The organism is Nisaea sp. (assembly GCF_040217065.1).
Classification (GTDB): domain Bacteria; phylum Pseudomonadota; class Alphaproteobacteria; order Thalassobaculales; family Thalassobaculaceae; genus Nisaea.
In genome coordinates this window covers 339,619-396,071 of record NZ_JAVJNX010000010.1, presented here as the reverse complement: position 1 = coordinate 396,071, position 56,453 = coordinate 339,619, and the positions used below count along the sequence as shown (strand labels likewise).

55 protein-coding genes and 1 other RNA gene (2 of these 56 only partly in view) are annotated in these 56,453 nt (G+C 64.4%); 13 read left to right on the top strand and 43 right to left on the bottom strand.

The genetic code is table 11. From position 1 onward, the window contains the following. A protein-coding gene (locus RH950_RS17915; protein ID WP_350059098.1) for a class I SAM-dependent methyltransferase crosses the window boundary here: on the bottom strand, positions 1-347 show its 5' portion. Its footprint begins 436 nt before the window's first position; the window shows 347 of its 783 coding nt (coding positions 1-347); its start codon is at positions 345-347; its stop codon lies off the left edge, out of view. 126 nt (positions 348-473) lie between these two features. Between RH950_RS17915 and gloB the strand changes: the two genes are divergently transcribed. Genes gloB through RH950_RS17900 form a run of 3 tightly spaced genes read left to right on the top strand, consistent with a single transcriptional unit; the run spans position 474 to position 2,361 of the window. Continuing rightward, a complete protein-coding gene (gene gloB, locus RH950_RS17910) occupies positions 474-1,244 on the top strand; it encodes a hydroxyacylglutathione hydrolase (protein ID WP_350059097.1) in 771 nt (256 codons plus the stop codon). A gap of 54 nt (positions 1,245-1,298) precedes the next feature. Then, positions 1,299-1,910 carry a glutathione S-transferase gene (locus tag RH950_RS17905; RefSeq protein WP_350059096.1) on the top strand — a complete coding sequence of 204 codons (612 nt, stop codon included), beginning with the start codon at positions 1,299-1,301 and terminating at the stop codon, positions 1,908-1,910. Between the two features lie 7 nt (positions 1,911-1,917). Continuing rightward, a complete protein-coding gene (locus RH950_RS17900) occupies positions 1,918-2,361 on the top strand; it encodes a cupin domain-containing protein (protein WP_350059095.1) in 444 nt (147 codons plus the stop codon). Here the strand turns inward: RH950_RS17900 and RH950_RS17895 are convergent. From RH950_RS17895 to greB, 15 genes are all read right to left on the bottom strand, one after another. Beyond that, complete coding sequence (locus RH950_RS17895; RefSeq protein WP_350059094.1) at positions 2,358-3,971, bottom strand: glycosyltransferase family 4 protein; 1,614 nt, start codon at positions 3,969-3,971, stop codon at positions 2,358-2,360. The two genes, RH950_RS17900 and RH950_RS17895, sit on opposite strands and share 4 nt — an antisense overlap. Next, the gene (gene yddG / locus RH950_RS17890) at positions 3,968-4,885 is read right to left on the bottom strand and encodes an aromatic amino acid exporter YddG (RefSeq protein ID WP_350059093.1); all 918 of its coding nucleotides are present in this window, start codon (positions 4,883-4,885) and stop codon (positions 3,968-3,970) included. The genes RH950_RS17895 and yddG overlap by 4 nt, the downstream gene beginning before the upstream one ends. Positions 4,886-4,888: 3 nt before the next feature. Beyond that, a complete protein-coding gene (gene recR, locus RH950_RS17885) occupies positions 4,889-5,476 on the bottom strand; it encodes a recombination mediator RecR (protein WP_350059092.1) in 588 nt (195 codons plus the stop codon). A gap of 30 nt (positions 5,477-5,506) precedes the next feature. Beyond that, positions 5,507-5,830, bottom strand: coding sequence for a YbaB/EbfC family nucleoid-associated protein (locus RH950_RS17880; protein ID WP_028466059.1), 324 nt, complete (start codon positions 5,828-5,830; stop codon positions 5,507-5,509). 4 nt (positions 5,831-5,834) lie between these two features. Continuing rightward, the gene (locus tag RH950_RS17875) at positions 5,835-7,649 is read right to left on the bottom strand and encodes a DNA polymerase III subunit gamma/tau (RefSeq protein WP_350059091.1); all 1,815 of its coding nucleotides are present in this window, start codon (positions 7,647-7,649) and stop codon (positions 5,835-5,837) included. A gap of 86 nt (positions 7,650-7,735) precedes the next feature. Continuing rightward, on the bottom strand, positions 7,736-9,013 hold the full coding sequence (locus RH950_RS17870; RefSeq protein WP_350059090.1) for a lipase family protein: 1,278 nt from the start codon (positions 9,011-9,013) through the stop codon (positions 7,736-7,738). A gap of 180 nt (positions 9,014-9,193) precedes the next feature. Next, positions 9,194-9,291: signal recognition particle sRNA small type (gene ffs, locus RH950_RS17865), an RNA gene on the bottom strand. A gap of 61 nt (positions 9,292-9,352) precedes the next feature. After that, on the bottom strand, positions 9,353-9,673 hold the full coding sequence (locus tag RH950_RS17860) for a hypothetical protein (protein WP_350059089.1): 321 nt from the start codon (positions 9,671-9,673) through the stop codon (positions 9,353-9,355). 24 nt (positions 9,674-9,697) lie between these two features. Then, positions 9,698-9,916 carry a hypothetical protein gene (locus RH950_RS17855; RefSeq protein ID WP_350059088.1) on the bottom strand — a complete coding sequence of 73 codons (219 nt, stop codon included), beginning with the start codon at positions 9,914-9,916 and terminating at the stop codon, positions 9,698-9,700. Between the two features lie 12 nt (positions 9,917-9,928). Further along, positions 9,929-10,366: a hypothetical protein gene (locus tag RH950_RS17850; RefSeq protein WP_350059087.1), complete on the bottom strand. Its 438-nt coding sequence runs from the start codon at positions 10,364-10,366 to the stop codon at positions 9,929-9,931. 125 nt (positions 10,367-10,491) lie between these two features. Next, entirely contained in the window at positions 10,492-11,412 is a 921-nt protein-coding gene (locus tag RH950_RS17845) for an NAD(P)-dependent oxidoreductase (protein WP_350059086.1), read from the bottom strand. Positions 11,413-11,415: 3 nt separating this feature from the next. Further along, on the bottom strand, positions 11,416-11,796 hold the full coding sequence (locus tag RH950_RS17840) for a carboxymuconolactone decarboxylase family protein (protein WP_350059085.1): 381 nt from the start codon (positions 11,794-11,796) through the stop codon (positions 11,416-11,418). A 144-nt stretch (positions 11,797-11,940) separates the two neighbouring features. After that, a complete protein-coding gene (locus tag RH950_RS17835) occupies positions 11,941-12,624 on the bottom strand; it encodes a gamma-glutamyl-gamma-aminobutyrate hydrolase family protein (RefSeq protein ID WP_350059084.1) in 684 nt (227 codons plus the stop codon). Further along, positions 12,621-13,604 (bottom strand): amidoligase family protein, encoded by a 984-nt coding sequence (locus RH950_RS17830; RefSeq protein ID WP_350059083.1) that lies wholly within the window; start codon positions 13,602-13,604, stop codon positions 12,621-12,623. The genes RH950_RS17835 and RH950_RS17830 overlap by 4 nt, the downstream gene beginning before the upstream one ends. 11 nt (positions 13,605-13,615) lie before the next feature. Further along, positions 13,616-14,170, bottom strand: coding sequence for a transcription elongation factor GreB (greB, locus tag RH950_RS17825; protein WP_350059082.1), 555 nt, complete (start codon positions 14,168-14,170; stop codon positions 13,616-13,618). Between the two features lie 142 nt (positions 14,171-14,312). On the opposite strand from greB, the gene RH950_RS17820 reads away from it, so the two are divergent. Beyond that, complete coding sequence (locus RH950_RS17820; protein ID WP_350059081.1) at positions 14,313-15,347, top strand: trans-3-hydroxy-L-proline dehydratase; 1,035 nt, start codon at positions 14,313-14,315, stop codon at positions 15,345-15,347. Positions 15,348-15,433: 86 nt separating this feature from the next. Here RH950_RS17820 and RH950_RS17815 read toward each other — a convergent pair whose 3' ends face one another. The 4 genes from RH950_RS17815 to RH950_RS17800 are packed head-to-tail and all read right to left on the bottom strand — an operon-like array spanning position 15,434 to position 19,975. Continuing rightward, on the bottom strand, positions 15,434-16,498 hold the full coding sequence (locus RH950_RS17815) for a DUF4340 domain-containing protein (protein WP_350059080.1): 1,065 nt from the start codon (positions 16,496-16,498) through the stop codon (positions 15,434-15,436). A gap of 10 nt (positions 16,499-16,508) precedes the next feature. After that, positions 16,509-18,521 (bottom strand): Gldg family protein, encoded by a 2,013-nt coding sequence (locus RH950_RS17810; protein WP_350059079.1) that lies wholly within the window; start codon positions 18,519-18,521, stop codon positions 16,509-16,511. 1 nt (position 18,522) lies between these two features. Continuing rightward, positions 18,523-19,257 carry an ABC transporter permease subunit gene (locus RH950_RS17805; RefSeq protein WP_350059078.1) on the bottom strand — a complete coding sequence of 245 codons (735 nt, stop codon included), beginning with the start codon at positions 19,255-19,257 and terminating at the stop codon, positions 18,523-18,525. Continuing rightward, a complete protein-coding gene (locus tag RH950_RS17800; protein WP_350059077.1) occupies positions 19,250-19,975 on the bottom strand; it encodes an ABC transporter ATP-binding protein in 726 nt (241 codons plus the stop codon). Before RH950_RS17800 ends, RH950_RS17805 begins: the two co-directional genes overlap by 8 nt. Before the next feature lie 150 nt (positions 19,976-20,125). On the opposite strand from RH950_RS17800, the gene RH950_RS17795 reads away from it, so the two are divergent. Then, positions 20,126-21,868: an adenylate/guanylate cyclase domain-containing protein gene (locus tag RH950_RS17795; RefSeq protein WP_350059076.1), complete on the top strand. Its 1,743-nt coding sequence runs from the start codon at positions 20,126-20,128 to the stop codon at positions 21,866-21,868. Here the strand turns inward: RH950_RS17795 and RH950_RS17790 are convergent. Further along, the gene (locus tag RH950_RS17790) at positions 21,834-22,721 is read right to left on the bottom strand and encodes an AraC family transcriptional regulator (RefSeq protein ID WP_350059075.1); all 888 of its coding nucleotides are present in this window, start codon (positions 22,719-22,721) and stop codon (positions 21,834-21,836) included. The two genes, RH950_RS17795 and RH950_RS17790, sit on opposite strands and share 35 nt — an antisense overlap. Between RH950_RS17790 and RH950_RS17785 the strand changes: the two genes are divergently transcribed. Continuing rightward, a complete protein-coding gene (locus RH950_RS17785; protein ID WP_350059074.1) occupies positions 22,720-23,895 on the top strand; it encodes an MFS transporter in 1,176 nt (391 codons plus the stop codon). The two genes, RH950_RS17790 and RH950_RS17785, sit on opposite strands and share 2 nt — an antisense overlap. Before the next feature lie 18 nt (positions 23,896-23,913). Here RH950_RS17785 and RH950_RS17780 read toward each other — a convergent pair whose 3' ends face one another. Beyond that, positions 23,914-25,926 carry a methyl-accepting chemotaxis protein gene (locus RH950_RS17780; protein WP_350059073.1) on the bottom strand — a complete coding sequence of 671 codons (2,013 nt, stop codon included), beginning with the start codon at positions 25,924-25,926 and terminating at the stop codon, positions 23,914-23,916. 231 nt (positions 25,927-26,157) lie between these two features. Here RH950_RS17780 and RH950_RS17775 point away from each other — a divergent pair, with 231 nt between their 5' ends. After that, positions 26,158-26,964, top strand: a complete 807-nt coding sequence (locus RH950_RS17775; RefSeq protein WP_350059072.1) for an N-acyl homoserine lactonase family protein — start codon at positions 26,158-26,160, stop codon at positions 26,962-26,964. Between the two features lie 8 nt (positions 26,965-26,972). Here RH950_RS17775 and RH950_RS17770 read toward each other — a convergent pair whose 3' ends face one another. From RH950_RS17770 to RH950_RS17745, 6 genes are all read right to left on the bottom strand, one after another. After that, positions 26,973-27,374, bottom strand: a complete 402-nt coding sequence (locus RH950_RS17770) for a carboxymuconolactone decarboxylase family protein (RefSeq protein WP_350059071.1) — start codon at positions 27,372-27,374, stop codon at positions 26,973-26,975. Positions 27,375-27,435: 61 nt separating this feature from the next. Next, on the bottom strand, positions 27,436-28,158 hold the full coding sequence (gene phbB, locus RH950_RS17765) for an acetoacetyl-CoA reductase (RefSeq protein WP_350059070.1): 723 nt from the start codon (positions 28,156-28,158) through the stop codon (positions 27,436-27,438). A 94-nt stretch (positions 28,159-28,252) separates the two neighbouring features. Further along, the gene (locus RH950_RS17760) at positions 28,253-29,428 is read right to left on the bottom strand and encodes an acetyl-CoA C-acetyltransferase (RefSeq protein ID WP_350059069.1); all 1,176 of its coding nucleotides are present in this window, start codon (positions 29,426-29,428) and stop codon (positions 28,253-28,255) included. Positions 29,429-29,571: 143 nt separating this feature from the next. After that, positions 29,572-30,693, bottom strand: a complete 1,122-nt coding sequence (locus RH950_RS17755) for an alpha-hydroxy acid oxidase (protein WP_350059068.1) — start codon at positions 30,691-30,693, stop codon at positions 29,572-29,574. Further along, the gene (locus RH950_RS17750; protein ID WP_350059067.1) at positions 30,690-31,808 is read right to left on the bottom strand and encodes an alpha/beta fold hydrolase; all 1,119 of its coding nucleotides are present in this window, start codon (positions 31,806-31,808) and stop codon (positions 30,690-30,692) included. Before RH950_RS17750 ends, RH950_RS17755 begins: the two co-directional genes overlap by 4 nt. Then, entirely contained in the window at positions 31,765-32,262 is a 498-nt protein-coding gene (locus RH950_RS17745) for a hypothetical protein (RefSeq protein ID WP_350059066.1), read from the bottom strand. The genes RH950_RS17750 and RH950_RS17745 overlap by 44 nt, the downstream gene beginning before the upstream one ends. A 247-nt stretch (positions 32,263-32,509) precedes the next feature. Between RH950_RS17745 and phaR the strand changes: the two genes are divergently transcribed. After that, positions 32,510-33,214 (top strand): polyhydroxyalkanoate synthesis repressor PhaR, encoded by a 705-nt coding sequence (gene phaR / locus RH950_RS17740; RefSeq protein WP_350059065.1) that lies wholly within the window; start codon positions 32,510-32,512, stop codon positions 33,212-33,214. A gap of 37 nt (positions 33,215-33,251) precedes the next feature. On the opposite strand, the gene RH950_RS17735 is transcribed toward phaR, so the two are convergent. The 5 genes from RH950_RS17735 to RH950_RS17715 form a co-directional block, all read right to left on the bottom strand. After that, on the bottom strand, positions 33,252-34,232 hold the full coding sequence (locus tag RH950_RS17735) for a DUF2333 family protein (protein ID WP_350059064.1): 981 nt from the start codon (positions 34,230-34,232) through the stop codon (positions 33,252-33,254). Positions 34,233-34,385: 153 nt separating this feature from the next. Then, positions 34,386-35,147 carry a TVP38/TMEM64 family protein gene (locus tag RH950_RS17730; protein WP_350059063.1) on the bottom strand — a complete coding sequence of 254 codons (762 nt, stop codon included), beginning with the start codon at positions 35,145-35,147 and terminating at the stop codon, positions 34,386-34,388. 120 nt (positions 35,148-35,267) lie between these two features. Further along, positions 35,268-37,280: a PAS domain-containing sensor histidine kinase gene (locus tag RH950_RS17725; RefSeq protein ID WP_350059062.1), complete on the bottom strand. Its 2,013-nt coding sequence runs from the start codon at positions 37,278-37,280 to the stop codon at positions 35,268-35,270. 351 nt (positions 37,281-37,631) lie between these two features. Continuing rightward, positions 37,632-38,510 (bottom strand): isocitrate lyase/PEP mutase family protein, encoded by an 879-nt coding sequence (locus tag RH950_RS17720; RefSeq protein ID WP_350059061.1) that lies wholly within the window; start codon positions 38,508-38,510, stop codon positions 37,632-37,634. Between the two features lie 42 nt (positions 38,511-38,552). Then, positions 38,553-39,326 (bottom strand): NADPH-dependent oxidoreductase, encoded by a 774-nt coding sequence (locus RH950_RS17715; RefSeq protein ID WP_350059060.1) that lies wholly within the window; start codon positions 39,324-39,326, stop codon positions 38,553-38,555. A gap of 172 nt (positions 39,327-39,498) precedes the next feature. On the opposite strand from RH950_RS17715, the gene RH950_RS17710 reads away from it, so the two are divergent. Next, positions 39,499-39,963 carry a flavodoxin family protein gene (locus RH950_RS17710; RefSeq protein ID WP_350059059.1) on the top strand — a complete coding sequence of 155 codons (465 nt, stop codon included), beginning with the start codon at positions 39,499-39,501 and terminating at the stop codon, positions 39,961-39,963. Positions 39,964-39,975: 12 nt separating this feature from the next. On the opposite strand, the gene RH950_RS17705 is transcribed toward RH950_RS17710, so the two are convergent. Next, positions 39,976-40,704 carry a DUF599 domain-containing protein gene (locus tag RH950_RS17705; protein WP_350059058.1) on the bottom strand — a complete coding sequence of 243 codons (729 nt, stop codon included), beginning with the start codon at positions 40,702-40,704 and terminating at the stop codon, positions 39,976-39,978. Between the two features lie 84 nt (positions 40,705-40,788). Next, positions 40,789-42,042 carry a phosphoglycerate dehydrogenase gene (serA, locus tag RH950_RS17700; protein WP_350059057.1) on the bottom strand — a complete coding sequence of 418 codons (1,254 nt, stop codon included), beginning with the start codon at positions 42,040-42,042 and terminating at the stop codon, positions 40,789-40,791. Between the two features lie 304 nt (positions 42,043-42,346). Here serA and RH950_RS17695 point away from each other — a divergent pair, with 304 nt between their 5' ends. Further along, positions 42,347-42,988, top strand: a complete 642-nt coding sequence (locus RH950_RS17695) for a PAS domain-containing protein (protein WP_350059056.1) — start codon at positions 42,347-42,349, stop codon at positions 42,986-42,988. Here RH950_RS17695 and RH950_RS17690 read toward each other — a convergent pair. Then, a complete protein-coding gene (locus RH950_RS17690; RefSeq protein WP_350059055.1) occupies positions 42,985-43,632 on the bottom strand; it encodes a VOC family protein in 648 nt (215 codons plus the stop codon). The two genes, RH950_RS17695 and RH950_RS17690, sit on opposite strands and share 4 nt — an antisense overlap. 353 nt (positions 43,633-43,985) lie before the next feature. Here RH950_RS17690 and RH950_RS17685 point away from each other — a divergent pair, with 353 nt between their 5' ends. Then, positions 43,986-45,224, top strand: coding sequence for a class I SAM-dependent methyltransferase (locus tag RH950_RS17685; RefSeq protein WP_350059054.1), 1,239 nt, complete (start codon positions 43,986-43,988; stop codon positions 45,222-45,224). A 3-nt stretch (positions 45,225-45,227) separates the two neighbouring features. Here the strand turns inward: RH950_RS17685 and RH950_RS17680 are convergent, their stop codons facing one another. The 7 genes from RH950_RS17680 to RH950_RS17650 form a co-directional block, all read right to left on the bottom strand. Further along, complete coding sequence (locus RH950_RS17680; protein ID WP_350059053.1) at positions 45,228-47,006, bottom strand: hydantoinase B/oxoprolinase family protein; 1,779 nt, start codon at positions 47,004-47,006, stop codon at positions 45,228-45,230. Then, the gene (locus tag RH950_RS17675; RefSeq protein ID WP_350059052.1) at positions 47,003-49,081 is read right to left on the bottom strand and encodes a hydantoinase/oxoprolinase family protein; all 2,079 of its coding nucleotides are present in this window, start codon (positions 49,079-49,081) and stop codon (positions 47,003-47,005) included. The genes RH950_RS17680 and RH950_RS17675 overlap by 4 nt, the downstream gene beginning before the upstream one ends. A 107-nt stretch (positions 49,082-49,188) precedes the next feature. Then, a complete protein-coding gene (locus RH950_RS17670; RefSeq protein WP_350059051.1) occupies positions 49,189-49,683 on the bottom strand; it encodes a PAS domain-containing protein in 495 nt (164 codons plus the stop codon). Between the two features lie 131 nt (positions 49,684-49,814). After that, positions 49,815-50,603, bottom strand: coding sequence for a maleate cis-trans isomerase family protein (locus RH950_RS17665; RefSeq protein WP_350059050.1), 789 nt, complete (start codon positions 50,601-50,603; stop codon positions 49,815-49,817). A gap of 18 nt (positions 50,604-50,621) precedes the next feature. Then, positions 50,622-51,800, bottom strand: coding sequence for a pyridoxal-phosphate-dependent aminotransferase family protein (locus tag RH950_RS17660; RefSeq protein ID WP_350059049.1), 1,179 nt, complete (start codon positions 51,798-51,800; stop codon positions 50,622-50,624). Positions 51,801-51,904: 104 nt separating this feature from the next. Then, positions 51,905-52,597, bottom strand: a complete 693-nt coding sequence (locus RH950_RS17655) for a hypothetical protein (RefSeq protein ID WP_350059048.1) — start codon at positions 52,595-52,597, stop codon at positions 51,905-51,907. Between the two features lie 134 nt (positions 52,598-52,731). Then, positions 52,732-54,495, bottom strand: coding sequence for a tetratricopeptide repeat-containing sulfotransferase family protein (locus tag RH950_RS17650; RefSeq protein WP_350059047.1), 1,764 nt, complete (start codon positions 54,493-54,495; stop codon positions 52,732-52,734). 279 nt (positions 54,496-54,774) lie between these two features. Between RH950_RS17650 and RH950_RS17645 the strand changes: the two genes are divergently transcribed. Both RH950_RS17645 and RH950_RS17640 read left to right on the top strand, forming a co-directional pair. Further along, positions 54,775-55,797, top strand: coding sequence for a TAXI family TRAP transporter solute-binding subunit (locus RH950_RS17645; RefSeq protein WP_350059046.1), 1,023 nt, complete (start codon positions 54,775-54,777; stop codon positions 55,795-55,797). 120 nt (positions 55,798-55,917) lie between these two features. After that, positions 55,918-56,453 carry the start of a TRAP transporter permease gene (locus tag RH950_RS17640; RefSeq protein WP_350059045.1) on the top strand. 1,582 nt of this gene lie beyond the right edge of the window, so the window shows 536 of its 2,118 coding nt (coding positions 1-536); the start codon lies at positions 55,918-55,920; its stop codon lies beyond the right edge, outside the window.

Here is a 56,453-nt window from a genome sequence, read left to right as displayed (position 1 = left end):
TGCAACATGGGCCGGAGCTGCTCGGTACATTCCAGCGCATGGACCAGCAGCACCCGGTCGACGGAGACATCCTGCAACGGCAGCTCGGCCTCGTCGGAAAGGCAGACCAGCCCCTTGCCCTCGCGCGGCCAGTGCAACACGCCCTGTTGCGAGGGCATCACCGCGATCACCCGCTCCGCCTCGTCCCGGAACGGACGCAGGAACGGCGTGGCGTAACCGAGCCCGAGCACGGTCTCGCCCTTGGTGTTCGGCCATAGCTCACGGATACGGCGGCGGATCATCCGCCGGGCTACCTGCCCGACGCGCGTACCGTAAAAATCCCAGAGATCGACTGCATCGTTGAACATGTTCCATACCGGCAGTTCACATGTCGCGAAGGGATCATAGTCGCCCGCTTGGCCGCGTCAAAAGGTTGATGCTACGGTCCCGCCTGCGTTTTCACGATGCCCCACCGGATTCCAAGGAGCGAAGCAATGGCACGTCTCGAAGTGGTGCTGGTCCCCGCCAGATCCGACAATTACGTCTACCTGCTGCATGATTCGGACAGTGGCGCGACCGCCGTGGTCGATCCCGGCGAAGCGGCGCCGGTGATCGCGGCGCTTGAGGCACGCGGCTGGAAGCCGAGCCACATCATCAACACCCATCATCACGGCGACCATATCGAGGGCAACGAGGCGGTGCGGGCCAAATATGGCTGCACCCTGGTCGGCCCAAAATCGGAGACGGCGCGGATATCCGGCATGGATGTCACGCTGGCAGAGGGCGACAGTTTCGAGTTTGCCGGGCACAAGGCGGAAATCTTCGAGACGCCGGGCCACACGCTGGGCCATATCGCCTTCTTCTTCCCCGACTCGGATATCCTGCTCTCCGGCGACACGCTCTTCGTGCTCGGCTGCGGCCGGGTGTTCGAGGGGACGATGGAGCAGATGTGGGATTCGCTGAAAAAACTGCGCGCCCTGCCGGCGGCGACCCGGATCTATTGCGGCCATGAATATACCCAGTCGAACGCCCGCTTCGCGCTTTCGGTCGATGGCGGCAACGCCAGACTGAAGGCCCAGGCGGCGGAGATCGACCGGCTGCGGTCCGAAGGCAAGCCGACCGTGCCGTCAACGCTGGGCGACGAGCTGGAGACGAATCCGTTCCTGCGCGCCGACGATCCGGCGCTGGCCGCCGCCATCGGCATGGCGGGCGCCGATCCGGTCGCCGTCTTCACCGAAGTGCGGCATCGCAAGGACAATTTCTAAGCCCCATATCGGGGCGCGCCGGCTTGAGCCGGTTTTCCAAGGGAGCGAACATCAATGAAACTGTTTTATGCACCGGCATCCCCCTTCGTCCGGAAGGTCATGGTCTTCATCAAGGAGCTCGGGCTTGAGGACAAGGTCGAGCTGGTCAAGATCTCGACCACGGTGATCGACCAGAACGCGGACCTCGCCGCCAGCAACCCGGTCACCAAGATCCCGACCCTGGTGATGGATAACGGCAAGGGACTGTTCGATTCCCGCGTCATCACAGCCTATCTCGATTCTCTCGTTTCCTCGAAGTCCCTCTATCCCGCCGAGGGCGAGGCACGCTGGGACGTGCTGTGCATGGAAGCGCTGGCGGACGGCCTGATGGATGCCGCCGTGAACAACCGCTACGAGCGCGGCATGCGTCCGGCGGACAAGCAGTGGGACGCCTGGAGCGACGGCCAGGTGAAGAAGGTCCATGGCGCGCTGACAGCGCTCGACGGCATGGCAGCCTCCTTCGGCGACAGGATCGATGCCGGTATCGTCGGCGCGGCCTGTTCCTGCGGCTATCTCGACTTCCGCTATCCGGATATCGGCTGGCGCGAGAGCTATCCGGCGCTCGGCGCCTGGTACGCCAAATTCTCCAAACGCACGTCGATGCAGGAAACCCAGCCGCCGTCATGAGCCGGGCATGAGCACATCGGACTGGAAAGCCATCGTCGCAAAACTCGGGATGCAGCCGCATCCCGAGGGCGGCTTCTATGCCGAAACCTGGCGCGACGCGCCGGGTGACGGCAGCCGCGGTACGGTAACCCAGATCTATTATCTGCTGCCGGTCGGGGAAGTCTCCGCCTGGCACCGGGTCACGGATGCCACCGAAATCTGGCATCATTACGCAGGCGCACCGCTCGTCCTGACCCTTTCACCGAACGGTCATGACGCGGAAGCGCATCATCTCGGCCCCGACGTGCTGGCCGGTCAGAAGCCGCATATCGTGGTGCCGGAAGGCTGGTGGCAGGCAGCGGAAAGCCTCGGGGAATGGACGCTGGTCGGCTGCACCGTGGCGCCCGCCTTCGATTTTTCCGGCTTCGAAATGGCCCCGCCGGACTGGCGGCCGACTCCGCGCCGTCGCTAGACCCGCTCGACCACACCCATCTTCAGCAGCCAGGCCAGCGCCCGGAAGGTCCGGGCCGCTTCGGAGACAGCGGCCTCGGGCAGCGCTTGCTGCATTTCCATGGCCCCCTGCCGGCGCATGGCGGCAACCAGCGCCCGCCCGTCTTCAAGCGTGCGCGCGTCCATGGCGCTGATCGGACTTCCTGCCAGGCGCTCCAGCAGCGCTTCCGCCGCGTCGACCGGCTGAACCTTGAAGCCCTGGCCGATGCTCTCACTGGCGAATCCCGCGAAGGTGCGGAACGGGTCCGCGACCTGGGGACTGGGTTTTGGCTCCTCTTCGGTATGGAAGGCCCGGCGCTCTTCCAGCTCCTGCCAGAGCGCCTCATAGGCGCGCACGATCACCGGCCAGTCATAGGTCTGGAGGGCCCGTCTCCGGGCCGCCTCCCCCATGCGCCTTGCCACCTCCGGCCCGGCCGCAAGGGCGGCGAGAGCCTCGACCGTCTTCGGGATATCCACGGCCACATGCTGGGCCACGACACCGACATGCGCGTCGTAATCGTCCTGCTCGGCCGCCAGACGCCAGGCATATTCATAGCCCGCACCGGGCGGCGGAATCAGGGTCGGGATCAGGAAACCGGTCTCGCCATGCACCACCGTATCGCGATAGCCGTCCCAGTCGCTGACCACCGTCGGCAGCCCGGCGGCCATCGCCTCGACCGGTGTCAGCCCGAAACTCTCCTGCACATTATCCGCCAGCGAAACGAAGACGTCGGATGCGGCCAGCACGGCGGCTTTCACCGCCGGATCGCGGGCATCCGCCTTCACCACCCGGACATGCGGCGCAAAGCTTGTCGCCGCCGCATCGAAGGCCGCCTCGGTTTCCGGATTGTAGTACCAGCCCGCCTCGATCAGCGTGACCGGCCGGCCAATCCTGGCCGCCAGCATTTCCAGCGCCCGGTAGAAGGGCGTCGGATGCGCCTTGGTGTGATAGCTGAGCCGGCCGAGGAAGAGCGCGACGAAACTGTCTTCGGCGATCCCCTGCGCCTGGCGAAAGGCCGCGCCTGCTGCCGGATCGATGGCGGAAAGGCTGCCGACATCGACCCCGAGGGGAATGACCGGCAATTGCGGCTGGAAAACCGGCTTCCGCCCGACAATATCGCCGAGCGCGTCGGCATGGCCGTCGGCCAGCGAGCGGACCAGGTCCCGGATCGGCTCGGACGCACAGATCAGCGCGTCCCAGCTGGCCATCGGCGCCACCAGCATGTCGCGCACCGCGTCCTGGGCGCGCGGCGAAGCCATGGCGTGCGTGACACCGGTCAGGGAATAGCGGCCGCGGCCGATCAGGCGGCGATGCCAGGCCCGCTTCACCAGCGCCGGTCCCGGCATGAACAGCCCGCCATGGTCGGCCAGCTTCCGGGGCTGATGCGACGGCACATGGGTCAGGGCACGGCCCGTCGGAAACGCCGCCCTGAAATGCTCGAAATCGGCTGGTGTTGCATGCACCGGGACCGCGCCGTCCTTGCCATGGGCGAGATAGGCGGAGATGAAACCGGCATTGGCGACCTGGCGGCCGACCAGCCGGGACGGGTCTCCGGTTTCGGCGGCGAAATGAAGTGCGGTGCGTCCGATCATTTTTCCTCCTCCATGGTCAAGTGTGGCCCGTGCCGCCGGAAGATCATGTCCCGTGAGGCCAGCACGGCGCCGCCGACAATCAGCAGGCAGGCGAGGGCGACCACCGCCGTGAAGGGCGCCAGCCCGACCAGGATAAGCAGGAGTGTCGACAGCAGGGGCGCCGCATAGGACGCGGCACCCAGCGCCTGGATGTCGCCGCGCTTCACCCCGTAATCCCAGGTAAAGAACGCGCCGCCCACCGGGCCGAGCCCGAGCAGGGCGACCGCACCCCATTCCATCGCACCGTCCGGCCAGACCGTCTCTTCGAACGCCAGATGGCAGAGCAGGCCGAGCAGGGCCGCGACGGCGCAGAACCCGCCGACGGCCTCGGTCGGAACGGAACCGAAACGGCGGGACAGGACGGAATATCCGGACCAGGTGACGGCGCAGATACAGGCCGCGCCATAGCCAAGGCTGTAGCGCGGATCAAGCTCCAGACTTTGGCCGCGCGTCACCAGCAGGGCCGCACCACCAAGCCCGAGCAGCGCGCCCGCGAGATGGAACCAGCGCAGCCGCTCCCCCGGCAGCAGGGCCGAGAAGACAACGATCAGCAGCGGCCAGAGATAGGCGATCAGGCTGGCCTCGACCGTCGGCGCATTGTCGATCGCGACGAAATAGAAGAAATGGTAGCCGAACAGCCCGCCGACCCCGAGCAGCCAGACCATCGGCTTCTGACGCATATGGGCGAGCGGGTTCTCCCCCCGGACCAGCCAGAACACGCAGGCGATCAGGGTCGCCACCGTGAAGCACATGGCCAGAAGCTGGAAGGGCGGCACCTTGCCGGTGAGCGCCGTGAACAGGGCCAGAGCGGCCCACATCAGCACTGCGGTGAAACCAATGGCGGTCGCCTTCAGGCGCGTTGCACGCTGGTCCATATCCTAGAGAGCCCGGCGGGCCTTCAGGGCCTGGGTCAGGGTTCCGTCATCAAGGAAATCCAGCTCTCCGCCGACCGGGACGCCGCGCGCCAGGCGGGTGATGGACACATCGAGACCGGCCAGCCGGTCCGAGATGTAATGGGCGGTGGTCTGCCCGTCGACAGTGGCATCCATGGCCAGGATCACTTCGCTCACTTCCGGCGCCCCGGCGCGCGCGATCAGACGGTCAAGATTGAGATCGTCCGGCCCGACGCCGTCGAGCGCAGACAGCAGGCCGCCGAGAACGTGGTACCGGCCGGTGAAGGCGGCGGCGCGCTCCAGCGCCCAGACATCGCCGACATCCTCGACGACACAGATCACCGAGCCGTCGCGGTTCTCCTCCCGGCAAATATGGCAGGGGTCACTGGCATCGAGATTGCCGCAGACCGAACAGTCGCGCACCGCTTCCGCCGCGGCGCCGAGAGCCTCGGCCAGCGGGTGCATCAAGGTTTCCCGTTTCCGCAACAGATGCAGCACGGCCCGGCGGGCCGAACGCGGGCCGAGGCCCGGCAGCTTCGCCAGATAGTGCATGACGCGGTCGAGTTCATCCATCGCGAGACTGTCCTGCCGGCCGCTACCGGATCAGAACGGCAGCTTGAAGCCCGGCGGCAGGGGCAGCCCGCCGGTCAGCTTCTGCATCTCGTCCTGCATCTTTTCGTCCGCCTTCGCCTTGGCGTCGTTTGCGGCGGCGATGATCAGGTCTTCCAGCACCTCGGTATCGGCCGGATCGACGAGGGAGGGGTCGATCTTGATGCCCTTCATCTCGCCCTTGCCGGTCATCCGCACGGTGACCATGCCGGCCCCGCTGGAGCCCTCGACCTCCAGCTCCTGCAATTCCGCCTGCATTTCCTGCATGCGTTCCTGCATCTGCTGCACCTGTTTCATCATATTGCCGAGATTTTTCATCTGCTCATGCCTCGTTCGCTTGGCTGTCCTCGTCGCTGTAAGGGGCGGCCTCGCCGGCAGCCTCCTCGGGGATCTCCCTGACGAGCGGTCGAATGGCTTCTATCGTGCTTTCGGGGAAGGCTTCAAGCACCGCCGCGACGACCGGATGCTCGGACACCGATTTCCGCTTCGCCGCCTCGGCATTCTGCTTGCGCTCCGCCAGGGTGTGGATGTCCTCGTCGCCCGGCACGGCATCGCTGGCCTCGACCGTCCAGGGAATGCCTGTCCACTGCTTCAGTCTGGCTGCGACCTGGCCCGGCAGAGTGTCCGGCGCTCCCGGATCGAGCACGATTTCCAATCTGCCCGCCTCGGCCGACACCGGCCGGACCGAGCGGCTGAGCTGGGCGTGCAACAGGGCTTCACGATGCTCCTCGAACAGCGCGACAACCGCCTCGAAAGTCTCGGGGACGGCGGGCGCGGCCGGCGGTTCCGGCGCCGCCGGGGCGGAAGATGCCGGTCGTGGTCGTGCTGCTGCCTGTGCCGGTGCCATGGCGACCGGAGCCGCGCGTTCCGTCTGGGATGCCGTCTGGTCTTGCGCGGCCGCCGGTTGGCGTCCCGGAGCCGCGTCAGGCTTTCCCGCCTTGATCGCCTTTACCAGATCGCCGGGCGGCGGCAGGTCCGCCGTGTAGGCCAGCCGGATCAGCACCATCTCGAGCGCCGCCAGGGTCGAGGGCGCGCCTTGCACCTCGCCGAGACCCTTCATCAGCATCTGCCAGGCCCGCGCCAGGATCGGCAGCGTCAGCGTGTCGGCGAAGGCAACGCCGCGGGTCCGTTCCAGCTCGGAAGCGCCTTCCAGCGCCGAGTCGCGGGCTGTCTTCAAGCGGGTAATCAGGTGCGTCAGATCCAGCAGATCCTGCAGCATGACCACCGGATCCGCACCTGAGGCATACATCGAGCGGACATCGCCGAGCGCCTCGGCGATCCTGCCGCCCATCACCTTCTCGAACAGATCGAAGACCAGCGCCCGGTCGGCCAGACCAAGCATGTCCTGCACCTGGGCCGCCGTGATCCTGCCGTCCGACAGCGCCATCGCCTGGTCGAGGATCGAAAGACCGTCGCGGGCCGAGCCGTCGGCGGCGCGGGAGATCAGCGCCAGCGCCTCCTCGTCCGCCTCTACATTTTCCTTGCCGCAGATCGTGCCGAACAGCTCCATAAGCTCGGAAACATCGAACCGGCGCAGATCGAATCGCTGGCAGCGCGACAGCACGGTGATCGGCACCTTGCGGATCTCGGTGGTCGCGAAGATGAATTTCACATGCTCCGGCGGCTCTTCCAGCGTCTTCAGCAACGCATTGAAGGCATTGCGGGACAGCATGTGCACTTCATCGATGATGTAGACCTTGTAGCGGGCGGAAACCGGCTTGTAGCGCACCCCGTCGATGATCTCGCGGATATCGTCCACGCCGGTACGCGAGGCCGCATCCATCTCCATCACGTCGACATTGCGGTCCTCGGTGATCGACCGGCAGGGATCGCATACCCCGCAGGGCGTCACGGTCGGCCCGCCAGTGCCGTCGGCGCCGATGCAGTTGAGACCCTTGGCGATGATCCGGGCAGTGGTGGTCTTGCCGACCCCGCGCACGCCGGTCAGCACGAAGGCATGGGCCAGCCGGCCGGAGGCCAGCGCGTTGCGCAGGGTGCGGACAAGCGCGTCCTGGCCCTTCAGGTCGTCGAGGGTCTGCGGCCGGTATTTTCGCGCGAGCACACGGTATTCGGCCGGCGGCGTAGCACCGTCGCCCGCGGGGCCATCAATGGTCTCTGGAGGTGTCTGATCGTCCATGCGGGGGATCATAGGGGAGAGGCGGAAGCCTGGGAAGCGACCCGAGCCAAAACTCGTTACGGCCGCTCTTGAAGGCTCACCACACGCTACGATTCCCTGGCCTGATTGCGGTCATTTGCAAGGAAACGCAGCTTTTCGCGGTAGATCAGCATGCCGTGACTCTTGACCGGGACGAACCAGGACCGGATGAGCTGCTGACCGATCCACATGATCCGGTCGATGACCGGAGGGTTCGAGAGCAGATTGACGTCGCTGAACCGGCCGCTTTCGACGTCCGTCAAATACCGCTGGTCCCCGTAGTGACGATACCCCTCCAGCCGGTCCAGCCCTCTCGCCAGCCTCTCGAAAAGGCGGGAAACGGGCGGGAAGACATATGACGTTGCCCATTCGAGCCCCTGGCAGAGTTTGATCGGGATCACCATGACAGGCGGAACACGGGGCACGATATCCGCGGAATTGACCACCCGGAACACCGGGGTCTTCACGTTCTCGAAGAACTCGTAATTCGCAATGCGCGGTGCCCCGAAGGTATAGCAGGCGCCGCACATATCGCTTTTCATGAGGACCGTCATGAGCAGCGCCAGGGCGCCTCCCAGGGAATGACCGGTGAGAAACAGCGGAAGCTGCTGGCCCTTCTCGTCCACACCCTTGGTCTCGAGGATGACCCGGAGGCGACTGATCGCCGTCTGTCCGTGGCTATCGGTCTTCTTGGTAAGTGCGTTCAGGAATCCCGAATGCACTTTCTTCGTTCCTCCTTTCGCCGTCACGCCATACTCGAACGGTGTGGCATCCGCATCGGTCAGCCAATCCGAAACCTTCTTCTCGGTACCGCGAAAGGCGACCACAACAAATGAATGTCCATCGTCATTCCGCGGCAGGCGCTTGCAGACGAATGCCTGGGTTTCCGCGACATTGATCGTGCCAAGCAGCTCAAAGCCTCTGGACTCCAGAATCGCGCGCAGAAAATCCTCGCTGTCGATTCCCTGAAGCAGGAGCCGATCGGCAAAATCACCGAGCCATTTCTCGATCTTTTCCGAATCGCCTCCGGCAATCAGGGAAAAGCTCTTCGCCGCCTCGGCGATCCGCGCACCGGTTCCCTCGAATTCGTAATAGGCCAGCGCCGACAGTTCGGCGAGCACATAGGCCATCCGGTCGCTGTAGGCCGGTCTTTGAGTGGGCGGGGACAGAAGTTTTTCATCGGAAAGATAGTCCGCATCCCTCTTCCCGTCCGCCTTGGGTCGACGCAGGAACGAGAAGATGCCGCTGCCCAGCAACACGGAACCCAGTCCGCCCAGGACGGAAGCGATTTCCGGGTGATCGCCGATCAGCCCCGAGACGGCGGACAGAAAACCATTCTCGTCCATGGCAGAACCTCAACAGGCAAACGGTGTTGACCGTCAATACACTATTGATGGCAACCGATGAATGGAAATACATTTTTAACATGTGTTTTATTCTATGGCTTTCCCGTTGCTGAAGGGCAAGCTGATAGCGGTATCCGCCCGATCAAGCAGGCAGAATACGGATCATCCATGTGGAGGAGAGGTGGAAGACTGGGAAGCGACCCGAGCGAAAACTCGTTACGGCTGCTTCCTTCCGGACCTGACCGGATTGGCGAGGAGCTCGTCCGTCCCAGCCTTCCGAGCGTTCTATATCGGGGGAACGGGGCGGAATGCAAGGGGAATGCTTCGGACACACCGGCGCTAAAGTGCCGGGGATCCCCTCAAAATCCCGAGAATTAAGGAAACGCAAAGCGAGATGAATGCAGTAGATCCAAAGACGAAAATCATTCCCGCTTTTGAAACCTCGTCGGTCAAGGCGCCCTTGGCCCGAAGGTCTTCCTGAACAGCCAAGAAATACTCTCTAAGGATACCGAGAGCTCCTCCGAGCAGAGCAATCAAGGGGCTGGCCCACTTCCCGGCAATGGCAGCAAGAAAAATGACGACCACAAGCAAGATCAGCAGAAAACCGATCCATCGATTGTTAACGAAGAAGAATGGGTTGTATCCGTTTCGGGCCGCCATTGCGGTTATTCCCCGCGAATAGCCTTAAGGACCGCTGATGGGAGTCACCACACTTTCAGTCTCAATCTCGGGCTCCAGCACGGTCAGATCAGGATACTCCAAGACAAGCTCCTGATATCGCGCGCGAATTCTATTCGCTTCTGCCGCGAAAGAGGGATGCTTGGCATGAAAGTCCGCAAAGAATTGCGACGCGGGAACAGTGTCCAGCGCTTCGGGGATGAAAATTGTCGTGCGCTTTTTCATAGTCATATCCTATCACAAATCCCAGTCGATGTGATTGACGCCTGTTCCGAGCGTGTTCCGCATCAGGGCGACAACACCTGTTACGGCCTCCACCCGCGCCTGCCTGGTGTCGGACACGAGACCTGTGAGCACATGCCTCGTCGAGACACCATCCTGGTCCGGCGGCTCTTCCCAGACGAGCAACGCAGATCCGTGAAGGACATGGCGCACCCTTTGGTCATTCAGCCAGTCAAAGAGCCGGAGAAACAGGGTGTCGTTCCTGGATTTCACGAAATACACCGCATGTACTTCACCATTCCAGAAATGGACGTGCGCATAGAGAGTTGAAGGCGGCAGGGGGCCGTTCTTGAGCACCCCATCCACAATCAACTTGTAAAAACCGGCCGCCGTTTCTCCGATCTGGAGAGCGAACGCTTCATAACCGGTCTGGCTGATCTTAACCCGCCACATTCGCTGATCATGCGGGTCCTAAAGATCAAAACAAGCACAAGAATAGAAAAACACGCAAAACGTGCTTCCGATCTTCGCCCCTTGCGATAGCCGGACGGCCAGAGAAACGACGGCCAGAGAAACAGTCAGCCCTTGGTCGGCGGCAGCGTCTCTCCGTTCCGCTCCTCCCAATACTGGATCGCGGCGGAATGGTCGCTGCCCGGATGGGCGTCGTTGAAGTCCTTCCAGATGCCGGTCAGCAGTTTCAGGATCGGCATGTCCTGCCCCTGAGATTCCGCAAGACCGGCGGCGATGCCGACATCCTTGGTCATCAGGGCGGTGGCGAATCCGGCGTCGAACTTGCGGGTCAGCACCGAGGGCTTGAACTTGGTCTCGGTATTGTTGCTGCGGCCCGTCGAGACATTGATCACGTCGATCATCACGCTCGGGTCGAGGCCGAACTTGGCGCCGACCAGGATGGCCTCGTTGGTGGCGCTCAGCGCGATGGCCGAGAGATAGTTGTTCAGGCATTTCATGGCATGGCCGGAGCCGAGCGGGCCGGTGCGGATGACCACCCGGCTCATCGGCTCCATGATCCCCTCGGCCGCATCCAGCGCCGCCGCATCCTCACCGCCGAGCATGATGGCGAGGGAGCCTTCCTCGGCCCGCCAGGTGCCGCCGGAGACGGGCGCATCGCACAGCACGATGCCCTTCTCCTTCAGGGCCGCGCCGAGCGCGACCGTGCCGGTCGGCTCCGACGAGCTCATGTCGATGGCGACGGTGCCGGATTTCATGCCCTTGGAGGCATTGTCCGCGCCGTCGACAAGCGCCATACGGGCCGCCTTGCCGTCCGGCACCATGGTGACGACGATGTCGGAGGCCGCGCCAAGCGCTTCCAGGCTCGGCGCCACCTCGCCGCCGATCTCGCCCGCGAATCGCTGGGATGTCTCGGGCCTGAGATCGAAGACGCGGACATCGTAGCCCGCCTCGACCATGTGCCGGGCCATCGGCCAGCCCATCATGCCGAGGCCGATCCAGCCGACGACTGGTTTGCTGTCGGAAGCCATCGCTCAGACCCCCTGTTCTTTGAAGACTTCGCGAGCGATCTTGAAAGCGCTGACGGCGGCAGGGAAACCGGCATAGGTCGCGACCTGGATGAAGATCTCCGCCATCTCGTTCTTGGTCACGCCATTGTTCAGCGCGCCGAGCAGATGCAAACGCAACTCATGCTCCCGGCCCATCGCCGCCAGCATGGCGAGGTTCAGCATGGAACGGGTCTTCAGCTCCAGCCCGTCCCGGCCCCAGCAGGCGCCCCATGCATGGGTGGTGACGAATTTCTGCAGGATCATCGAGAACTCGTCCGCATTGTCGAAGCTGTTCTCGACATATTCCTTGCCGAGCACCTTCTTGCGGGTCTCCAAGCCTTGTTCGAAAAGCTGATCCAGGTCCATGTGACGCGTCCTCCGTTGATTTTGTCAGATTGTATACGAGAGTAATCAGCCCGGACCCGGCTGACCAGCGAGCCCGGCGGAACAAGCCGATGTGCCAAACGGCAAGAAAGCGCGAAGATCAGGCTCGGTTGTCAGGCCCGGATGTCAGGCCCGGGCGTCGAAGGCGGCGCGGATCAATGCCCGGTAGAGCCGCTGCTGGGGCCGGTTGAAGATCAGGAATTCCGGATGCCACTGAACGCCGACCAGAAGCGCGCCATTCTCGCTCTCGATGCCCTGCACCATGCCGCGCCGGTCCCTGGCGGAGGCTTTAAGTCCCTCACCCAGCCGGTCGACTGACTGGTGATGAATGCTGTTCACCTGGCACCAGCTGACGCCGAGCATCCCGTGCAGACGCGAGCCCTTGTCGATATCAATCCGCTTTACCGGCAGCGGCGTGCGCCGGGCGCGGGAGCCGGGATAGGCCTCGGAAATCTCGCTGTGCAGGTTGCCGCCGAAAAACACATTCAGCATCTGGGCGCCGCGGCAGATGCCGAGCACGGGCCGCTTTCCACCCTTGAAATGCTCAAGCAGGGCGAGCTCGAAGGCATCCCGCTCCGGGTCGATTCCTTCCACGATGGCGACCTCGTTGCCATAGAGCGCCGGCGCGAGATCGCTGCCGCCGCCGACGATCACCCCGTCGAGCGCATCGGCATCGAGCGGCCGGTCCGGCCCGAGCCGAACGCTGCGACCGCCGGCCCGCCAGACGGCGAACCGGTGGAAGAACAACGGGATCAGGCCGGATTTGCTGGAGGTGGAGATCCCGATCAGCGGGCGGTCTTTCTTGCTCATTCGACGCCGAACAGGCGCCGCAGGCGCCCCGGCAGGCTGGCGTCGGCGGCGATACGATAGGCGGTGATGGCCGCGCCGAGCCGCTCCTCGTCTGCCGCCAGTTCCTCCACGGTGACCCACCGGTTCCATTCGGTCGCCGCCGACCAGTCGGGGTCGCCGAGATCGGCGTTCGGCAGGCGGTAGTGATAGGTCGGGCGCGGCTTGATCAGGACGTCGCCGACCCGTTTCTCCACCAGCTCCCGCGCCAGATGCGCGAACAGCGGCAACATGTCGAGCTCCCTGTTCCGGGTCGGGTTCATGGCGAGGTAGTCCTCGATCATGCGCTCAAGCCCGGCCGGATAGTCAGGCGAGAGGATCGTGCGTGCGTAGCTCTCCGGAAAAGGCGCGGTATGCGGCAGGATCCGGCGGGTGATATCCACAGCCACCGCGTCCCGGAGGCTCTCCGACCGCAGCAGGTAGGCCTGCAGCACATGCAGGATTTCCTCCGGCGACCCGGTCGCCACTTCCACATTCAGATGCAGCCCGAACGCATAGAGAGCGCTCTCGCGCGTGCCGAGGGCGCCATGCGTCCGCAGCAGCGCAAAGGTCTCGTCCAGGTCGCCAAGCCGGGACCACGGAATGGGCGGAAACACGATCTCGACCGGCACCAGCCCGGTCAGCGCGTCCCCGAGCGGACCGCGCCAGCCGTCGGGAATCTCGAAATCCTGGAACAGGGAATTCGACCCGCCCGGATCGGTATCGTCGCCGTCTTTTCTGTGCACGTACTGAACGTCGAGCTCGACGATTGTCTCGCCCCATTCCTCATGGCGCAGGAGGGTGCGGTGCGCGTCGACCTTCTCCGCCGCGCCACCGAAGGCCTCCTGCAGCAGCTCCACCGTCCGTTCCACCGACAAGCCGGCGAATTCCAGCTCGACGCCGACATTGCGCTCCTCGCCCTTCGCATTCTTCGCGACCGGCGGTTGTTTGGGATTTGACGGCATCAGTGCTCCGGCTATCTGGTCTCGTAGGAAATTCCGGTCACCTCGACCGATTGCGGCCCGCGCGGCGTGCGGACTTCAACGACATCGCCGATCTCCGCCCTCAGCAGCGCCCGGGCGATCGGCGAGACCCAGCTGATCTCCCCGCGATCGAGATCGGCCTCATCGATACCCACGATACGGATGGTGCGTTCCCTGTCATCCTCATCAGCATAGGTCACCGTCGCGCCGAAAAAAACCTGATCCTTGTTCGGCTGCTGCAGCGGATCGACAATCTCCGACGCTTCCAGACGCTTCAGCAGGAAGCGCATCCGGCGATCGATCTCGCGCAGCCGCTTCTTGCCATAGATGTAATCGCCGTTCTCGGAGCGGTCGCCGTTTCCGGCGGCCCAGGACACGATCTCGACGACCTTCGGACGCTCTTCCCGGCGCAGATGCTTCAGCTCATCCTGAAGTGCCTTGAAGCCGCGCGGGGTGATGTAGTTCTTCACGCCTTTCGGGGACGGGTCGGGGATCTCGTCCTCTTCCTCGAAGTCGCTGTCGTTTTCCTTGACGAAGGCTTTGCTCATCTCTGCTTTCTGACCGTCTTTCCCATCGGCGCGCCAACACCCAGAATGCAGGCATAGCGTTCCCGACTCAAGCAGGCCTATTGCCCGGTCCGGCCTCGTCATGCGCTACTATCCGGAAATAGCGCAGGGACGGAAAAGTTCCATGAGAAGTACGAAACAGGTTCATGTGGTCGGCTGCCATGCCGCGGGCGAGGTCGGCGATGTGATTGTCGGCGGCGTCGCGCCACCGCCGGGCGAGACGATCTGGCAGCAGGCCCGCTGGATCGCCGAGGACGGAACACTCAGGGACTTCATGCTGAACGAGCCGCGCGGCGGCGTCTTCCGGCATGTGAACCTGCTGGTGCCGCCGAAGGACCCTTGCGCCGCCATGGGCTGGATCATCATGGAGCCGGTGCATACCCCGCCCATGTCCGGCTCCAATTCCATCTGCGTCTCCACCGTTCTGCTGGAGACCGGCATCGTGCCGATGGAAGAGCCCGTGACCCGCTTCATGCTGGAGGCGCCCGGCGGGCTGGTCGCCATCGAGGCGCAGTGCCGGGACGGCAAGGCCGAAAGCATCACGGTGCGCAACCATCCCTCCTTCGCCGCCGCCATCGATGTGCCTCTGGAGGTGGAGGGGTATGGCACCCTGACCGTGTCGACGGCCTATGGCGGGGACAGCTTCATCATCGTCGACGCGGACGCCCTCGGCTTCGCCATCCGGCCGGATGAGGGCCGCGCACTTGCGGATCTCGGCGTCCGCCTGACCCGCACGGCAACAGAACAGCTCGGCTTCAGCCACCCGACGAACCCGGACTGGCGGCATATCTCATTCTGCCTGTTCGCCGGCGCGCTGAGCGAAGGCGAGAAGGGGCTTGAGACCCGGCATGCCGTCGCCATCGAGCCCGGCAAGATCGATCGGTCCCCGACCGGAACGGCGCTTTCCGCCCGCATGGCCCTGCTTCGCGCCACGGGCCGGATGCAGGTCGGCGACCGGCTCACCGCCCGCTCCATCATCGACTCGAGCTTTACAGGACGCATCGAGGAAGAGACCGAACTCGGCGGTTTGCCGGCAATCACTCCCTCGATCACCGGCAGCGCCTGGATCACCGGGACCTTTCAGTATCTGCTCGATCCGACAGATCCCTGGCCCGGCGGCTACCGGGTGGGCGATACATGGCCGCTCGGAATGACGTGACGGAATGCGCCGGCTGGTGACCGCGCCGGAACTGCTCTCGAGAATCCAGTGAAGTCATTGATCCGAGGGGGGCTCGCCGCTCCCGGTCAGCCCTCGGTGGCGGGTACCGTCGCCGATTCCATGGTGTGACGAAGCCTCTGCAACCGGCTGTCCGACAGGCGGTAGGCCCAGGCACTGAGTCTCTCGGCATTCGCGGCGGCGAAGGACTTGGCTTCTTCCGTCGCGTCCGGCGCGACATTGACCGAGAAATGCGTCCAGGTTTCCACGGCACCCGACGCCCCCGGAACTTGCGCGAAATCGACGATCACGGTGAGACCGCCGCGGGTCTGGTAGATCGCGTTGCCGAGTGACGGCTCGAAGGTCATGTCCTGAATCGCGCGGACATCCTCGAAGGTGAGCTGCGACAGCCCGTCAGTGATCTCGTTCAGCGTGTAGAATGTCGCGAACTTCCGGTCTTCCGGCATGTTCATCAGCTTGAAGGGTGTCTTGCTGTCATCCACGCGGCGGACTTCCAGCACATCGCTGTTCGGGGCCGTCAGATGGATCTCCTGGATCCGGTCGGCGCCGATATCGATCACCTCCCCGTCTGTCCAGGCGGTCATGCTGTGCATCGAACCGACCTGGCCGTGCGCCAGCCAGGAACGGGCGTCCCCGCTCTGCCGCAGATAGAGCATCGCACCCCCGGTGCCGCTGCTCCGGTCCCTGCCGATCAAGGCATCGACGATTGCGTCGCCGTTCCGGCCAAGCAGCCGCACCCGGGTCGCCTCGGACCCTGCCGCCGTCACGTCCGAGACACCGAGCCGGGCATAGCGCGCGGGATCGGCGGTCTTCGCCTCGACCAGCTTCAGCTCGGCGAGAGACAGAATGAAATCCCGGATCTTTCCGGTATCCGCCGGATATCCGTTCTGTTCCGCGACGCGCCAGACCCCGTCCGCCCGGGCGATGCTCACCTGTTCGACCGCCGCGTCCCTGTTCCAGGATATCTCGATCCGCGCAATATCGGGGATCTGCTGCTCCAGGCCCGGAAAAGCCCGGGCATCCTCCAACCCGGAGATGGTCGCATCGTGGCGCCAGAAAACGGCCAGCCCGGCAGCCAAGACAACCGCCGCCGTCACAGCGGCCAGAATTCCAAGCGAACGCAAGCTCAGCATCGGTCTCTCCCTAGCCGGCAACCACGGACGCGGTATGGCGCCGGCGGCGCATGCTGCGCCAGAATGCGAGGATCAGCGCCAGAACCGTCACCAGGATCGGCACCAGGGCGATATTGTAGAACCAGAGTTCGGTCTCCAGCCGGTCGACATCCTCGCGGACCGAGCGCTGCACGGCGCGCAGCTCGCTCCTGATCTTCAGGATCTCCTGCCGATACGCCTCGATCTCCGCCTGTTCCTTCTCGGACACGATGGCGACCGCCCCCTCCGGCATGCCGCGCCGCAAGGCGTCGAACCGTTGCTGCGTTTCCGCCAGAGTGGTCTGCAACTGTTCCTGGCGGGCGGCGTACTGCGTTTCCGCCTCGCGTGCGATCTGCTGCAGCACTTCGAACGGACGGGCCGTGGACCCGCGGCCGCGCAACCCGAGAAGCGCGCTGCTCCCGGAAAGCGCATCAAGGCTGTTCAGAACGAAATCGCCGTTCCCGGAGACCGGAACCGGCACCCGGCGGCCGAAGAACTGCTGCGTCCGGACCCAGAACCGGTCCGCCAGCACGTCGCTGTCGGCAACGAGGATGACATCGAGCGGTGCGGTTGATTGCGTCAGCACCGTGGGGAACTTCGCCCTGTATGCGGCCTCGTCTTCGGCGCCCGGCGCCGCGTCGCCCTCCGCCACCTTCGGCTCCGGCGGGCCGTCGGGAAAGGCGGTGGTCACGCTGTCCGCGGTCAGCCGCGCGGCGATCACCAGCGGCTTCGGCCCGGGCACGTAGTTGCGCAGCAGGGTCTCCGGCGCGCGCATGCCCTTTACCTGGTCGACCTCCAGCTCCGCCGAGCCCAGAGACGTCGTCACCAAAGGCGTCATCGTCACCGCCGCGCCGTCCGCCAGGGCGATATGGCCGGCGCTGGCGACGGCAAGGGTATTGACGTTGGTGGTGATCGGCGAGGATTGATCGATATTGCCCCCTGTGAGTTCCAGCCAGACGACGTAATCGACCGGCCGCTGGCCCTCGCCCGGCTGGACCTTGCGCGCCGTCATCCGGTCGGCGGCGATCTTGGTCGGGTCGTAGAGCACCCCCCAATGGTCGAACAGGGTCGCCAGATTGCTGCGTTCCGGCGCCAGTTGCCCGAAGAACTGGGCCTGGCCGCCTTCGGTCTCCGAAAAGGGATCGACGAAGATCAGCGCTTTCCCGCCCCCGAGCAGAAACTGGTCAACGGCAAACTGGGCACGCGGGCCGAGCGCGGCCGTATGGGCCAGCATCAGCACGGTGACGTCGTCCGGGATCTTGTCGAAATCCTCGTTCAGATAGCGGGTCTCGTAGATGGCGCCGATCTGATCCGCGAGAATGTAGGGTGCCACCGGCGTCTGCTGCCCCATGGCGTTCATGCGCACCGTGCCCTGCATCGGCAGGCTGGTGACCACGCCGATCACGGTGCGTTTCGGTTTGGCCAGAGCGTAGATCAGACGCGAGATATCGTATTCCAGGAAGGTCTCCCGCTCCGGCTGCAGAAACGGAATGACCTCGAGATCGTCGGTCAGATTGGTGCCGGAGAGTCCGAAGAACACCTGCTCCCCGCCTTCCTGCAGCGGGATCTGCTGCAGGCCGTCCGCGACGGCACGGTCCTCAAGCTCGGTGAAGGGTTCCGGATCGTAGATTTCGACCTTTATCTTGCCGCCTGACCGGACCGCATATTCGCCCAGCAGATCCCGGACCCGGCCTGCATAGATGCCGTAGAACGGAACCTCCCGGCCCAGCGCCTCGGAATAATAGAATTTCAGGGTGACCGGTTCCTCGATGGACTCAAGCAGCGTTTCCGTCGCATCGGACAGCGAAAACAGCCTTTCCTCGGTCAGGTCGAGCCGGGTCGAGGTGAACAGGGCCGTCGTCAGCACGTTCAGCGCCAGGAACAGCGTCAGCAGCAGGAACAGGGCGGCAACGGCAATCCGTCCCTGGGTGGCGAAGCCGCTGCGCAGTCCGGCCGGGGCAGAGGGGGCCGGAGCAGAGGAGGGCGTGTCAGAGAGCGTGCTCATCCTATTCCGCCTTCTTCCAGTCGATGACATAGGCATTCGCGGTCAGCGCGATCACGATGGCCGAGCCGAAGAAGATCAGGTCCCGCAGATCGATCACGCCGCGCTGAATGGCCTCGAAATGGGTCATGAAGCCAAAGCTGGCGATGGTCTGCACCAGCGCGCCCGGCGCCCAGTTGTCGAAATAGTTCAGCAGGATCGGCGAGCCCGCCACGGTGAAGATGAAACAGACCGCTGCCGTGACGACGAAGGCAATCACCTGGTTCTTGGTCATGGCCGAGATCAGCGAGCCGATCGCCATATAGGCGCCGGCCATCAGGTAGCTGCCGAGATAGGAGGCGACGATGACCCCGTTGTCCGGATTGCCAAGGTAGTTGACGCTGATCCAGAGCGGAAAGGTCAGGGCCAGCGCGACACCGGTAAAGGCCCAGGCCGCCAGGAACTTGCCGAGCACGGCCTCAAGCATGGTGATCGGCAGGGTCAGCAGCAGCTCGATGGTGCCGAGCCGGCGGTCCTCGGCCCAGAGCCGCATGGACAGGGCGGGCACCAGGAACAGGTAGAGCCACGGATGGAAGCCGAAGAAGGGTTGCAGATCCGCCTGGTCGCGGGCCAGGAACCCGCCGACGAAGAATGTCATGGTCCCGGCCATGACCAGGAAGATGACGATGAAGATATAGGCCAGCGGGGTGGCGAAATAGGCGCCGAACTCGCGCCGGAAAATCAGCCCGACATTACGCATAGCCGGTCACCTCGCGGAAATAGTCGTCAAGGCTGGCGGCGCCGGAACGGGCCTTCAGATCGGCGGGCGTGCCGTCCGCCAGCACCCGGCCCCGGGCAATGATCATGGCCCGGGTACAGACCGCGTCGACCTCTTCCAGAATATGGGTGGAGACGATGATGCACTTTTCCGCGGCCATGCTCTGGATCAGGCCGCGCACTTCGTATTTCTGGTTCGGGTCGAGACCGTCCGTCGGCTCGTCCAGGATCAGCACTTCGGGATCGTGCACCAGCGCCTGCGCCAGACCGACGCGGCGCTTGAAGCCCTTGGACAGGGTCTCGATCGGCTGCAGCACCACATCCGCCAGACGGGTCTGCGCGATCACCCGCTCGACGGCGGCGGCGACATCATTCTCGGCAATCCCGCGAATCCGGGCGACGAAGCAGAGGAAGGACAATGGCGTCATGTCCGGGTAGGCCGGCGCGCCTTCCGGCAGGTAGCCGATCGCCGCCTTCACTGCCTGCGGTGCCTGCCGCACGTCATGCCCGGCGACGATCGCGGTTCCGGCGGTCGGCGCCAGAAATCCGGAGATCATCTTCATGGTGGTGGATTTGCCGGCCCCGTTCGGGCCGAGGAAGCCAAGGACCTCGCCGCGCCCGACCTCGAACTCAAGGCCGTCAACGGCCGTGATCGAGCCGAATCGCTTGGTAAGCTTCCGAATGGATAATAGCGCGCTCATGTTTTTTGCGAACTCGGTCCCTATCGGCATCTGCTGTGTGCCTTACCTGCTCGTTTACCTGATCCCACAGAAAATTCAAAGGATTGGGTTTTTGCAAAGAATGACTATCTAATATCCTTTTGGCCTGAGTGGATAACCGGAGCAGCATGCTTGCCTGACGATTTTGCAAAACCGCGCGGCCGGAACACTCCCTCTTGGCGGCGGGCGCACAGCATTTCCGGGCTGGTGCTGTTCATCTATGTCGCCTCCCACCTGCTGAACCACGCCGTCGGCATTGTTTCGATCGACGCCTTGCAGACCAGCGGCAAATGGTTCGCACGTTTCTGGCACCAGCCTGCCGCGACCGCCGCCCTCTATTCCGCCCTGACGATCCACCTGTTGTTCGCCCTGCACGCGATCTATCGCCGGGACTCGCTGCGGGCGATGAGCCCTGCGGAAGTGACCCAACTGGCGCTCGGGCTCTCCATCCCGGTGTTCCTGATCAGCCATGCCATGGGCACACGGGTGCTCGACGAATTCTTCGGCGCCGACCCGTCCTATCTTTATGTCCAGCTGGTGATCTGGAAGTTCGCGCCGCACTATGTCGTGACCCAGACCATATTGCTTCTCGCCTCATGGATTCACGGCTGCATCGGGCTGCATCTCTGGTTCAGGTTCAAACCGGGATATCGCCGCCTGCTGCCGCTCTGGCTTACTCTTGCGGTCATGGTTCCGACGCTTTCCCTCGCCGGCTTTGTCGCCTCGGGCACCGATGTGCTGCGCATGGCGGAAGACCGCGCGTGGCTCGGTGTCGTGCTGGAGTCCTTCAAACTGCCCCAAGGCGACGCGCAACTGGCGTTCCTGGCCTGGGTCCGCAACACGGAATACAGCTACTACGGCCTGGTTTTTCTGGTTTTCGCCGCCCGTTCCGTGCGCCTGTACCGGCTGAGAAAAGCCGAGCCGGACATCACGCTGACCTATCACACCGGCCAGAAGGTCGGGCTGCGCTCCGGCGCCACGATCCTCGAGACCAGCCGCCATGCCGGCATCCCGCATGCCTCGGTCTGCGGCGGCCGCGGCCGCTGTTCGACCTGCCGGGTCCGCATCGGCATCGGACTGGACTCCCTGCCGGCCCCGTCCGATCTCGAATCCAGGGTGCTGAAGCGGGTCGGGGCGCCGGACAATGTGCGGCTCGCTTGCCAGACCTATCCCGCAGTCGATCTGGAGGTCACCCCGCTGCTGCCGCCGACCCGGGCGAGTGTCGAGGATAGCGGGGAGCGGCCGGACTATCTCGCCGGTCAGGAGCGCGACATCGTGGTGCTGTTCGCCGATATCAGGGGCTTCACGCAACTCACCGAGCGGCGCCTGCCCTATGACACGGTGTTCATCCTGAACCGGTATTTTTCCGAAATGGGCCACGCCATCGAAAGCGCCGGCGGGCGCATCGACAAGTTCATCGGCGACGGCATCATGGCCCTGTTCGGCATCGACAGGGGCATCGAGACCGGGTCCCGAAATGCGATCCTGGCGGCCCGGCTGATGGGCGAGAACCTGAAACAGCTGAACGAATCACTGGCGGCGGACCTGGACGAGCCGCTGCGTATCGGCATCGGCATTCACGGCGGCCCGGCCATCGTCGGAGAACTCGGCTACCGGGAAACACGGGGGCTCACGGCGGTCGGCGACACGGTCAATACGGCCAGCCGGCTGGAGGCCCTGACGAAGGAGCACGGAGTCCAGCTCATCCTCTCCGAATCCGTGATCACGGCGGCCGGCATGCCGCTGGAGACAGGCGAACGGACAAAGATCACGGCACGCGGGCGGGAGCAAAGCATTGCCGTCCGCCTCATTCCCGATACCGGCGCTTTGCCAGCGGAACTCAGTCCCGCGCCCCGGAAGGGACATAGCGCTTAGGCGGCGCGCCGAATGTCTTTGTGAAAGCTGCCGTGAAAGCGCTCGGGCTGCGGTATCCGCAATCCAGCGCAACGGTCGTGACGCTCCCGCCCGCCGACAACATTTCCAGCGCCGCGAGCAAGCGGCAGCGTTGCCGCCATTCCGCGAAGGAATACCCGGTTCCGGCCAGGAACAGCCGGGTCAGGGTTCGGCCGCTGGCGCCGGCGCGGCGGCCCCACGCCGCCAGATCCCGCTCGTCCGACGGATCGTCGACAAGCGCAAGGGCGACCCCCGCCGCACGGCGGTCGGGCGGAATGGGCAGATGGAGGTCAGCTGAAACCAGGTCCCGCAATTCGTCCGCGATAACCGAGGAAAGCCGGTCGCACCGCCCGTGCTCTCCTTTCTCGGAGAGATGTCTCAGCCGGACGATGAGCTGCTTCAACAAGGTCGATACGGTGACCACGCCGCAACGGGACGGAACCGGGATCTCCCGCTCTCCCTCGACGGCGGCGCGGATATAGAGCGAGACGAAATCCGCATCGCCGATGGCCCGGACCCGGTGCGGCACCCGGGCCGGGACCCAGACCGCCATGCCGGACGGCACGGACCATTGTCCCTCCTCGGTCCAGACCTGAAGCAGACCGCGCTCGGCATGAACGAACTGGGCCCTGTCATGGTGATGCTCGCCGGTATCGTGCCCGCGCGCGAAGAAAGCGCCGAAAGCCGTGATCTGGGGCGAGTCATCGGAAAGTGCCGCGACCGCATCCCGAATTGAGGAATTCTGTCCGTTTGTCGATATTTTTTGACTTTCCATCGCAAGACAGACGATACGGCACATGGCATCCTGTGAAAAGACCTTCAGGAGAATATCCATGAATCCGCGCCGTCTGCTGCTGCTCAATCTGGGCCATGCGCTCGATCATCTCTTCATGCTGCTGTTTCCGGCCGTTGCCGCCCTCGCCGCAGCCGACATCGGCGACAGCTACGGCGCGGTGCTGGTGCTTGCCACCGGCAGCTTCATCGCGTTCGGCGCCTGCTCGCTGCCGGCCGGCTGGCTCGGGGACCGCTGGGGCCGGGAGAAAATGATGCTGATCTTCTTCACCGGGATCGGCAGCGCCAGCATCCTGACCGGGTTTGCCACCTCATACTGGCACCTTGCCGCCAGCCTCACGCTGATCGGTGTCTTTGCCGCGATCTATCACCCGGTCGGCATCGCCATGGTGGCCAAGGGCGGCGGAAATCTCGGCCGCCGGCTCGGTGTCAACGGGGTCTGGGGCAATATGGGGGTCGCGGCGTCGGCGCTGGCCATCGGCGCCTTTGTCGATTTCGCCGGCTGGCGCGCCGCCTTCTTCCTGCTTGGCGGGTTGTCCATCGCGGCCGGTTTCTACTGGGCCCGCCTGCAGCCGGACGCAATCCCCCAGACCGCGCAGTCACGCGGGGCCGATCATGGCCCGCCCGCCCTCGGCTGGCAGCGGGTGCTGCTGGTCATCGGCATTTCGGCGGCGATCGGCGGATTCATCTTCAATTCGATGACCGTTGCCTTGCCGAAAGTCCTGGATGACAGGCTTGCCAGCCTCTCCTATTCCGCCACCGAGATCGGCGCCATCGCCAGCGCCGTCTATGCGCTTGCCGCCTTCTCCCAGATCGTCGTCGGCCGGGCCATCGACCGGTATGCCATCAAGCCGATCTTCCTTGCCATCACCGCAGGCCAGGCGGTTGCCCTGTTTGTCGCGGTCAATCTGGATGGCTGGGCCATGGTCGCGGCCGCCGTCGCCGTCATGGTGCTGGTGTTCGGCCAGATCCCGATCAATGACACGCTGGTTGCGCGCTATACGCCGGATCGCTGGCGCGGCCGGGTCTATGCGGTGAAATATGTCCTGACATTCACCGTCTCGGCCGCCGTGGTGCCGGGCCTGTCCTGGCTCTATGACCAGGGCGGCGGGTTCCCGGCCATGTTCCTTGGAGCGGCCGCAGCCGCGGCGATCATCACCGCGGCCGTGCTGCTGCTGCCCCGGGCCCCGACCGCCGCCGTCGCGGCAGCGGAATAAAGCCGGACGCGGCGCGGCCTAGACCGTCCGCATTTCAGCCAGAAACCGCTGCACCACCTGGCTCAGGTCTCCGGATTTCGCGGAGACCTGTTCAGACGCGCTCAGCACTTCTCCCGAGATCGCCGTGGTCTCCCGCGTCGCCTCGCTGACCCCGCTGATATTCTCGTTGGCGGATCCGGTACTGGCTGCGGCATCGCTCACATTGCGGGCAATCTCCTGGGTCGCCGCGCTCTGCTCTTCCACCGCTGTCGCCACCCCGGCGGAGATCCTGTTGATCTCCTCGATCCGGTCGGCAATGTGCTGGATGGAGGAAACGGTATGCTGTGTATCGTCCTGGATGGTCTGGATCTGGGTCGAGATTTCCTCTGTCGCCTGGGCCGTCTGGGTGGCCAGGTTCTTCACCTCGGAGGCCACCACGGCAAATCCCTTGCCCGCCTCGCCGGCACGGGCCGCCTCGATGGTCGCGTTCAGGGCGAGCAGGTTGGTCTGCTCGGCGATGTCGGTGATCAGCTTCACCACTTCGCCGATCTTGGCGGAATTGTCCGCCAGCCGGTCGACGAGCACGCGGCTCTGCTCCGCATCCTGCACCGCCTGATCGGCCACCTGCGTGGAGCGCGAGACCTGCTGTGAAATCTCCGTGATGGACGCGGAGAGCTCCTCGGCGGCGCTGGCCACGGTCTGCACATTCTCGGTTGCCTGGTTCGAGGCCGAAGAGGCCATGCCGGCCATGTTGCTGGAGCGGTCCGCGGTTTCCGTCAGGCTGTTGGCGGAACCGCGCAGGGTCTCGGCTGCGGCCGAGACCGATTCGAGCGTGGCCGTGGCCGTGCTGTCGAAATCCCGGGTCAGCTCCTCGATCCGGCGGGTACGCTTGGCGCGCCGTTCCTGGTCGGCGCGCGAAGCCTCCTGAAGTTCTTCCGCCTTCTGCATGCTTTCACGGAAAACCAGAACCGCCTTCGCCATTTCACCCATCTCGTCGCCGCGGTCGGTCATCGGTACGTCGGTGCGCGACTCGCCGGCCGCCAGCCGCCCCATCACCTGGGTCAATGCTCTCACCGGTCCGGATATGCCGCGCGCCATGAGGGCGGTCGCCACCAACCCGATCACCACGCAGACGACGGTCGCGACAATGGAAAGAATCTCGGTATTCCTGATATCGTCCCCGGCTTCGGTTCCGATCATGGTCTGCTCGTCCCGAATCGCGCCATAGGCGCCGGCTGCATCCGCAAGGATGTCGGCTGCAGCGGGCCGCAGCTCTTCATCGAGAATCACGTTGAGCGAAACGACAAGATCGCGCACAGACAGCAGTCCCGCCTGATAGGCGGCAACGCTGCTCTTCAATGCCTCGGTCAGCTCATCGTCCTGGCCGAACTGAAGATTGCCGATCAGATCGTCAAAGCTGGTCGCCAGGGGGGCCTGCTCCGCCTCGACCAGGCTGAAGGTCTCGGCCTTCTGGTCCAGCAGGTAGCGATTCAGTTCGGCGCGCTGGATCAAGAGACTGCGCAGCACCTGCCCGGCCTTGAAAGCCAGTTCCGCATCGTAGGCCTCGTTGGCATCCGCCATGATCGATGTCAGCTTCTGCTCGAGCTCCGAGCCAAGCTGGTTGATCTCTGCGATCGCCGTGTCACGGCGTGCCCGGCTCGCCACGACGGCCTCGAAAGCAGCCTCGTAGCCAGCGAGCTTCATCTGGATACCGGCCAGGCGGTTGCGCGCCGCATCCGTCGCCGCCCCGCTCTCGGCAATCTCGAGATCCTTGCGCACCGCGGAAATGCCCGTATAGGCATTTTCAGCGGATTCGGCGCTGCCATCGATCAGAAACTGCTTCACTTCTGCCGCGGCTTCAAGCAGATCCGCCCGCGCGGCGGTCACCTGAGAGGCCTGCCCGGTCAGCTGCTGATAACGGGTCAATGCGCCGGCCACCTGCCAAAGACCTGAAAATGACGCAACACTGTTGATCACCAGCAGGATCAGAATCCCGCCGATGCCAATCAGCAGTTTTACGCCGAACTTCAAGTCGTTAAACTTCGAGAACATTTGCTCCCGTCCCCCCTTTGGTTTCCCTTGCCCGGCGCCAACCATCCATTGTGGCGATATCGTCAGACAATAAATAAATCTCGATTAAAATTTTTCATCAATTGTCTAAACATCTGATTTTCAACACAAAAGTGATTTATTCCATATTTTTCGGCGACTGGCAATGGCTTGGCATAATAGGCTGTTTTAAAATAGTTCGACTCAGAAACGACTTCACCGGGGAGGAACCAGATGGCCGGCGAGCAGACTTACGAAGTGTACGCGGTGCGCTACGCTCACAATGCCACACGCAAGCGGAACGAGAACTTCGTTTTTCCGGACGCCCACGACGTCCCCATGCCGCTCGATTACTTCGTCTGGGTGATCCGAAACGCGGAACGCACCTTCGTCGTCGATACCGGGTTCGGCGAGGTTGCCTCCCTGAAGCGGGGCTCTCCCCTGCTGCGCTCGACGACCGAAGGGCTGGCCCTGCTGGGGATCGACGCGGCCAGGGTCGAGGACGTCATCATCACGCACATGCATTACGACCATGCCGGCGGGATCGGGGAGTTTCCGAACGCCACCTTCCATCTGCAGGATTCGGAAATGTCCTACGCCACCGGCCGCTGCATGTGCTTCGAGGCGATACAGCGGCCCTTCGAGGTCGAGGATGTGGTGGCCATGGTGCGCAAGGTCTATGGCGGTCAGGCAAAGTTCCATGACGGCGATGCGGAACTCGCGCCCGGCCTCAGCATCCACAAGATCGGCGGCCATTCCGCCGGTCTGATGTGCGTCCGGGTCCGGACCGCGCGCGGCTGGGTCGTGCTGGCCTCGGACTGCGCGCATTTCTACGAGAATATCCGCGAGCGGAAGCCTTTCGTGATCTGCTACGATCTCGGCGCCATGATGAACGGTTTCAACACGCTGGAATTGCTGGCGGACAGCCCGGATCACATCGTGCCCGGTCATGATCCGCTGGTGATGGACTATTACCCGGCGCCGTCACCGGATCTGGAGGGCGCCGTCGTCCGGCTCGACGTGATGCCGAAGGTACCCTGAAAGCGCGCTCAGACCTCTTTCAGGAAATCATCCACTTCGACCTGGTAGCCCTCAATCAGTTTGTTCGTCTGGTTGAACATGCCGATGACGGCCATCAGTTCGCCGTACATTTCCTCGGTCATGCCGTGGCCGCGCGCCTGCCGCGTGTGTGAGCGGGTGCAATATTCGCAGCCGTTCGTCGCCGAGACCGCGACCGCGATCATTTCCTTGGTCCGGGCATCGAGGGCACCCGGCGCCATGACCTCTTTCAGCCCGTACCAGACCCGGGCCAGGGTCGGCGGATGGGACGCCAGCGTGCGCCAGACATTCGGTATGAAATCGATGTTCCGGGACGACATGATGTCGTCATAGACCGCGCGGACCTCGTCCGATGCGTCCTCGTACGGGACCGGCGTGACCGTGGCACCCATGAGCGTTTCCCTGACTGGCTGACGGAAGGCGGAGGCGGGCCGGTTTCCGGCCCGCGCCCGATCAGTACATGTGCTGGCCACCATTGATCGACATGGTCGATCCGGTGACGAAGCCGGCATCGTCGGCGCAGAGGAACACCACGCCGCGGGCGATCTCCTCGGCATGGCCGAGCCGGCCGACCGGAACCCGGGCGACAATCTTCTCGAGCACGTTTGCCGGCACGGCGGCAACCATATCGGTATCGATATAACCCGGCGCGATGGCATTCACCGTGATGTTGGAGCGGGCGCCTTCCTGGGCCAGCGCCTTGGTGAAACCGTGGATACCGGATTTGGCGGCGGCATAGTTCACCTGGCCATATTGTCCCGCCTGGCCGTTGATCGAACCGATATTGACGATCCTGCCGAACTTCCGCTCCCGCATGCCTTCGATCACATTCCGGCACATGTTGAAGCACCCGCCCAGATTGGTATCGATCACTTCCTGCCACATCTTGTGATCCATCTTGTGGATCGTGCCGTCCCGGGTGATTCCCGCGTTGTTGACCACGATATCGACCGGGCCGAGATCGGCCTCGACCTGCTTCACGCCTGCGGCACAGGCGTCGAAATCGGAAACATCCCACTTATAGGAAGGGATACCTGTGCGCTCGGTGAAGGCCTTTGCCCGCTCGTCATTGCCCGCGTAATTTGCGGCAACCTTGCAGCCAGCCTCCTTCAAGCCAAGGCTGATAGCTTCACCGATGCCGCGGGTTCCACCCGTTACGATTGCGATGCGTCCCATTATTCCCTCCAGTTTCTTTTGATCTTGCCAATACATGTTGAGAGAAATCCGGAACCGGCCCCTCCGGTTCCGCCTCAGGTATTATCGAGAATATTCAGTCACGCTCGACGCAAAGCGCAACGCCCATGCCGCCGCCGATGCACAGCGTTGCCAGGCCCTTCTTCGCATCCCGCTTCTGCATCTCGTGCAGCAGCGTGATCAGGACACGGCAGCCGGACGCACCGATCGGATGTCCGAGGGCGATGGCGCCACCATTGACGTTCACGATCGCGGGATCCCAGCCGAGATCCTTGTTCACGGCACAGGCCTGCGCCGCGAAGGCTTCGTTCGCCTCGACCAGGTCAAGATCGCCTGCGGACCAGCCGGCTTTCTCGAGCGCCGCCCGGCTCGCCGGGATCGGCCCTGAGCCCATGATGGCGGGATCGACACCGCGGGTGGCGAAGGAGACGATGCGGGCAAGCGGCGCAATGCCACGCTTTGCCGCTTCGTCTCCGCTCATCAGAATGGCGATGGCCGCGCCGTCATTGATGCCGGACGCGTTGCCGGCCGTGACGGTGCCCTCTTTGGTGAAAGCCGGGCGCAGTTTGCCGAGCGCCTCGATCGTGGTGCCGTGACGCGGATGCTCGTCCATGTCGACCACGGTCTCGCCCTTCCGGCCGGAAATCGTTACGGGAACGATCTCATCCGCGAACCTGCCGGCCTTCTGCGCCGCTTCGGCCTTGCTCTGGGACGCCTGGGCAAAGGCATCCTGCTCTTCCCGGGTGATCTGCCACTTGGCCGCGACGTTTTCCGCCGTGTTGCCCATGTGATAGCCGTTGAAATGATCCCAGAGCCCGTCCTTGATCATGGTGTCGATGAACTGCACGTCGCCCATCTTGTAGCCGTTGCGCAGATTCTGCGCGTGCGGTGCGTTGCTCATGCTTTCCTGGCCGCCGCAGACCACGATCCTGCTGTCACCGGCACGGATCGCCTGGTCGCCAAGGGCGACGGCGCGCAGACCGGAGCCGCACACCTGGTTGATGGTGATCGCCGTGCGTTCCTGCGGGATACCGGCGCCGATGGCCGACTGACGCGCCGGATTCATGCCCGCGGCTGCGGTCAGCACCTGCCCGAGGATCGCCTCGTCGACCTCGCCGGCCTCCACATTGGCGCGGCGCAGCGCCTCCTTGATGGCGATTACGCCCAGATCCACTCCCGACAGGGAACTCAATCCGCCGCCGAACGCGCCGATCGGGGTTCGCGCAGCCCCGGCAATTACCACATCGGTCATAATCATTCTCCCTTGCGCCGCTCCTGGCGCGCCTTAGCCAATTCGGAGACCGGTCTGTGACGGCGCTCCGCTCCGAACACCGTCACACATCGGGTCCATACACGTAAACCGTGACCGGGACTTTGCGCTAGATCAAAACCCGGTCAAGGCTGCGACGGGTACGCGCCGATCAGCGGAAAGGCACTGAACACGTCCGGCGGCGCAACCGGGCCGGCCGCATGCACGTGCCGGGCGCCAACCTCGGAAAGGCTGTTCACGCCGAGCAGGGCGACAGCCGTCCGCACCTCGTCCCGCAGCAGCGTCAGCATGCGCACCACACCGGCATCACCGGCGGCGGCCAGACCGCAGCAGAACAGGCGCCCCATGCCAACGGCACTGGCCCCGAGCGCAATGGCCTTGACCAGGTCCGTGCCGCGCTGGATCGAGCCGTCGACAACGATCTCGGCCCGTCCGGCAACCGCATCCACCACCTCCGGCAGGACATCCAGCGACCCGCGCCCGTGATCGAGCTGCCGGCCGCCATGGTTGGAAACATAGACCACGTCCACACCCCGCTCCGCCGCCATCGCCGCATCCTCGGCCGTGGCAATGCCCTTCAGGATCAACGGGATGTCGTACGTCTCCTTGAAACGCTCCACATCCTTCCAGTTCAGCGCCGCCTGCCAGTCCGCCCCAGAACCGGCCCGCCACGGCTTGACGAAACGGGCCGCGATATCCCGCTCGCGGCGGCTGTAATAGGCACTGTCGACCGTCAGCGAGACCGCGAAGCAGCCGGTGTCTTTCGCCCGCTGCACCTGCTCGTCGAGCCAGCCATCGTCGCCGCGCTTGTACAGAGCGGAGATCAGCAGCCCGTCGGCCTCGGCCGCGACTTCCTCGATCGGAATGGTACCGACATTGCTCAGCATCAGGGCATTGCCGAACTCCGCCGCCGCCCGCATCGCGGTCTTGCCGCCGCCCGACTCGAAGCTCTCCAGCGAGCCGACCGGTGCCAGCAGGACCGGCAAAGCCAGGTCCTTGCCAAGCAGACGCCCGCCGACCGCGACTTCGCGCATGTCATTCAGGACCCGGGGACGGAACGCCACGCTGTCCAGTGCCTGCCGGTTCCGCTTCATCGTCGTCTCGGTTTCCGTCGCGCCACGCAGGTAGTTCCAGATGTTCTGGTCCAGTGCCTGCTCCGCCGCCTCGACGATCTCGTGCAGGCACAAGAACCGTTCCGAGGGGTCTGTATTGTCCGCCTCATTCATGCCGGACACCACGCTACTCATCTGATTGTCTCCTCCATCCATGCCGCAAGCGGTTCCCAAACAGCTTTCTCGGCATTCGAACTTACCATCATGCCTACATGGCCGAGCGGCACACGCAGAGTTTCGGCATGCGGCAAAGCCGCTGCCAGTGCTTCGGCCGACGGCGGCGGAACGATCCTGTCCCGCGACGGTATGGTGATGAAGGTCGGCAGGGTGATATCGGCCGGATCGACGACGCGTCCGGCGATCTTCCAGGCCAGCCGCGCCGGTGTGTTGTCTCCATACCAGCCAAGAATGGCTTCCGACGCGACAGGCCCGGACATCGGCACCCCGTCATTCAGCCAGTCCTCGAGCGCGACGAAATCCACCGCTTCGGCACCGTCGGCATCCAGCGACCGGAAGCGAAGAAATTTCTTGATGACAAGCATCGGGTCCAGCATGTGGAACAATGCCTGCAGAAAATCGGTCCCGACCTCGTGCCCGCGATCGGAAGCCGTCGTCAGGAACGGTCTCATGAGCGGGAGGAACGCGGTAACGGGCGACGCGCCGGCGGTAAAGTCCCACGGGGTCGCCAGCAGCCCGAGCGCCTTTATGTCGGCCTGACGCCGGGTCGCCAGGGCCAGAGCGAGCAGCCCGCCCATGCAGTATCCGAGCAGGATGGGCGGCTTTCCGGTGATGGAGCGGACAGCGTCAAGGACCTGGTCCAGGCGGCCGGCGACGTAGTCAGTCAGGGTATACCGGCTCTCGCGCGGTCCGGGACGATCCCAGTCCACCACGAACGGGCGGAAACCGCGGCTCTCCAGATAGCGCAGCAGAGACCGGTCGGCCCTGAGGTCCAGGATGTAGTGGCGATTGATCAGCGACGGCACCACGAGCACGGGGGGGCCGTCGAGAGTCCGCGTTCCGTAGTCCAGGAGCGCCGTGCTGCCGGCGCGCCAGGCAACCGGCGCCGGTTCCGTTTCCCGAACATACGGATGCCGTCGATACATCAGGACGGCGTCAAGCAAGTCCTGGCTGCGTTCCAGAATCGCCTGATCGACGGCGCCGACAAAGGCGTGCCAGATACCGGGTTCCGCCTGATCCGCTCCGCTTTCAGATGCGCCGCTTCCGGCTGTCGCCGCGGCGCTTTCTTTCAACTGCCGTTCCAGATCCCGCCGCAGCGCCTCCTGGGCGGGACTCAAGGCCGGCAAGCCGCTCTTCAAGCTCTCTGACGCGAGCCGCGAGCCGCTCCAGTTCAGCATCGCGGTCGTCAGGTATAGCGGCAGCGGACGCGGCCCCAGCCTCTGCGGGCGCTCCGGCTTCGTTGCCTTTGAGTCCGTCGTCACCACCGCGTTTCTCTCCTATAGCCTCGCGCGGAGCGCCGGGTGCCCGGCCGGCACCGCCCTCCCGATAATCCGGCGCAAACCCGTCATCGCCTCTGTCGGCAGGGCTCTCCGGCTCCCCTGGCGATTGGGCAAACGGCATGAAGAGCGCCATCCACTGCTCTGCGACGGTCCGCATTTCCGGATCACGGGCCATCCGGGTCGCCTGATCCTGCCAGAGATCAAGAAAGCTGCGGGCCAGCGCATCGTAGTCGACTTGCTTCGACATCGTTCCTTACGCAACAGTTTTTCATCGGTTCCAGACGCGTACCCAGCACCCGCCAAATCCTGAATGGGGCAGATGAATTCCGCAATATCCCCGCGAAAATTTCAATGTCCGGAAAGATCATTGCAATATTTCGCATTGCAACGAAGGATTTTCCGAATACGCTTTTCACTGTGCGATGCAATATCGCCGAATACCATGAATCCCGAACGGGGCATGGACACAAGGGTGGAAGCAAGGGGAAACCGGCATGGCAACTCAGCGCAAAAGGACGACCCAGAACAACCCGGGCACGGGTGCGGAAGGGTCTGCCGCGGCGACAGCCGGGGTCATTACCATCAAGAAATATGCGAACCGGCGTCTCTACAACACGGCGACCAGCAGCTACGTGACGCTCGATCACTTGTGTCAGATGGTCAAGGACGGCCAGGATTTCGTGGTCTATGACGCGAAGACCGGCGAGGACATCACCCGACCGGTCTTGACCCAGATCATCGTCGAGGAGGAAGGCAAGGGCCAAAACATGTTGCCTATCAGCTTCCTGCGCCAACTCATCGGGTTCTACGGCGACAATCTTCAGATGGTGGTTCCGCGTTATCTCGAATTCGCGATGGCGTCTTTCACCAAGGACCAGGACCGCACGCGCGACTATATGCAGGAGGCTCTCGGCGGCATGTTCCCGTTCTCCAATTTCGAGGAAATGGGAAAGCAGAACATGGCCATGCTCGAGAAAACCATGAGCATGTTCACCCCCTACCGGCCGGAGGAAAGCGACGCGGACGAAGCGCCAACGAGCGCGCCTGCCGGCCAAGCCGCCGATCCGGCTCAAGGCGCTGTCGATGCCCTGCAATCGCTGCAGGAGCAGATTGTGCAGTTGCAGCAGCAGCTGACCGCCCTGAGCACCGGCAATACATCCGCGCAGCCGTCAAAGAAAGACGACAAGGGCGACGCCTGAACCGGGCGGTCCCCGCAAGACGTGCCGGCTGTTACTTCTACTTCTGCAGGATATTGCTGATTTCCCGCAACTGAGTCCGGGCGCGCAGCAGATAGAAGCCCTGCACCGAGAGATGGCTCGGGAACATCAGGCCGTCCGGCGCACCGTTCATGATCACCAACGGGTCGAGCGCGGCGGCAGCACGCATGGACTCCTGCATCTGGCCCCAGGCCGATACCAGCTCACGATCCTGGATCACCCGCTCGAAATCGACACCCAGCTCCCGCAGCAGCATGTAGTAGCCGTAGAGCCGGCCCTTCACGTTGTAGAAGATGTCGTCCACCTTGGTGTCCATGCCCCAGCCGCCGGCCTGGGTCAGATGCTGGTCAATGATCGCCGAGGAAGACCCGAGATCCGCCGTCATCCGCTCAAGGGTCGCCTGCAGGTTGTCGGCCCGCTTCTCGAACGTCGCCTCGCCTGCCGCCAGGCGCTGGTTATAGGCGAGCAGGGCCCGGCGCGCGGCGGCATATTGCTTGTCCGCCGGCGTGGTCGGCGCCCAGGATGTGGCAAAGTCGAACAGCCAGATGGTGCCCGGGAATTTCAGTTTCCCCGCGGCATCGTCCAGATCCTTGTCGACCTCGCTGGAGGCCCGCGTCCGGCCAAGCTGATCCGACATTTCGATTGCGAAACGGCTTAGCGCATAGATGATGCCCTGCTGGAAATTCGGCATATTGTCGAGCATGTAGCCGGGCAGGAAGAAGGGATGATTGGCAACCCAGCTGTTCTGCTCCGTCTCGCGGTGGATCAGGTCCGCCGCCATCTGGACGGCCCGGCTGGCACCCGGAGGGGTCTCGCTCAAAGCCTGGTCGACGTCATCCGAGATCCGGTGCGTCAGCATCATGCCGATAAGATAATAGCCCGCGACGGCGACAATCAGGATCCCGAGACCGTAACCGCCGAGCCGGGCGACCAAGGGGCCGATCGCCCGCCGCTTTGCCGGCATATCGTCGTCCCAGTTCAGATCGTGCTTTTGTGCCATCACTCATTCCCGTTGCTCAGAAGTCCGCACTAACATGGGAATGTTGGGAAGGGAGCGCAATCGAATTGACGAAGCGGTCCATCGCCGCACCGGTGACCCGCCGCCCGATCGATTTTCCGGAATCCTGCCCGGCCCGCGGTCTCGGGCAGGATACTAGCGGCGGCCCAGGAAGCGCTTGGCGGCCACAGGAACCAGCGCCAGGACGCCGAGCCCGACCATCGCCAGAATGATCTCCGGAGTCATGATGTCGGCGAGACCGATTTCCCCCTGCTGATCGAAGATGCTGCCGAGGCCTGCACCAACGGTCGCGAAGACGAATCCGCCTGGGATGATGCCGATGATCGTGGCCAGCACATAGGTTCTGGTGGAAACCCCGAGAAAGGCCGGGACCAGATTCACGACAAAGAACGGAAAGGCCGGAACGAGGCGCAGGAAAAGCAGGTAGCTGAAGGCATCCTTGCGGAAACCCTCGCGCATGGCGCCGATCGCCTTGCCGGCCCGGGCCCGCAACACGTCTCCGAAGGCCGTGCGTGCGGCCCAGAACACCGCTGTCGCGCCAATCGTCGCACCGACAACCGCATAGGCCGTTCCGCCAACGACCCCGAACAGAAATCCGCCGCTCAGTGTCAATACTGCAGCCCCCGGCACGGAAAGCCCGGTGACCACGGCATACAGGACAATGAAAGCCAGCATTGCCAGCAGATAGTGATCTGCGACAAGGCCGGTCAGGACGTCTCGATTTTCACGCAACAGCTCCAGGCTGACATAACGGTCGAGGCCAAGACCGAAAAACAGCGCCATTGCCAGCCCGAGACCAAAAACCGGCGCCAGACGGGAGGGCCATCCGCGCTTGCCGACGACACTCCCTTTCCCGTTGCTCTGCGCCACGCCGCTAACCTCGGTTTCGTCAATCACCTGAATCCTCGCCACATCTGTCTGACCGGTCAGGTTGGAGATAATCTACGCCGCGCCACACCGCACATGAAAGAAATTCACAGCACCGTGACCGGACCGCATTCCGGCACGCACGGCCGCTCAGATCTGACGTGAACGGGCCTCCGGGAACCGGAGGGTAACCAGGGTCCCCCGCCCGGCTTCACTGTCGATGCGCAGCGCTCCGCCATGCAGGTCCATCAGCCGGGAGACGATGGACAGGCCGAGGCCCGACCCTTCCTGCGCCACCAGACGGCCCCGCCCGACCTGCCCGAACGGCGTCAGTGCCACCTCGATATCCCCCGGCGCCATGCCAATACCGGTATCGCCGATACGGAATTCCAGAAAGCCGTCAATAATCTCGCCGCCCTCGATCCAGACCTTGCCGCCCTCTTCCGTGAATTTCACCGCATTGGACAGCAAATTGAGCAGAATCTGGCGGAACATGCGCTGGTCCGCTTCCATTGCCAGCCCCGTCTCGGCAATCGAGACGGCAATCTCGATCCTCTTCCGCGACGCGCGTTCGCTCATGAAGCGGACGCAGCGGCTGATCGCCGAGTTGGCGTCGAACAGATCTTCGGAGACGATGAACTCGTTTGCCTCGATCTTGGCCATGTCGAGAATATCGTTGATCAATTCCAGCAGATGCACGGCACTGCCGTGAATATCACCCGCATATTCCTTGTATCGCGGGTTCGAGAGGGCTCCGAACATCTCGGCTGAAATGGTCTGCGAAAACCCGAGGATCGCATTCAGCGGCGTCCGGAGCTCGTGGCTCATATTGGCGAGGAATTCAGACTTTGCCCGGTTGGCGAACTCGGCCTGCTCCTTGGCCGCGCGCAGTTCGTCTTCGTGTATCTTTCGCGCCGTGACCTCTGTGACCGAGCCGGCCATGCGGACGATCTGGCCTGCCGCATCGCGCACGATCTTGAAGTGATTGGCAACCCAGGCCGGGCTGCCGTCACGGTCCATGATCCGGTATTCCAGCGAAAAACCGTCCGCGCCGTCGCGCAGCTTCCGCATCAGAGCCCGGCGGGCGGGTTTCCGGTGCTCCGGATGGATATAGGCAAAGGATTCACGGCCCGGCATGATCCGGGATTCATTTCCCCAGCCGACCGTTCGGCACATCTGCGCGGACGCGAAGAACTCGTTGCCCGCGAGATGCCAGTCCCACAGCCCGTCACGCGCGCCCTCGACCGCAAGTTCGTAGCGCTCCTGCACTTTCCGGAGCTGATCCTCGATCTCCTTGCGGTCGGTGATGTCTTCCACCGTCTGCAGCACCCAGCCCCAGTTCTCCTCGAAGCCGGGCATGATGCTCGTGCTGGTGCGCAGATACACGTCCTGCCCGTCGAAGGTCTTGTCCCAGCCCTCGATGACGGCCTTGGTTTCGCCGTCAAAGAAGCGCGCGAGCAGCTCGACAAATATGTCCGAGTAACCGGTTTCCGGATTATAGGTGGAAAGATCCGGCTGTTGGTTGAAGCGCTCGATCAGAGCCCGCTTGTCGGGCGCATTGTAGGTTCTCACCGCCGCTTCGTTGAGGTCCACGACCCGGGCGCCATCAACAAGATCGATCAAGATTTCGGGATTCGCCCTGACATAGGCCGGGATGTCGGTATGGCCGTCCCGTTTCAATCTTTCCAGCACCCGCCGCACGCCGGTCCAGTCCTCGTCCGTGGTGGCGACCGGATAATCGTCGAACCTGGAGCGTTCCAGCTCAAGGTTCCGCAAGATGGCACTCTCCCGGCGGGCCGTCGCCGTATTGTCGGTCGCGACCACACTCACTCCGGAAATTCTCTGCTCCGGATCGCGGCATGGATAGACATCGATACGCAGGAAGCGCTGGTAACCCGCAAATTCAGCCTGGATGTTGCGGTTGCGGACCTCTCCGCTGGTCAGCACGGACTTCAGCAGGGAAAAATAGCCCTGAACGATCTCTTCGAGACTGCCGATGCCGAACCCCTGCAGCATGGCCTCGAAGCCGGGCGTGCGATGCAACAATGCGAGATCCGGTCCGCGATGCTCCAGCGGGATTGCCGCGCAGAACCCGCTTTCGCCAATCACGGCGCCCGTTTCCGCCGCATCGTCGCTAGAGCGGTTTTTGATGTTTTTTGCCAAACCAAGCTGCCGGTTACAGGTCTCGAACAAATCTCTGTGCCGAGCAGACTGCCGTATTCCCGGTCCAAAGGGAATCCACGCAATGCCGATTTCATTCGCCCTACTGCAGGCTGTTATGCCCGCGACCCGGCCCGACTCGCTTCAGCGGGGTCAGCATAAGTTTTAAATATTTGAAAAGACACTTTGTTTTTGAAATTTAGACGCCCCGGCAAAGGTACTTTCCGGGGCCGCACGCCGGACTCACCGCGACGGCGCCGGACTTGAGGCCTTCGCGCATAGATAATCATCGGGTCGACCGCTGCCTTCCGGCGGCGCTCCCGAATCGCCGTATCACCTGAATTTCTTGCCGCTTCAGTCCTGCTCAGAGGACCGGCCGAGCACCCGGTCCGCCATCTCCTCGTAGCTGTCCGCACGGGTCACCCGGCGCATCAGATCCGGGGATGCCAGGCCACCGATTTCGGACGGATGCGCCCCGTCCCGCAGGGCCCGGAGCGTCGCTTCCACGGCGGCAACGGCAGCGGCGATCGGCTGGTGTCCCTGCAGCGCGATCCTGACCCGGCGGGCCGAGAGATACTCCCAGTCATCCAGTTCCGACGGGACGCCACCGAGGATCAGCGGCTTGCGGACTGCCTGCGAGACGGCGTCGAGTTCGGCCCGGGTCTTGATGCCGATCAGGAAGATGACGTCGACACCGACATCCTCATAGGCTTTCGCCCTTTCGATCGCGTCCGCCACTCCGTTGATACCGGCGGCACTGGTCCGGCCGGCAATGACAAGTTCGGGATCCTGCCGGCCGGCAAGTGCGGCCCGCATTTTCCCGACCCCCTCATCAAGGCTGAGCAACCGGGGCTTTCCGCCGCTTCCGAAAGGCTCCGGCAGATCCGTATCCTCGATCGAGAGTCCCGCGGCGCCCGCCGTCTCCAGCTCCTCGACCGTCCGGCGCACGTTCAGCGCATTGCCGAAACCGTGATCCGCATCGACCATCAGCGGCAGGCAGCCCGCACGGTTGATGCGGAGCACCAGCCCGGCAAGCTCGCTCAGGGTGAGGACCATGACGTCCGGGTCCCCGAGCACCGCGAGCGACGCAACGGAGCCGCCAAGCATGCCGGCCTCGAACCCGAGATCCTCGGCGATCCGGGCGGACAGGGCATCATGCACCGAGCCCGGCCGGATGCAGCGCTCCCCTGCGATCACGCCGCGAAACCGGCGCCGGCGATCTTTCCAGTCCATTGTGGTCCTCCCCTTACAGTCCGGCCCGGCGGTTACCCCGCTCTAGCGGAAATCAAACCCGAGTTCCTTCAGACGCTCGCGCAGATCGTCCCGCAGCGGCGGAGCGAATTTCTTGTCCATATCGTCGGACCAGGACGCGTCGGTGGTCTCGCGGCCCTGGGAACGATAATGCTTGGCAAGCGCCATATCGTAACTGTCGACGATTGCCGCCGCGTCCGCGCCGGTCCGGCTTTTCCCGTACTGCTCGAAATGCACCACGCTGTCATACTCCATGCGCGGCTTCTGGGCTGGCGCTTCCGCCGGCCAGCCGAGGCACATGCCGAAGACGCAGAAGACCCGCTTCGGCAGGCCGAGAATCCGGGCGACTTCGACCGGCTTGTTCCGGGCACCGCCGATCATCACGCCCTTGAGCCCGAGACTGTCCGCCACGAGATAGGCCGACATGCCGACCAGCCCGGCATCGAGGGCGGACACCAGGCCGGTTTCCAGATTGTTGCTGTCGAGGTTGTGGCCGTTGCGGACAACGGCATTCTCGATCCGGGTAAGATCGGCGCAGAAGGCGAGGAAGACAGGCGCCGTTCCGATGTGCCGCTGGTTGCCGCAGGCCGCCATCAGCGCGTCGCGCCGTTCCTGGTCCCGCACCACGACAACACTGTAGGTCTGGATGTTGGAGGATGTCGGGGCACGGAACGCTGTCTTCAGGATCGTGTCGAGCATGTCCTCGCTGACAGGCTGATCCGTGTATTTGCGGACGCTCACCCGGTTCAGCAGGGTTTCGATCACGTCATTTGAACTGGTGTGTTGGCTGTCAGGCATAGACGGGGAGTCTCCAATGTCGGGGCGCGGGATCAACCGCTGCTGTTGGCGGCAACTCTACGCGGTCGCAACCGGTCTGCAAGCGGCCCTGCCACAATATGGAGCCACAGGCCGGGAATTCCAGCGGTTCTCCATTGGCAAGAATGGGCCTGCATTTGCTAGGATCGGTGAAATGACAAAATCACTTCTCATCGTCGCGCATGCCCCGTCGGACAATACCCGCGCCCTTCTGGACGCGGTCCGCACCGGCGCCGAGGAGGCCGGCGCAGGGTCCGTCAGCGTGACTGTCCTGTCGCCCTTCGATGCCGGGCCGGATGCCGTGCGGGCCTCGGATGCCGTCATTCTCGGGACGACCGAGAATCTCGGCTACATGAGCGGGGCACTGAAGGATTTCTTCGACCGGACCTACTATCCCTGCCTGGAGGAAACCCAGGGCCTGCCCTACGCGCTCTTCGTGCGCGCCGGCCATGACGGCACCGGTACCTGCCGGGCGGTGCAGTCGATCACCACCGGCCTGCGCTGGCGCGCCGTTCAGGAACCGCTTGTCTGCCGCGGCACGTTTGACCCGAAATTCATTGATGACTGCCGCGATCTCGGCGCCGGCATGGCCGCCGGACTCGATGCCGGCATTTTCTAGCGCCGGCATCGATTATGACGGCGTGCGCCGTGCCGCCTGGCTCTGCTCCCGACGCACCGTGTGCAGCGCCCGGGAACGGAATTCCCGGCGATGGAGAACGGCGACGACCCAGAGCGAGGCGGCGATGAAGGCGAACGGGTGCACAAACCAGGTGCAGACCGCCAGGCCGAAATAATAGGAATGAACGCCGCCATTGTAATGCCGGGCGGCCAGGCTGGTGAGTTCCGCAGACACGTCGGCCCGCTCGCGGCCGACCTGCCGCAGATCCTCGAATTCCGGCTGCGGAATCGCGCCCAGCACCACGGCGGCATTGTTATGCAGCCGCATCGACCAGGCCAACCGGAAAAAGGCATTGATGAAGATGAAGATCAGCAGGGCGATCTTCAGACCGAACCGGTCCTGACTTGTTTCGACCAGGAAACGAAACCGGTTCAGCACCGCGACGGCCTGCTCCGACGCCCCGAAGACAGCGGCCAGACCGCCGACCACGAAGATGCTGGTCGAGGCCATGAAGGCCGAGTTCCCGGCAAGCGAGCGCAGGATCTGGATATCGATGATCCGGTTTTCCCGCGTGGCCGCCGCCTCGAGCCAGTCCCGGCGCCAGGCCTGCATCGCCGCCGGCAGACCGTGGCCACGCCTGATCCTGACGGCGACAAACGTCTCGTAGCCAAGCCAGCAGGTTATGAAGATCGCCAGCGCGACCAGATCGTCGCGCCGCAGCATGTCCATGAGTGTATTCATTCCGGCCTCCCCGCCTGCCCGCAACACTAGCCCTGCCGGTCACGGCAGATAAAGGGCCGCGCCGAGCGAGGCCGGAAAATCCGATCAGGTAACCCGGTTGAGCACCCGGGCGCGGATCGTGCCGCCAAGCGCCCGGACCGCCCGGATGACCGTGTCCGCCTCGGACACATGGCCCTCGGCGTCGAGCACGACATAGCCGATCTCGCCGTCGGTCTGGTAATGCTGGGCCGCGATATTGATATTGTGGGCGGCAAACACGTCGTTCAGCCGGCCAAGTTCCCCCGGCAGGTTCCGCTGCACCTGGATGAAGCGGGTGCCTGCAGGCCGGGGCGGCAATTGCACTTCCGGGAAATTCACCGCTCCGGCCGTCGATCCGACATCGGAATATTCGATCATCTTGCGGATGACCTCTTCGCCGATGCGTTCCTGCGCCTCCTCCGTGGAGCCGCCGACATGCGGGGTCAGGATGACATTGTCGAGACCCTGCAGCGGGGACCGGAACGCGTCTGCGTTCGATTTCGGCTCGACCGGGAACACATCCACCGCCGCACCTGCGAGATGGCCGCTTTTCAGCGCCGCCGCCAGTGCGTCGACATCCAGAATGGTGCCCCGGGCATTGTTGATGAGATAGGCACCCGGCTTCATCTTGCCGATCTCGCGCGCGCCGATCATGTCCCTGGTTTCCGGGGTTTCCGGCAGGTGCAGGGAAACCACGTCGGAGGCCTCCAGCAACGCGTCGAGAGTCGCCGCCGGCTCCACATTGCCGTGACTGAGCTTGTCGCTGCGATCGAAATAGATCACCCGCATACCCATGGTCTCGGCAAGATTCGCCAGCTGGGTGCCGATATTGCCGTAGCCGACGATGCCCAGGGTCTTGCCCCGGACCTCCCGGCTGCCCGTCGCCGATTTGTCCCAGCGGCTCTCATGTGCCGCCACCGATCGCGGGAAGACCCGCCGGAACAGCATGACGATCTCCGCAATCGTCAGCTCCGCGACACTGCGGGTATTCGAAAAGGGTGCGTTGAAGACGGGGATGCCCTTGCGCTTCGCCGCCTCCAGATCGACCTGGTTGGTGCCGACCGAAAAACATCCGAGCGCGATCAGCTTGTCGGTCGAGGCAAAGACGCTTTCCGTCATTTTCGTGCGGGAGCGGATGCCAAGCAGCCTGACATCCTTCAGCGCGGCTTTCAGCGCATCTTCCTCGAGCGCCTTCGCCTGCCGCTCGATGCACGGATATCCGGCAAGCTCAAGCTGCCGTATCGCGGTCTCGGAGATCCCCTCAAGCAACAGGAACTTGATCTTGTCTTTCGGCAGGGACGGATTCTGGATCTTGCTCATTCTGGCACGGGCCCGGGTGGTTTTCAGGTGCCTTCCACGTGCCCCATGCGCTTGATCGCACGGCCTCACGGCGGCGGCCGTACTGATATAGCCAGCCCGGTTGAATCGCAAGGCGCCGCCTCATCGCGTGCGCCCCTGCGCCCTGGAAAGAATATCCGGCGGACCGGCAGAACGGTACGAAACCTGCATAACTCTTTAGGTCGTTTACGAATTCGTAAGTCTTTCGATTGAAAATAACGTGGACAGCGAACCTTAAATTCCGTCGGGGGACGGTGCTGCACTGCGGAGTAAGGGGAAGCCATTAATGTCGCGCTGGATCTCGCGCAAACCGGACTATCATGCGGACATCACGGTTGCGCTTCCAAGCTTCGTGACGCGCAGCTGCGCGCTCCTGGCAACAGGATACGCTGAACTCATTCACCAGGGCGGAGGAAGCATCCCCTCCAAGAACGGACTGGATATTTCCAGATTCGGATCCATCATGGCCAACCTTGCCCTGGCGGCCATACGGCTCGAGTCCACCTGCGTCTTTCGGATTGCAGGAGAGGGAATTCGCGAACGGTTCGCTCAGAAACTGGTTGGCATGGATTATTACGATCTTGTCGATCCGGCGCGCCGAAGCCGCGCCATGCAATCGATGGACATGGTCGTCAGCACGCCAAGTGCGTTCCGGGTCGAACTGCTGCAACAATATGAGAATGGCGAGGAGTACCACGCCGAAGCGTGCGCCTTTCCGCTGCTGTCCGGCGAGCCGGGCATTGATGGATTCATCCTTTTTGCCGACGCCGATATCGGCGCTGCGCGGCGCCCGGCAATGGTCCAGCCTGCTCTGCGACAGTCCCTGGTTGTCCGCCGCGAGCTGATCGATCTCGGGTTCGGAGTCGACAGCAGTTTCGAGGACCTGGTGCCCCGGGACATGATGATGCCCACACTGCTCTCACCTTAGCCGATCAGTACAGGCGATCCGTTTGCCCGGGAAATTTCGGCAGCGATCCCGGCCGCGCCCGCTTCAATCCGGACCAGATCCCGCACGCCAAGCCCAGACAGCAATCCGCCCAGCCGGTCAGGCTCGGGATGGTGCAGAACAAGCGTCGCGATCGAAAGGCCGAGATCCGGCATCCGGGTTGCCGGGTGCGGCCCTTCCGGCCACTGAATGAACACCGGCAGGGTGCCGCCTTCCGGCAAATCTCCGTCATCGCGCACCGCAATCCGCCAGGTCAGGTCACCCCGGCTGACCTGAACCGGCCTGCCAAGATCGAGGCCCAGGTCGCGGGCGACGCCTAGCACGGTGTCGAGATCATCCGTCGCGACGACCCAGGCAAGCGGCTTCGGAGTCGCTATCGTCGCTACCCGAACTTCCGGATCGTCCATCCGGTACCAGCGCACCCGCTCCGGATCGGCCTGTTGCGGATCGATGGCGATGATCTCGAGGAAATTGTCCGGCCCGGTCCGGGTCAGCCTGTTATGGGTGCCCATTTTCGGATGCGCGCCACCCGTCGTCATATCGACGCCGAGCGTCTGTTTCGCCCAGTCCGCTCCGGCACCGAGGTCGGCGGCCACAATGGCGAGATGATCGAATACAAGGCGCATACGTGTCACTCCGGCAGAAGAAAAGAGTGCCTAATATAGCGGGTGATATGACCCCTGTATGAGAATGTCACCGAGCCGGCGTCAAGACCAGACGCGTCCGGCGCGCCGATGTTGCGCATGATGTTTGCGGTATGGAAGACCCGGCATCCGACATCCCGTCCGCATGCCGAGCATGCCCGGCAATTATTCCCATTCCTGACTTTCCCCATCGCCAATATAGCGATTTGAAATTTTCGCAGGATTGTCGCATTCTTAACCATATTCGGACCGTGTCATTTCAAGATTGCGGGAATCGGAAAGGTTGACCGCAGCGGTCCACGCCATCGCATTCAGAGCAGATGGGGAGCGGACAGATGTTGTTTGCGGGTCTTCTGTCCCGGATCATCAAGACCGGGACCATTACAGTCATTGGCCCCGGCGGCGCGCGCCGGACCGCCGGATCGGGCGCGCCGCGCGTCACCGTCCGGGTGCATGACCGGGCCACCGATCTGCAGCTTGCACTGCATCCACAGCTTGCCCTCGGTGAAGCCTATATGGACGGGCGGCTGAGCATTGAGGAGGGCAGGCTGTACGATCTGGTCGAGATCGGCATGGTGAATTACCAGCGTCTGGAGGGCCGGCCGCTGCAGCGCGTGATCCATGCCGTCGGGTGCGCGGTGCGCGGTCTGCAGCAATACAACCCGGTCCACCGCGCCCGCCAGAACGTGGCCCATCACTACGATCTCTCGGGCGCGCTCTACGACACCTTCCTCGATCCGCAACGGCAATATTCCTGCGGCTACTTCCCGCAACCCGACATGGGCCTCGATGCCGCCCAGGAAGCGAAGATCCGGCACATCGCGGCAAAGCTTCTACTGCAGCCGGGACAGCGGGTGCTGGATATCGGCTGCGGCTGGGGCGGCCTCGCCATCGCGCTCGCCCGGATGGCCGATGTCGAGGTGATTGGCGTCACCCTGTCCGAGGAGCAGCACAAGAGTGCGGTTGCCCGGGCCGCGGCCTCCGGCCTGTCTGACAAGGTCCGTTTCGAGCTGATGGATTACCGCCTGATCACGGAAAAATTCGACCGGATCGTCTCGGTCGGCATGTTCGAACATGTCGGCGTCAGTCACTATGGCGAATTCTTTGCCAAGGTCCGGGGCACCCTGGCGGAGGACGGCATCGCGCTCCTGCATTCAATCGGCCGGGCCGAAGGGCCCGGATTCACCAATCCCTGGATCCGCCGCTACATCTTCCCCGGCGGCTACTCGCCGGCGCTTTCGGAAGTGTTGCCGGAGATCGAGCAGCAGCGGCTCTGGGTGACCGACATCGAGATCCTGCGCCTGCACTACGCCGAGACCATCCGGCACTGGCGTGACCGGTTCATGACCGGGTGGGACGCCATGGCCGCTCTCTACGACGAGCGCTTCTGCCGGATGTGGGAATTCTATCTGGTCAGCTCCGAACTCGCTTTCCGGCGCTTCGGCCACATGGTCTTCCAGGTGCAAATGGCGCTCGACCAGGAAGCGGTGCCGCTGACCCGCGACTACATCACGGATTATGACCGCGACATGCCGACCGCCTTGCGTGCGGTGCGCCGAAGAGCCGCGCGGTGAGCGTCACCGCTTGCGCAGGGCTGCGGTTGCAATCTGGTCGACGGCCACTGCGAGGGTCGCTTCCGGGTCATCCGGATCGCCCGTCAGGATAACGCCGTACCGGGTGCGCGCGGCCTCTGTCGAGACCAGCCCGTCTCGCCAGTCCCGCCAGACCGTGTCCACCGGCCGGCTCATGGGATCGCCCCAGCCACCGCCGCCCGGGGAGTCCGCCGTCAGGCGGCCCGCGCCCAGGCGTTTGAGACCGAATTTGGGGGCCGGCGCGGGCGCACCGTCACCCTCCTGGACATGCATCTCGCCGGCGGCGCCCCAGCCCCCGCCCTTGACGCCGAAGCCGGTCCGGTAGCGCAGTCCCTCGCCACGAAAGGAATAAAGCGCCGGCGTCTTTATTTCGACATCGTAATGGGCGCCGGTACCACCGCGCCACTGCCCGGCACCGCCGCCGTCGCAGCGCAGTTCCTGGCGGTTGAAATGCACCGGATAGAGCCGCTCATAGGTCTCGGCGTTCGAGATTGTCAGGCCGCCAAGGGTGCAGAGATGGCCGATCTGGTTGAACCCGTCCCGGCCCTCGACCGCGCCGGCCCCGGCCGCCGCCAGCCCGTGATAGAACACATAAGGCCGCCCGTCCGCGCCCTCCGCCCCGGGCTCCCGGCCGGAGGTCACGCCGAAAATGTTCTTCGCCCAGCCGGCGGCGGCCCGGTCCGGCGCCGCCTGGTTCAGCGCCTTCCAGACCGCGTGAATGATCTCGTGCGCCACGAACACCGTGTCCATGGTCGTCGCCGCGCCTTCCCGGGCATTCACCAGGCTGCCCTCCGGCGCCACAATATCGATGACGGAGAAGGTGCCCTCGTTGCGCGGGATCGCCGGATCGAAGAAGGAGGCGAAGGCGGTGTAGACGGCGGAATGGGTGTTCGCCACCGTGGAATTCTTGAAGCCGCGGATCTGCGGATCGGTGCCGGTGAAATCCACCGTCGCCCGGCCCCCGGCGATGGTTACCCGGACCCGGACCCAGATGTCGCGCAGCTCGAAACAATCGTTGTCGCTGCGCTCCTCTCCTTCATAGACGCCGTCCGGCACCTCGGCGAGCGCGGCCCCCATGCGGCCGGCGGCATGGGCGAGGATGCCGTCGAAACAGCCGAGCGCCCGCGCGACGCCGAGCTCCGTCACCAGGCGGGCGACCTGCTCGGCGCCGATCCTGGTCGAGCCCAGCATGGCGCCGAGATCGCCTTCCAGCAGATCCGGCGTCCGGGTGTTCAGCAGCAGCAGCTTCCAGAGATCGCGCCGCACCTTTCCGGCCTCGATCAGCTTCAGCACCGGCAGCCGCACCCCCTCCTGCCAGACCTCGGTCGCCTCCGGATTGTAGGTCCCCGCCGCGCCGCCGCCGATATCGGACTGGTGTGCCCGGTTGCAGACCAGCGAGACAAGGCGGCCCTCGACGAAAACGGGACGCGCGATGACCCAGTCGGGCAGATGGTTGCCGCCGGCCGCCCAGGGGTCGTTCAGAAGGAAGACGTCGCCATCCGCGATATCGCCCTCGAAATCGCGCAGGATCGCACGCGCCGCGAAGCCGCCGCCGCCGCTATGGATCGGAATGCCGTCGGCCTGGGCCGTCACCCGCCCGTCCGGTCCTGCAATGAAACAGGTGAAGTCGTGCGCCTGGCTGAAGATCGGGCTGCGTGCGGTCCGGACCATGACATGGCCCATCTGCTGCGAGATATGGTCGAGCCGGTTCTGCGTCAGAGCAAGAAGGACCGGATCGGCGGCCTTTGTCACTGCCGCGCTCATGCCGCGTCCTCCCTGTCCGCGAAAGTGATGAGATAGTTGCCCGCCCGATCCACCGTCACCCGGTCGTCCGGCCCGGCGAAGATCGTCGTCGTCTCCTCCTCGATCAGCAGGGGTCCGGAGAGGACATGGCCGGGCAGCAAGGCAGAACCGCGATAGATCTCCGCCATCAGGGTGCCCCGGCGCGCATCGATGAAGACCGGCCGGCGCTCGACCGGCGCGGCCGGCAGCGTGGCCGGCGGCACTGTCGCGGCGGCCAGAGGCGGCAGCAGTCCCCTGCCGACAACGCGCAGCGCGGCGATCAGGATCCGCCCGCCCGGCACCAGATGGCCGAAACGCTGCTCGTATTCCCGCTCGAAGCTGTCCCGGATCTCGGCCGGGCCATGCTCCGGCGCCACCGGAATGCGCAGGTCCCATTGCTGGCCGTCATAGCGCAGGTCGAGTTCCCGCTCGGTCCGCATCGCCTCAGGCGCGAAACCTTCCTCCGAAAGCAAAGCCCGTGCCCGCGCCTCAAGCGCGCGAAACCGGGCCTCGATAGGTTGTTCCGGAATCGTATCGAGTTCCTGGAAATGCACATCCATGAAATCCTGCCGCACGTCGGAATGCAGCATGCCGAGCGCACAGAAGGCACCGGCCTGGCGCGGCACATAGACCGCCGCGCAGCCGAGACGGCGGCCGACGGGCGCTCCGTGCATCGGCCCGGCCCCGCCGCAGGCGACCAGCCGGAAGCGGCGCGGATTCTCTCCGCGCTGCACCGAGATGCGCTCCACCGCATGCAGCAGGTTCTGCTCCACCAGCCGGATGATCCCGGCCGCGCCCTGTTCAACCGAGAGGCCGAGCGGCTCTGCCACCCGGCTGCGCACCGCGTCCCGTGCCTTTTCCAGATCCAGGGTGACGGAGCCGCCGGCATAGGCGCCGGGCTTCAGCCGGCCGAGCACCAGATTGGCGTCGGTCACCGTCGGCTCCGTTCCGCCCAGACCGTAACAGGCCGGCCCCGGATCGGCGCCCGCGCCTGCCGGCCCGGCAAACAGCATGCCCGCAGCATCGACCCCGGCGATGGTCCCGCCGCCGGCGCCGACCGTGTGGATATCGACCGAGGGAATGACGAGGTCGTAATCGGCAACCGAGAGCGCGTCGGTGATGGCGATCCGGCCGGCGCCCATCAGCATGACGTCGCAGCTGGTACCGCCGATTTCCATGGAGAGCAGGTCATCATGCCCGGAGACCTCCGCCAGATGCCGCATGGAGCCGACCCCGGCCGCCGGACCGGACAGGATCAGGTTGACCGGCCGTTCGGCGATCTGGCCGACCGAGACCGCGCCGCCGTTCGATTGCAGCATGAACAGCCTGTGCCGCAGGCCACCCGCCGCCAGCGTCGCCTCGAGCGCCTCCAGGTACCCGACGACGCGCGGCGCCACATAGGCGCTGACCACCGTGGTCGAGCTGCGCTCATATTCCCCGATGATCGGCGCGACGGCGCTGGACCGGGCGATCCAGTCCCCGCCCCAGCTCTCCGCGACCGCGACGGCCGCTGCCTCCTCGTGTGCCGAATTGGCGAAGGCGTTCATCAGGCAGATCGCCACCGCCTCCACCCCCTCGGCCCGGAACCGTTCCCCGGCCGCCCGGACCTGATCGAGATCGAGCGGCACCAGCTCCTTGCCGTGCGTATCCAGCCGTCCGGCAACGGGCCGGCGCAGAGAGCGCGGCACCAGCACCTCGGGATAGGGCGAGCGGTGGTCCCAGGGATTGCTCCGGATGCCGCGCCGGATCTCCAGGGAATCCCGAAACCCCTCGGTGGTCAGCAGCCCGACGCGCACGCCCTTGCGCTCCAGCAGGGTGTTGGTCGCAACCGTCGAGCCATGCGCGAAGAAGGCGCACTGGCCGAGAAAATCACCCTGGCTCAGCCCCAGATCCGCCGCCACCTTCGCCACCGCGTTCATCACGCCACGGGCCGGGTCGGCGGGCACGGAGGGCACCTTGAACACATGCAGCGCGCCATCCGCACCGGCAACGACCATATCGGTGAAGGTGCCCCCGACATCGACGCCGATCCGCCAGGGGGCTTTCAGGAAAATCATCAAAAAGGACTCTCGGGAGCCGTGAGAAATGCGGCGGCTACTGTGGCGTGGCCGGGATACCGAACGCAAGAAAAGCCATCAGCCGGAGCGAAAGACTGTGCTCGGGGTCAGCGGAAGCCGGACGGGCCAAGCTTGTCCAGAGCGTATTGACCAACCAGCAAAACCCCCAGGGTCTTGTCGACGGTATGGCCGTCCGAGGCCAGAGGCGCATGGACCGAGCGAAAGCTGCGCCAGCTCTGGTCCGGGGCCCAGGCGACCTGGCCCTTGCGCAGAACCGGACGGCGCGCCTCGACCACCTCGCGAAACTCGGCAATTACCGCAGCTCTGGGCACATCGTAAGAGCATTGGGACATCCACCGCCCGGTATAGTCCCGGCCCAGCGCCCGGCTGATCTCCACCCCGACCAGGCGGTACCGGAAATCCGCGCCACCGTCGATCACGTCGAGGATCAGCACATGGCCGAACCACTCGCGCAGATCCTCCGGCACGAAGGCGCTCCGGGACGGCATCGGCTGTCCGTTGCGGCGCTCCTGCCAAAGATCGATGAATCTCTGGATCGATGGCTCGTCACTCTGGACAACGGTGTCGTACTGCCAACTCACACAAGCATTCCTCATGCTCGGGTCTCGATCCGAAATACCTTACCCGAAAATCGCGCAAAAAAAATCCGGTAAGAGAGTCACCGCCCCTGTCTCACGGTTCAGACAGCCGGCCTCCGCCCCATGCGCGACGATCAACGCCCGAACAGGCTCCCGTATCCCTCGATATCCGGCCGCAGCCCGGCCAGCCGCAGGCAATGCCAGAGGCTCGCCTGATTCGCCGAGATCACGGGACGCCGCAGATCCTCTTCCAGCGCCGCCAGGATCCCGACACAGCGGAAGCCGGTGCCGAGAATGAGCACCCCGTCGGCGTCGTCCGGACAGGCGGCCTTGATCTGGCTGTAGAGCGGCTCGACCTGCTGCGCGAAGCCGAGACCCTTGGGATACATCTCGGCGAAGGGCACATCGCGCCAGCCGGGGCCCGGATCGTGACGCAGCATGCCGGCCGGCTCGATCCCGTGATCGCGGAAATAGCCGAGACCGACGGCGAGCGTGGCGTCGTTGAACCAGGGCGGCAGGACCAGGAACGGGCTTTTGACCGCGGCGGCCTTCAGGGCGGCAAAACAGTCGAGCGCGTTGGTGGTGACCGGGATATCGGGCCCGAGTATGTCCGACAGGCTCTGCACCACCGCTTCGTCCCAGCCCTTGCCGCCGACCAGGCTGCTGGAACTGTGGCCGAGCACCACCGCCGACAGCCGCATGGAGGCGAATTGCCGTGCACCGTGTTCCAGATCCTCCGACAGGGTGACCCGGGTCCGGTCCGCATCCCAGGCTGCCCAGGGTGCGGGTGCCGTCACACGGGCGGCATGGACCGAGGTATGGGGCGGCAGCATGGCCCACCATTCCGCTTCCGGAACGGCCTCACTGCCGACGATGAACATGCCGACGCGGGCCTTCCAGCCCCAATTATCCGGTGCCGTCATCCACCGCTCCCCCTTGTTTTATCCTGCGAATGCTGCTTTCGCCGCTGCAAGTGCAGCGTCTTTATCGGCGCTGGCACCAAGATCGGCAAGGGCAGCGGAGATCTGCTCCAGATCCATCAGGATATCGGCCGCGTCGACCCAGCCCATGGTGCCGATCCGGACCAGGCGGTCCTTCAGATCCTCGAACCGGGTGCCGGCGATCATGCAGTTGTAGCGCGTTGCCAGATGGTCGATCAGTGCCGGGGCGGAAACGCCCTCCGGCGTTTTCACCACAACCAGCGTCGGGCTCGACGTGCCGGTCGGGAAGACCAAGAAGCCCAGCGCCTCGAGCCCGGCGGTGAGCGCCCGGTTGAGCCGCAGGTGCCGGGCCAGCACCGCGTGCAGCCCCTCCTCGCCGATCATGGTCAGGGACGCGTCGAGGGCGTTCAGCATGGCGACCGGCGCCGTATAGGTCGGCTCGCCCTTCTCCGCCATCGGCCGGAACCGGCGATAGTCGAAATAGCCGCGCGGGCCGCGATCATCGCGGTCGATGATGCCCCAGGCCTTCTCGCTGATGCTGGCGATGCCGAGGCCGGGCGGGCACATCAGGCATTTCTGCGAAGCGGAAACCACGATATCGACGCCCCATTCATCGGCCCGCAGCTCGGCGCCGCCAAGGCCGCTGACACTGTCGCAGACCAGGACTGAGTCCGTTTCCGCAACGATCCCTCCGAGGGCCTTCAGGTCGGTCAGCGCTCCGGTCGAGCTTTCGCTATGCACCGTCAGCACGGCGGCATATTTATTCTGCCCAAGCGCCCGGCGCACACCGTCGAGATCCACCGGATCGCCGACCGGCGTCACCACTTCGTCGACTTCGGCGCCGATGCCCTCGGCCAGGCGCCGGAACACCGGCCCCCACTGGCCGTTTGTCGCGATCAGCACCCGCTGGCCGGGGCCGGCGACATTGATGACGCCGGATTCCATGGCACCGATGCCGGTCGAGGCAAAAATAAAGGGCGGCACGCCGGCACGGCCGAGCATGGGTTGCAGCCTGTCCTGGATCGCCCTGAAGCGGGCCAGAAATGCGGGACCGCGATGGGCGATCATCGGCTGCGCGGCGGCTTGAAGGACGCGGCCGGGAACGGCGGTCGGACCGGGCAGGCGCAGGCGGTAGGGCAAGGATGCCCCGGTGCTGGAGGCGGACATGGCGTTGCTCATGAAATGGATCCCGGGATGCGGAGACCCGCCATGGAAGCAGCGCGGGAATGCCGGCGCAAGGGGACAGTCCGGAAAGAAGGACCGGCAGAAAAGGCACGGGCGCGTCAGAGCAGCAGAAAATCCTCGGCGCTCTGGATCACGGGCCGGCTGACCTCATCCATCGGGAAGAAACCGGCAGCCGGGCCGGTCGTTTCCGCCGCCGGTACATCGGGGTCTGTCGTCCGGCGGAAGGGATGATCCGGCCCGATCCCGTCGAGGCCGGCTGCATCCGCCGGCGCCGCCGCGGACGCCCCGGCTCCGCGCATGGGGGAAAGTAACGGTGATCCCCCGGTTCCGGATATCCCGGCCGACTCCGCAACCGTGCCTACCAGGTCAATCTCGTAGACATCCGCAGGCGGCGGCTGCACCAGGGCCGCGGCATCGATCTCGTCATGGCTGCTTTCATCACCGAAGGCCGCTACCAGCCGGCCGATCGCGGCAATGGCCCCGTCATCGCCCGGTCCGCCGACCAGGCTGCCATTCTCGACCACGATATCCTCGGGCCGGACCTCCTCCGCCTCCGGCAGGTGCCCGCCGGACGCGCGCGGATGCGGCGGGTCGGAGGCCCGGCGGTAACCGGCAAAATCCTCGCCATCGAGATTGCGCGCGAGAACCTGCTGCGACCAGCTGCCCGGCGCCAGCCCCTGCTGCCAGAATCCGAAACTGTTCATCTGGATGCCGCCCGTCCCGGCAACCGCCGGCTCGAGGGTCCGGGGCGCATCCGGAATGTCGGAGTCCCGTCGTTCGGCAAATGCCATGGGCAACTGCTTCCGTCACATGTTCAGACCCGCCAAGAGGCGCGCCTCTGTCGGGGCGTGAGGTAAGCAAAAAGCACGCCAAACCTGAAGTTCATCAAAAAAGGCCGGTCCGGCACCGGGCGTTGAACCTGGACTTAATCGTCGCCGTGCGGGGAAACCTTCGGATCGGCGTAGCCGAAATGCTCGGCATAGGGCGCAAGCGTATCCAGATACGGCGCCATCTGGTCCCGGTACCGCACCCAGCGGCCAACGGCGCGCGTATAGATCGGCTCGGAAACCTGCCGGAAGCTGGGGGTCCGGATCATCCCGCGCGCCTTGGCGTGCGCCGTGTGGTCGAGAACCGCGTCGGTCCAGTCGAGGCCGAGGAAATCGGTCACCCGCCGGGCAGTTCCTTCCGTGTCCGCAACCAGATCCTCGTAGCGCACGGCAATATGCGCGGGCGACAGCACCCGCTCGATCTGCTGCCACAGCGCCATGACGCGCGCATAGAAACCGGCGGCCCCTGCCATCGAGGTGAAACTGGCCATCGCCGAATTGAGCTTGATGGACTGCATGAAACAGCTCAGGCAGCAGTCGCAGGGATGGCGCAGGGACAGGATCACCTTGGCATTCGGATAGAGCCTGAGGGCAAGCGGCAGATAGATGATGTTGAGCGGCAACTTGTCGATCACCACGCGCGGCCGGTCTTCGCCAGCCCAGCGCGCCAGCTTGGCCCGGTATTCCGCCCGCAGCCGGTCGGCCTCGGCCTCGTCCAGCGCGGCAATCCGTTCCGCCAGCGTGCCCTCGCCCCGCGCCGCGAAGCCGGCCCCGACGCTGGACAACACGGGCTGTTCCTCGATCACCTGCGCATCCGGATGGGCATCCAGAATCTGGTCCAGCAAGGTCGTCCCGGAACGGGGGAAGCCGACCATGAACACGGCCGGCGGTTCCGCCTCCGACAGAGGCGCCCAGCGCGCCGGCCATCCGTCAGACACCGCCCCCGCAAAGGCATCGAGCGTATTCAGGAACAGACGCGGATCGGCGGCCCCCGCCGGCGCCCGCTGGACCGCGACCCTGTTGCCCCGCTCGAACCGCGTCCAGGCCTCACCATACCGCCCGAGCCGGTCGAGAACGGTCCCGAGTTCGAACTCGACGGCATCGCGCCCGGCCTCGCCGTCGATCTCCTCGGGCAAGGCCTGCAGACGGTGCAGCGCGCTTTCAAGATCGCCCCGGCGCCGCTCGACAATCGCGAGGAACAAGGCACTCACGTGATCCCCGGCATCGATGAGCAGGGCCCGGCGGGCCGCTCTGCCGGCAAGGTCGAGCTTCGACAGGGTCTCGGCCAGGCCGGCCATGCGGCGCCAGGCCAGATTGCCGCCCGGAGCGGCAATCACGGCCCGCCGCAATTCGATCTCCGCGGCCCTCTCCCGGCCGGATTCCCGCAGGATCACGGCAAGATTGACCCGCACCCAATCCATGCCCGGATCGGCCCGCAGGGCGTCCCGGGCAACCCGTTCGGCCTCCCCGGACCGCCCCAGATCCTGGTAACTGCTGGCCAGGGCGCCGAGCGCTTCCGCCTTGCCCGGATGGGTGAGCGCCCAGAGCGCCGCCGCCCTGTGACGGCCGGCCAGGGGCTCGGCCGTGGAGGCCGCGGTCAGCAAAGCCGTCGCCGGCGGGGAGGCCGGATCAAGCAGCATCGCCCGCCGCGCCGCTGTCAGGGCAAGCCCGGCCGCCCCGGCCCGCAGACCCGCCGCAGCCGCCTGAACCCATCCCCCCACCGCCGCCGGATGGCGCCGGGCCACATGCATGAACCCCTCCGCCGACCCCGCCAGGTCGCCGCGCTCGAACGCCGCCTGGGCCTGGGCCATCAGGCGGCGGGTTTCGGTCAGGTAGTCTGGATCGGCGGCAAAGGCGGACATCGGGTAAACTCTTCGGTGATTCACCGTGAGAGTAATCCATCAGCCGCGCCCGGCGATAGCCATCGCGTTGCGGCCGCGCGAGCGCTGAAACAGGGTGTCGTGAGCTTCGTGGCCCGCAAGGATCTTCCTGACCGCATGGACCTGCCCGATCCATGAAATGCCCGAAAATGGAAAAGAATAACTAGAGCTTGATGCGGGATATCGTTGGCCCCATTTTCACCGCACGGGCCCATTCGGCGAACCCGAAACAGACACAGAAAAGACACAGGGAGTGTAAGAATGAACTTTCGTCCATCACGCGTGATCACGGCCGGGGCCGTTGCTCTCGGGATTACGTTGAGTGCCGGAATGGCCTCCGCCCAGGAAGCTAAGAACTATATCCTGTCGACCGCGTCGACCGGCGGCACCTACTATCCGGTCGGCGTGGCGCTCGCCACCCTGACCAAGGTCAAGCTGGAGCCGAAGACCAAGATCGGCATGTCCGCCATCTCCTCGGCCGGATCTGGCGAGAACGTGAAACTGCTGCGCGACGGCGAGGCCCAGTTCGCCATTCTCCAGGGGCTCTTCGGCTATTATGCCGCCACCGGCACCGGTCCTGTCGCCGCCGACGGCCCGCAGACCAAACTGCGTTCCGTCAGCATGCTGTGGCAGAATGTCGAGCATTACGTCGTCGCCGCCGACAAGGCGAAGACCGGCACCATGGCCGACTTCGTCGCCCTGAAGGGCCAGGCCGTCGCGATGGGTGCCAAGAATTCCGGCACGATCGGCTCCAACCGTACCATCCTGTCCGGGTTCGGCCTGGACATGGACAAGGATTTTGAACTGATGTACGGCGGATATGGCCCGTCGGTCGCCGCCCTGCAGGACGGCAAGGTTGCCGGTGCCGGCGTGCCCGGCGGCGTTCCCGTCGGCGCGCTTGTCCAGCTGATGTCGACCGCGGGCGACCGTGTGAAGATGCTGACCATGACCGACGAGGAAATGAAGAAGGCCGACAGCGGGCGCGGCCTCTGGGTCCCGTACACCATCCCGGCCAACTCCTATCCCGGCCAGACAACGGACATCCAGACCGTCGCCCAGCCGAACTTCCTGGCCACGACGGCGGATATTCCGGAAGAAGATGTCTATCAGATCACCAAGACGATCTTTGAAAATCTCGGCTTCCTGAACGCCATCCACGCCGCCACGAAGGCGATGGCGATCGACAAGGCGATTGCCGGCCTGCCGGTGCCGCTGCATCCCGGTGCCGCGCGCTATTACAAGGAAGTCGGGATCACCATCCCCGACCACCTGATCGCCAAATAAAAACACCGACCGTTTGACTATCATCGGACAGGTTGACCGGAGGCCGGATTGCGCGGCCTCCGGTTTTTCGAATCCGGCATCAAGCCGGTGCGAGAAAAAACACCACGGGCAGGGTTACAGATGAATCTCGAGAACGCCGAAGACGTTGACGTCAGGAAAAGGTCGAAGACCGAAGCCGCCATCCTCTTTCTTGCTGTCGGCATCGCGCTTTTCCATATCTGGATGAACACGCTGGGCACGCTGCCCACCCTGTTCCAGAACGGCTTCCATTTCGCCGGGTTTGCGCTGCTCTGCGGTCTCGTGACCTCTGTCTCGAAAAAACCCTGGGCCCAGCAGCCGCTGGTCCGGGCCCTCGATATCGGCTTCGGGATTCTTGTCGCCATCGCCGCGCTGTATATCGTGAATGCCGAAAGCGCGATCTATGATCGCGGCGTCCGGCTCTCGTCTCTCGACTGGGTCATGGGATCCATCTGCATCATCGGAGCGATCGAATTCACCCGCCGCACGACCGGGATGATCATTCCGGTGCTGATCGTCACGGCCCTCGCCTATATCTCCTGGTTCGGCGCCTATGTGCCGGGCGTCTTCCGGTTTTCCGGGCTGCAGCCCGAGACCCTGATGTTCCGCTCGATGTATGGCGACGATGCGCTGTTCGG

Coding starts and splice junctions, on each gene's coding strand:
- RH950_RS17800 (WP_350059077.1), bottom strand. CDS start 19,975: ATGAGCGCGCTATTATCCATTCGGAAGCTTACCAAGCGATTCGGCTCG.
- greB (WP_350059082.1), bottom strand. CDS start 14,170: ATGAGCAAAGCCTTCGTCAAGGAAAACGACAGCGACTTCGAGGAAGAG.
- RH950_RS17690 (WP_350059055.1), bottom strand. CDS start 43,632: ATGCGCCTTGTATTCGATCATCTCGCCATTGTGGCCGCCGACCTCGGT.
- recR (WP_350059092.1), bottom strand. CDS start 5,476: ATGGATGAACTCGACCGCGTCATGCACTATCTGGCGAAGCTGCCGGGC.
- RH950_RS17675 (WP_350059052.1), bottom strand. CDS start 49,081: ATGATTTTCCTGAAAGCCCCCTGGCGGATCGGCGTCGATGTCGGGGGC.
- RH950_RS17665 (WP_350059050.1), bottom strand. CDS start 50,603: ATGACGGCACCGGATAATTGGGGCTGGAAGGCCCGCGTCGGCATGTTC.
- RH950_RS17745 (WP_350059066.1), bottom strand. CDS start 32,262: ATGTCGAAGCAAGTCGACTACGATGCGCTGGCCCGCAGCTTTCTTGAT.
- RH950_RS17815 (WP_350059080.1), bottom strand. CDS start 16,498: ATGCTGAGCTTGCGTTCGCTTGGAATTCTGGCCGCTGTGACGGCGGCG.
- RH950_RS17785 (WP_350059074.1), top strand. CDS start 22,720: ATGAATCCGCGCCGTCTGCTGCTGCTCAATCTGGGCCATGCGCTCGAT.
- RH950_RS17705 (WP_350059058.1), bottom strand. CDS start 40,704: ATGAATACACTCATGGACATGCTGCGGCGCGACGATCTGGTCGCGCTG.
- RH950_RS17835 (WP_350059084.1), bottom strand. CDS start 12,624: ATGAGCAAGAAAGACCGCCCGCTGATCGGGATCTCCACCTCCAGCAAA.
- RH950_RS17900 (WP_350059095.1), top strand. CDS start 1,918: ATGAGCACATCGGACTGGAAAGCCATCGTCGCAAAACTCGGGATGCAG.
- RH950_RS17715 (WP_350059060.1), bottom strand. CDS start 39,326: ATGCCTGACAGCCAACACACCAGTTCAAATGACGTGATCGAAACCCTG.
- RH950_RS17855 (WP_350059088.1), bottom strand. CDS start 9,916: ATGAAAAAGCGCACGACAATTTTCATCCCCGAAGCGCTGGACACTGTT.
- RH950_RS17805 (WP_350059078.1), bottom strand. CDS start 19,257: ATGCGTAATGTCGGGCTGATTTTCCGGCGCGAGTTCGGCGCCTATTTC.
- serA (WP_350059057.1), bottom strand. CDS start 42,042: ATGAGCAAGATCCAGAATCCGTCCCTGCCGAAAGACAAGATCAAGTTC.
- RH950_RS17780 (WP_350059073.1), bottom strand. CDS start 25,926: ATGTTCTCGAAGTTTAACGACTTGAAGTTCGGCGTAAAACTGCTGATT.
- RH950_RS17810 (WP_350059079.1), bottom strand. CDS start 18,521: ATGAGCACGCTCTCTGACACGCCCTCCTCTGCTCCGGCCCCCTCTGCC.
- RH950_RS17660 (WP_350059049.1), bottom strand. CDS start 51,800: ATGAGCAACGCCATGTCCGCCTCCAGCACCGGGGCATCCTTGCCCTAC.
- RH950_RS17680 (WP_350059053.1), bottom strand. CDS start 47,006: ATGAGCGCGGCAGTGACAAAGGCCGCCGATCCGGTCCTTCTTGCTCTG.
- RH950_RS17735 (WP_350059064.1), bottom strand. CDS start 34,232: ATGGCACAAAAGCACGATCTGAACTGGGACGACGATATGCCGGCAAAG.
- RH950_RS17720 (WP_350059061.1), bottom strand. CDS start 38,510: ATGGACTGGAAAGATCGCCGGCGCCGGTTTCGCGGCGTGATCGCAGGG.
- RH950_RS17770 (WP_350059071.1), bottom strand. CDS start 27,374: ATGGGTGCCACGGTCACGCCGGTCCCGTACGAGGACGCATCGGACGAG.
- RH950_RS17775 (WP_350059072.1), top strand. CDS start 26,158: ATGGCCGGCGAGCAGACTTACGAAGTGTACGCGGTGCGCTACGCTCAC.
- RH950_RS17895 (WP_350059094.1), bottom strand. CDS start 3,971: ATGATCGGACGCACCGCACTTCATTTCGCCGCCGAAACCGGAGACCCG.
- RH950_RS17685 (WP_350059054.1), top strand. CDS start 43,986: ATGTTGTTTGCGGGTCTTCTGTCCCGGATCATCAAGACCGGGACCATT.
- RH950_RS17695 (WP_350059056.1), top strand. CDS start 42,347: ATGTCGCGCTGGATCTCGCGCAAACCGGACTATCATGCGGACATCACG.
- RH950_RS17760 (WP_350059069.1), bottom strand. CDS start 29,428: ATGACCGATGTGGTAATTGCCGGGGCTGCGCGAACCCCGATCGGCGCG.
- gloB (WP_350059097.1), top strand. CDS start 474: ATGGCACGTCTCGAAGTGGTGCTGGTCCCCGCCAGATCCGACAATTAC.
- RH950_RS17645 (WP_350059046.1), top strand. CDS start 54,775: ATGAACTTTCGTCCATCACGCGTGATCACGGCCGGGGCCGTTGCTCTC.
- RH950_RS17905 (WP_350059096.1), top strand. CDS start 1,299: ATGAAACTGTTTTATGCACCGGCATCCCCCTTCGTCCGGAAGGTCATG.
- RH950_RS17840 (WP_350059085.1), bottom strand. CDS start 11,796: ATGGACCTGGATCAGCTTTTCGAACAAGGCTTGGAGACCCGCAAGAAG.
- RH950_RS17830 (WP_350059083.1), bottom strand. CDS start 13,604: ATGCCGTCAAATCCCAAACAACCGCCGGTCGCGAAGAATGCGAAGGGC.
- RH950_RS17845 (WP_350059086.1), bottom strand. CDS start 11,412: ATGGCTTCCGACAGCAAACCAGTCGTCGGCTGGATCGGCCTCGGCATG.
- RH950_RS17650 (WP_350059047.1), bottom strand. CDS start 54,495: ATGTCCGCCTTTGCCGCCGATCCAGACTACCTGACCGAAACCCGCCGC.
- phaR (WP_350059065.1), top strand. CDS start 32,510: ATGGCAACTCAGCGCAAAAGGACGACCCAGAACAACCCGGGCACGGGT.
- RH950_RS17755 (WP_350059068.1), bottom strand. CDS start 30,693: ATGAGTAGCGTGGTGTCCGGCATGAATGAGGCGGACAATACAGACCCC.
- RH950_RS17880 (WP_028466059.1), bottom strand. CDS start 5,830: ATGAAAAATCTCGGCAATATGATGAAACAGGTGCAGCAGATGCAGGAA.
- RH950_RS17850 (WP_350059087.1), bottom strand. CDS start 10,366: ATGTGGCGGGTTAAGATCAGCCAGACCGGTTATGAAGCGTTCGCTCTC.
- RH950_RS17875 (WP_350059091.1), bottom strand. CDS start 7,649: ATGGACGATCAGACACCTCCAGAGACCATTGATGGCCCCGCGGGCGAC.
- RH950_RS17820 (WP_350059081.1), top strand. CDS start 14,313: ATGAGAAGTACGAAACAGGTTCATGTGGTCGGCTGCCATGCCGCGGGC.
- RH950_RS17655 (WP_350059048.1), bottom strand. CDS start 52,597: ATGGCATTTGCCGAACGACGGGACTCCGACATTCCGGATGCGCCCCGG.
- RH950_RS17870 (WP_350059090.1), bottom strand. CDS start 9,013: ATGGACGAGAATGGTTTTCTGTCCGCCGTCTCGGGGCTGATCGGCGAT.
- phbB (WP_350059070.1), bottom strand. CDS start 28,158: ATGGGACGCATCGCAATCGTAACGGGTGGAACCCGCGGCATCGGTGAA.
- RH950_RS17710 (WP_350059059.1), top strand. CDS start 39,499: ATGACAAAATCACTTCTCATCGTCGCGCATGCCCCGTCGGACAATACC.
- RH950_RS17790 (WP_350059075.1), bottom strand. CDS start 22,721: ATGGATATTCTCCTGAAGGTCTTTTCACAGGATGCCATGTGCCGTATC.
- RH950_RS17860 (WP_350059089.1), bottom strand. CDS start 9,673: ATGGCGGCCCGAAACGGATACAACCCATTCTTCTTCGTTAACAATCGA.
- yddG (WP_350059093.1), bottom strand. CDS start 4,885: ATGGACCAGCGTGCAACGCGCCTGAAGGCGACCGCCATTGGTTTCACC.